The organism is Dehalococcoidales bacterium (genome assembly GCA_041652735.1).
Classification (GTDB): domain Bacteria; phylum Chloroflexota; class Dehalococcoidia; order Dehalococcoidales; family RBG-16-60-22; genus RBG-13-51-18.
The window spans coordinates 1-50,493 of the sequence record JBAZGT010000019.1; the positions used below are offsets into that span (position 1 = coordinate 1).

Genomic DNA, 50,493 nt, shown 5'->3' on the forward strand with positions numbered 1-50,493 from the left:
CTACTTCACCGGGGACGGCAATAATAATAATACCGCCACCCTGGAGTACCGCACCCCCGGCGGCGCCTGGAAGACCGCCCCGGCCATGTACAAAGACACCCGGGCGACCGTTACCACCGGCAGCAAGTCCCAGGCCAACCCCTACCTCAATACCTACCGGGGCAGCATCTTCTGGCTTACTACCAATACTGCCTATGAAGTCCGGGTAACCTTCAGCGATACGGACGGTGTTTCCGGCGGCAACCCGGTCACCGGCACCGTCACCACCTGGAACGATAACCCGCCGAGCAACGGCAGCAGCTATTACGTCTCTCCTTCCGGCAGCGATAATAACGCCGGCACGGAAGCTTCTCCTTTCAAGACTATCGCTAAGGCCGCCAGTGTGGCTGCCGCCGGCAGTACCGTCTACTTCAAAGCCGGTACTTACAATAGCGGCACCACCCTGACCACCTCCGGCACTCCTGCCAACTACATCACCTTCCGTAACTACGGCAGTGACAAGCCGGTCTTCACCGCCAGTATCTGGGTCCAGGCCGCTTATATCAGGATTAAGGGCCTGACCTTCCAGAATACCCCCAATACCTGTATCGACGTCTCCGGGGAAAACATGCCCGCCGGCAGCGTTACCGGGGATATCGTGGAGGACTGTATTTTCATTAATCCCGCCCTCTCCAACTCCGATTCCGCCGTCAGGGTAGACTACGGCGCCCAGAACGTCATCATCCAGAGAAACTCCTTCACCATCAACTTTAACGACCACGAGGACAAAGACGGCGTTTACTGGTGGTATCCCGGTGACGGCATCGTCTGCCGCAACAACACGGTGACCGGGACGCCCTGGGACGGCTTCGGGGGAGGTCCGGAAAACCAGTTCGGCTACATCAACAACAACGACTTTTATAACAACTATATCTCCGGGGCTATCGATGACGGCATCCAGCCGGACGGGGATAACCTCAATACCAGGGTATACAATAACGTCATCACCAACACCTTCGCCGGCGTTTCCAGCTGCCCGGTAGCCATCGGGCCGGAATACATTTTCCGCAACTCCATCTCCGGGCTGCACTACCGGAATGAAGCCGGTGACAATGAAGCCTTCAAGCTGGGAGACAGCTCCACCGGACGCATCTATTTCTACCACAACACTGTCTATACCACCGACCTCAGCGACGGCGCTGCCGCCACCAACGGCGGCCTGGCCAACGTGATTTCCCGCAATAACATCTATCATGTCGGCTGGTACGTGCTGGAGTTCGGGCATTATGCCGACGCCGTGAACTGCAACTTCGATTATGATAACCTCTACACCACCAGAACGGATGACCGTTACGTTAAATGGGGTGAAGCTAAATACAGCACACTCGAAGCTTTCATTGCCGGCGCCGGGCAGGAAGCGCACGGGATGAATATCAGTGTCACCAGTGAGCTGGTTAACGCGGCCGGCGATGACTTGCATCTCAAAGCCGGCAGCCAGTTCATTGATAAAGGCGAGGTACTGCCGGGCTTCAACGACGCCAACTCGCCGTGGCCTTACAGCGGCGCGGCCCCGGACCTGGGCGCTTTCGAATACGGCTCGGGCGGCACATCCTCGAATACCGCCCCGGTGGCGGCCAATGATAGCTACAACATTTATAAAGATAATGTCCTTAACATGCCTGCACCGGGGGTACTCTCGAATGATGCCGATGCCAACGGTGACGCGTTAACGTCCGCCCTGGTCAGTAATGTCAGTCACGGCGCGCTGACGCTGAACAGTAATGGTTCCTTCACCTATACCCCTGCTTCCGGCTATACCGGTACGGACAGCTTTTCCTACAGAGCTAATGACGGCAAGGTAAACTCCAATACCGCCACGGTGACCATCACCATAAGCACTCCGGTGAACACGGCGCCGGTGGCGGTGAATGATGCCTACACTACCAACAAAGATACCGCCCTCGTCGTGTCCGCCCCGGGCGTCCTGGCTAATGATACCGATATTAACGGGGATGCCCTCACGGCTGTCCTGGCGGGTAACGTCAGCCACGGTACGCTGGCGCTGAACAGCAGCGGTGCTTTCGTCTATACCCCTGCCTCCGGCTATACCGGCACGGACAGCTTTACTTACAGGGCCAGTGATGGTAAAGCCAACTCCAATATCGCTGCCGTGACCATTACCGTCAATACCGCGGCCAATACCGCCCCGGTGGCGTCAGGTGATGCCTACACTACCGGTAAGGCCACCACCCTGATTGTATCAGTCCCGGGCGTGCTGGCTAACGATACGGATGCCAACGGGGACGCGCTCACGGCTTTCCTGACCAGGAATGTCTACCATGGCTCGCTTATTCTGAACAGCAACGGCTCGTTTACTTACACGCCTTACTCCAGCTATACCGGCACGGACAGCTTTACCTACAGGGCAAGCGATGGCAAGGCCAACTCCAATACCGCCATGGTCACCATTACCATTACCACTCCGTCGAACAACGCGCCGGTGGCGGTAAACAATGCCTACAGCGCCGACCGGAATACCGCCCTCTTGGTGGCCGCCCCGGGCATTCTGGCTAATGATACGGATGCCAACGGGGACACGCTCACGGCCGCGTTGACCGGCAGTGTAAGTCACGGTACGCTGGCGCTGAACAGCAACGGTTCCTTCACCTATACCCCTGCCACGGGCTACACCGGTACGGACAGCTTTACCTACAGGGCCAATGATGGAAAAACCAACTCTAACACCGCCACGGTAACTATCAACGTCAAAGAGCCGGAAAGCGGCGGTGGTGGAGGTGGTGGCGGAGGTGGCGGCGCGATGCCCGGGACCATAGATATCTCGTCGATGGTAAACAGTACCGGTCAGATATCGCAAGACGTAACCGTGTCCTCGGCGGACAACAATGTCACCCTTACCGTGAGTAAAGATACCGTGGCTCTTTCGGTTTGGGGACAGCCGATATATTACTTGTCGGTGCTGGAGTCGGCTTACCTGGCGCCGCCGTCGAGCGGGGATATTATCAGCAAAGTTTATAACCTGGGCCCCAGCGGCACCACGTTCGACCGGGGCATAACCCTGACGTTTAAATACGATGAAACCATCATTCCCCCTGGCGTCGCCGAGGAACACCTGGTGATTAGCAGCTGGCAAAGCGGCGAAGGTTGGGTTGATTTGCCGAGTATTGTAGATACGGTCAATAACACCATTACCGTACAGGTAAACCATTTCTCCGAGTTTGCCGTACTGGCTTATGTCCGGCCGGCCAATATCCAGGTCAGCAGCGTGACCGTGACTCCCCAGGAGTGTGAATTCGGGAATAATGTGGATATATATGTCAGCATCGCTAATGCCGGCGACCTTGCCGCAGAGTACGAAATCATGCTTTATCTTGACGGCGTTTTGGCCCAGACCAGCGCCATCGCCCTTGAAGGCAGCAGCCAGGCAACCGTTATTTTCAGTGTCACGCCAGGGACGGCCGGGGAACACCAGATAAATATCGGCGGGATGACGGCTGGTTTTACCGTGCAGACGCCTAAAGCTCCGGCTGCTTTCCATCCGGTGACGCTTAATATCAACCCCGCCCGCGTCAGCCCCGGCGACACGGTGAGCATCGGCCTGCTGGTCGCCAATTCCGGTGACATCCCCGGGATTTACGTGGCGTCTCTGGTTATCGATGGTGTGGTGCTGGAGGTCAAGGATATCAGTATTACCGCCGGAAATAGCGCCACGGTCTCTTTCAGCCTGGCATCGGCGGGTATCGGCGAGCATCAGGTGCAAATCGGTGGCCTGACGGGGGCCTTTACTGTCACCGCGCCGCCGCCGGTGGACGAGCCGCAGGTGAAGCTTAATGACTTTAGTGTTACGCCCTTATACGAGACTGAAAGCGGTAGGCTCGTTTCCGCCGCCGTCATGTACCAGGTAGACCAGCCTCCCGCGATTGTTGACATAAATCTGGTGCTCAAGGTCTTCCTGGATGGCGCATTACTGGAAACCTGCCCGGTGCTTAAGACCGGCCAGACCATAGCCCCCAACGGCATCGGCGAGGTTGATTATTTACCTTCAGCGGGATGGGCAGTCGGCGAGTATTCCTTCGCTCTGGAGCTCTCCAGCGGCGGCAGTATCGTGCAGACCACGCCGTCTCAGTACCTGGAGGTATTGTCCGATGAGGTTAACCGTCCCGCCGGCTGGAAAGTCCCGGCCATAACTGTCGGGGTGACCATACCAATGATGTTACTGACGATTCTGGTGCTCCGCCGCCGCCAGGATAGTTTTTCTCTGGGTGGGGAAGAGTAGGGCGTTCCTATCCTTTGACCAGGGCTACCGCTATTATCAGCGCCGCCAGCAGCCACCGGTAATACACGAAGATATCCGTGGAGTGTTTCTGTAAAAACCGCAGCAGGTATTTGATGCACAGGTATCCGCTGACCGCGGCCACCGCAAAACCCAGGATATAGAGCAGTACGTCTGACCCCGCCATTTGCCCCGCCGCCAGTTCCTGCTGCACGTCGAAGATGCTCTTGAGTCCCGCGCCCAGGATAATCGGCGTGGAAAGCAGGAAAGAAAAACGCGCGGCGGTTTCCCGCTGCAAACCCAGCGCCAGGCCGGCCGTTATAGTGCTGCCGGAACGTGATACGCCGGGGAAAATCGCCAGCGCCTGTGAAAGCCCGATTATCACGGCGTCCTTTATCGTTACCTCGTTAAAGCCCCGGCGGTGTTTGGCGATGCGCTCGGCGATGAACAGCAGCAGTCCCAGCAGCGCGATGATAACCGCCATGGCCAGCATCGCCCCCAGGGTGTGGGGCGAATCGGGCTTGTGGAACAGATCCTCGATTTTGCTCTGAGCGAAATAGCCGACGATGACGCCGGGAATAGTGGCGATAACCAGGAACCAGAAGAGCCTCCGGTCCATATCCTCGCCGATTTTCCGCCGGGCGATTGATTGCACTCCGGCCCGGATAAGGCGTACCCAGTCCGCCCGGAAGAACCAGAGCAGGGCTACCAGCGTCCCCAGGTGCAGCGCTAAATCAAAAGTCAGCCCCGGGTCGGCCCAGTTGAAAAGCCAGGGAACGATAACCAGGTGCGCTGAGCTTGAAACGGGTATAAACTCCGTCAAGCCCTGTACTATGCCCAGGACGATAACCTGAATAAAATTCATCGGCTTACCCGTTTTTTTAACATATCGGTAATAGTTCCCGTGACTGCGTTCCGTATCACCTGGACTTTGTATCCAGCAGCAGCGCCGGCGCCCGGCCGGGCACCAGGGACTGCCGGCTCAATTTCTTCCATCCGAATATTCTTAGCAGCGTCAGTTTCTCGGTTTCCACGAATCCCAGCTTCCTGGCCAGCAGCCCTGATTTTACATTAAAGGGAACGTACCCGCCGATTAGCCTTTTATAGCCTCTGCCAGCCAGGTGGGCAAACATCATCTGCCGCAGGTCTGAGGCCAGCCCGCCCCGCCGGTATTCCTTGGAAACGGTTATCTGCTCGGACCAGGCGTCGGATTCGGCCAGGTTCAGGACTACGTTCAGGTAGCGGATACGGGTCCTCCCGGTACTCACCAGGTTAAAGCCTGCCAGGCTTTCCTTGTTTTTCGCCACGATGCAGAAACCGGTACGGCCTATTCTCTCGGCAATGAAGTCGCGGGAGATGGCGCTCATGTCTTCAATCTGTGCCATCATGCCGCTATCGTTAGCGGTTAAAAAGGAAAACTGTATAGCCGGGTTGCGTATTTCCGGCGCGGCGGACGGGGTAAGCTGTTTTTCGTAGACGATATACTTCCTGTAAACAAATATCTTTCCGAAGATGATATCCATTATCCCCCGGAAAATCGTGTGCCAGACCCCGAAGTCCCTGACCGATACTCTGGTCCTGGTCCTGAAAAACGCGATTTTCCGCCCGATACTCTTGGTAAAATTACCGTTATTCATCTTCTTCCTTATACTTTTCCGCGCCATGAAGCGCAAATATTTTCATGCGGGTTCACTCGTTAACCGGGAAATTATCCGGCGGTAAGCCGGCGCAGCGCCGACCTCAGAAAGCGCTTGCTCCTGTGGCCGGAATCCAGTATTACCGGCGGAATCAGTGTCCGTCCGATCTGTGTTACCAGCGGTAGCCAGAGCCTTTTCCGGAACCACTGCGGCTTCGTTTTCAGAGCTTTGAAAAGGTATTGCCGGGATACCGCCATTTGCCGGTTGCCGTAGGCGTATTTGGCCAGCCTGGAATACAGGCTGAAATATACGTTGGTGCGTTCCGGTGTGAAATAGCCGCCGGACGCTGTATTATTGAACAGCTTTTCAAAGATGGCGCCGTTGTTTTTTTCCATATCGGCCAGCTTCTGGGTACGGCTGATGCTGCTGGCATGCATGCGGTACTTGATTAAAGGTTCGGCGATATACGCTACTTGATGAGACCCGGCCAGGCGCACCCAGAGGTCGAAGTCCTCGGAGCCGCCTTTGAAAGAAGCATCGAACAGGCCGATCTCTTCAAGGTATTGGCGGCGCGCCATGATGGTGGACGTCGGCACGTGATTGCCGTTTAAAATGGCTTTTTTGATTTCTTCTCTGCCATCGCGGATGTACGAGCCTTCTTCACGCTGCTCTCTTACCCCGAAGATGCGCTGTTTTTCATCCATCAGGTAAGCTTTGCCGTAGCTGAAAGCCGCCTGCGGGTTTTTCTCCAATACCTGAACGCTCGTTTCCAGGGCTTTTTCCAGCAGTAAATCGTCGGAGTCCAAAAAGGCGATGTACGTGCCTCCAGCGGCTTTAATGCCGGTGTTGCGGGCGGCGGAAACGCCGGCGTTCTCCTGTAAAATATACCGCACGCGGGGGTCCTTGAAGGCGGCGACTACCTCCCCGGTATTATCCGTGGAGCCATCGTCCACCACGATGATTTCAAATTCCGGCAGCGTCTGCGCCAGGACGCTCCTGATGGTCTCCGCTATTAAGCCCGCCCGGTTGTAAGTGGGGATGACCACGCTTACTTTCGCCGCGGCGCCGGCTTTTTTGATATCCTCCGCCCTAACAGTGCTTTGCGCCATCGCCGGCCGGGCGACAACTAACCGAGCGGGTACTGCGGCGCGGTGCTTTAAAGTCTTCTTCCAGGAGCGGAGAGCCCGGAACCTGCGCGTCCCGAAAAGGGAAAGGGCGAGATAGGCGTATGGCCTGAAGCACAAAGGATTGATTTTAATGCTGGCAAACAGCGCTTTGGTGGCATCCTCCTGCCTGTCCCCGAGCAATGACCATCGCCCGTAGCGGCAGTGTTCCAGCGCCAGCCTTTCTTTCAATAGTTTCAGTTCCGCCCGGGAGAAAGTGCCGCTGGCTATGGCCTTGTTGATGGCGGTCACCGCTCCCCGGTACACTTTTTCCTGGTTTCTGGACAGGCTGTCATCGTGCCGCCGTATCTTGAGCAGCGGCATATCTATGACCTCGATAGGGAAGCGCTGCACGATGCGCACGAAGAGGTCCCAGTCCTCGGAAGTGGGGAGTGATTCGTCCAGATAGCCGATTGTTTCAAAAACCCGGCGGCGCAGCATGGTGGCCTGGGGCATAATGAAGCAGGACCGGTACAGCAGCTCTTTTAATGGGTGCTGGGCGGCTTGGGTGGGGTTGGCGGAATACTTGAATCTCTTTTCACCCCAGAGCCTGCCAATATTGGCTTTGGTTTTGTTATCCAGGAAATAGGCGTCCGAGCATACAAGGCCTGCTTCAGGGTGGGCATCCAGCAGTTTTATTTTAACCTCCAGGTTCTCCGGCAGCCAGAGGTCATCGGAGTCTAGGAAGGCGATGAAATCCCTGTCTGATGCCTTGATGCCGGTATTGCGGGCGGAGGACACGCCGCCGTTCTCTTTATATAAGTACCGGACGCGGGGGTCTTTATAGCTGTTGACGACCTCCCTGGTGTTATCGGTGGAGCCGTCGTCGACTACGATAAGCTCGAAGTTTTTATACGTCTGGTCGAGGACGCTTTGAATGGCTTCGCCCACATATAGCGCCCGGTTGTAAGTAGGCAGAATCACGCTTACTCTGGATATCGGTTCCATGGTATTCATTTTTTCATTTTCAGGCATTTTATCACTTTGACAAGGATCTGCTGTCATCACAACAAACTCCTTCTGATGAGTGATTCCGGGGCAAGCATCGGTTTATTAGTTTCTTACATGATTTTATAGCCTGGAACTCCCGGCTTCCAAGTATGGAAAAAATAAGGTAGATATATATTTTCAAGTGCCACGGGCTGAGTTTGATACCCGCCCACAGCGCTGTTTTAGCCGTGGCCTGTTTGCCGCTGTCCAGGGCCCGTCTGCCATAGCGGAAGTGCTCCAGCGCCAGCCTTTCTTTTAGTAGTTTGAGGCCGTCTCCGGTAACCGTGCCGTTGTGTATTAACTTCAGGATGGCGGCAACCGACCCCAGGTACATTTTTTCCTGGGATTCTGACAGGCTGGTGCTGTGCCGGCGGACTTTAAGCAGCGGCATATCTATGACCTCGATGGGGAAGCGCTGCACGATACGTATGAAGATATCCCAGTCCTCGTGGGTGGCGAGTGCTTCGTCGAAATAGCCGGCCGTATCGAAGACCCGGCGGCGCACGATGGTCGCCGGGGGCTGGATGAAACACGAACGGAAAAGCAGCTCTTTTAAAGGCTGCCTTGACGCCTGGGTGGGGTTGGCGGAATACTTGAATTTCTTATTGCCCCACGTCGTGCCGAGGACGGCTCCGGTGCTATCCTCGAATACCAGTGAGTCTGAACATATCAGGCCTGCTTCAGGGTGGGCATCCAGCATCTTTATCTTAACCTCCAGGTTCTCCGGCAGCCAGATATCATCGGAGTCCAGGAAGGCAACGTATTCCCCGTCCGACGCCTTGATGCCGGCGTTGCGGGCGGAAGATACCCCGCCGTTCTCTTTGTATATATACCGGATGCGGGGGTCATTGAAGCTTTCCACTACTTCTCTGGTATTATCCGTGGAGCCGTCATCGACGATTATAAGGGTGTAATCGCCGCAGGTCTGATTGAGCACACTTTCGATTGCTTCCTTCAGGAAGCCTGCCCGGTTATAAGTGGGCATAATGATACTCACCCTGGGGATTGAATTCACCGGGTTGTTTTTTATATTCCCGGGTGAGCTGTCACTATGATAATATTCTGCCGTCATGATAACAGTCCCCTCCCGCTGAGCGACTCCGGAATAAGCGGCGCCCCGCGAGCCGCCTCCATTTTCTTAAAGCCAAATACTTACCGATTCCCGGGATTGAAAACAGAAGGTAAACATATAGTTTTAAATTCCACGGGTCCAGCCTGATGCCCGCCAGCAGCGCTTTCCTGGCTGTAGCCGTTCTGCCGTCTTGTAATGCCGTGCGTCCGTGGTGTATGTGGCGGGGCAGCATTCTTTCTTTAAGCAGCTTACGCTCGTTCCTGGATAGCGTGCCGCTCCGTATTAGTTTCCTGGTGGCCGCCACGCCTCCGATACAATCATTTTCCTGGAGCAGGGAATAGCTGATGCGGCGCTGCCGGATTTTGAGCAGCGGCGTATTAATTACTTCTATGGGGAAACGCTGTACGATGCGGATACACATTTCCCAGTCCTCGTGGCTGGGCAAAGATTCATCGAAATAGCCTACCTCGTTAAAAATTGTCCGGCGTACCATGCCCGCCTGTACGTTGAAAAAACACCCGTTGGCCAGCACCTCTCTCAGCGGCTGTCGCACGGCCCTGGCCGGGTCGAACCAGGGATAGGGGCCTTTCGGGTCGCCCCATAGTTTGCATATATTGTCCCCCGTATGATGATTGAATATATAGGCATCGGAGCAGACCAGTCCTACATCCGGGCGGGCGTCGAGCAGCTTGGCTTTCATTTCCAGGTTCCGGGGGAGATACAGATCATCCGCGGTCAGGCCGGTAATGTATTCACCCGCGGCGGCTTTAAACCCTATATTTTGCGCCATGCCGATATAGCGGAAATCCCGGCGCAGGTATTTGATGCGCGCGTCATGGAACCCTTCAACCACCTCCCCGGTGTTCTCCAGGAGGCCGTTGTCCACCACAATAATCTCGAAGTCCTGCAGCGTCTGGTCGAGCACACTCTGGATAGCTTCACCCAGGAAATGACTGCGGGTATTAATTGGTATTACTACACTGACTTTAGGCATCAACTCACCCCTCCCTTTTCACTCTCTCCGTCCGTCGTCAGGTTGTGTTTCTCCCGGTTGCCGGTGGTTCCCGGCATGGCGTCTCAGACCTTTCTTCCATTTGTTTAGTGTCAAAAACATCCGGCTGCCCAGCAGAGAAAAAGTCAGGTAAGCATATGGTTTAGGTTGCTGCGGATTAATCTTGATGCCGGCTAAAAGTGCTTTTCTGGCCGCGGCCGTTCTGCCCTCGAGTAATGCCCTCCGCCCGTAGCGGATATGCTGGGGAAACAGTCTTTTCCTTAATACCTTTTGTTCCTGTTTGGTGAGTGTGCCGCTGCGTATCACTTTCATGAGGGCGGTCACCGCTCCCTGGTACATCTTTTCTTGATTATCAGATAAATTGCTTTGGTGTCGGCGCATTTTAAGTAACGGCATATCTATTATCTCGGCCGGGTAATTCTGTAAAATACGGACTACGAGTTCCCAGTCTTCATGGGTAGGGAGGGATTCGTCATAACATCCCACCTTGTTAAAAACCTCGCGGCGTATCAGGGCCGCCTGAATCAGGATGAAACACCCTTTATAGAGGATTTCTTTTAAAGGATTACGGGCTGCTTTTATCGGGTCGAGCCAGGGATAATAACCCTTGGGGTCGCGCCATAGCTTGCCGATAGTTTCTCCGGTGCTGTCATCGAAAAGGTAAACATCGGAATAGACCATGCCCAGTTCGGGGCGGGCATCCATTATTTTTACTTTCAGCTCCAGGTTCTGGGGCAGAAACAGGTCGTCCGCGCCTATGCCGGTAATGTACTCGCTGGTGGCGGCCTTTATCGCCACGTTCGCCGCCGCCGCCACGCCGCGGTTTTCCTGCCGGATGTACCTGATGCGTGTATCCTTGAAACTGTCCACGACCTCCCTGGTATTGTCCGTGGAGCCATCGTCCACCACGATAATTTCAAAGTCCTGGTAAGTCTGGTCCAGCACGCTCTGGATGGCTGCGCCCAGGTATTGGGCGTAATTATACGTGGGTATCATTACGGTTATTTTCGCCATCCACCTCACCTTTACAGATTGATGCAGCCCCTATAGTTATAGGTAATCGAGCGTCCGGCCGGGGCCGGCCAGGGATAATACGGGTTTTACATGCTGTTATTCTAAAGCGGAAAGGTTGGAACTCGGTATATGTTGGGGTATTTCAAGGTTAGACCATGCGGCAAAAAACACGCCGGTAAAATATTGCAGCAGACCGCCGGCCGGGGCGAATTTAGCTTCACCTGGTGTGCCCGTTACCTGACATAATCATTTTTCCGGCGGGCCAAAACCGGCCTTTTTTTACTAATGCCAAATTCTAACACAGCCCAAACCAAAATCCAACATTACTCTTGCATGATTGAAGATGAAAGGCTAGTTTGACAGATACGGGGGCAGGATAGAGAAATGGTTATAAAAGAAGATAACCCGGGAATGCAGGACAGCCCTGACGGCAACAGTCACCTTAAGTGCCATGATTGCGGGGAGTCACTGGAACCAGGGTCGCTGCCGGCGGTGGAAGATGAAACGGTTTGTCCGGCCTGCCGTCATGCCAAGGTACACGAGACTTTACTGTATATAAAGGAACTGTTAAATGGTAGCAGCACTATCGGTAAAAAGGGAAAGTAGCATTTCCATCCTGGAACGCAGCCGGGTGAAGACCTGTAAAAAGTGCGGCGGCAAGCTGGCCAGGGACTATGAAGACATAGCCTGCATTAATTGCGGCGCCCTTCATGACGAAGCCGGCAATCTGCTGAAAAACAGGTTCTCCAACTTTGAGAATTAATATGCCTGGAATCCCCGGGCGGGAGGCTGGTTATCTCCCGGCGGCGGGCCAGCCTGCCGTGTGCGAAAGGTCTAGCCGTGAAAGTTATATCTGCTAAAAGAATCAGATGGTACCATATCGTCTTAATCGTTATCGTAGCGCTGCTGCTTGTTTCGCTTTCTCCCATCTATCCCGCCAGGTTGTACTCCTCCGAGGGCGGCAAGACCCTGGTGGCCATCACTTTTGATGACGGCTATCATTCCTGGACCGCGGAGGCCATGCCTCTCCTCCAGCAATATGATATGCCGGCTTCCGGCTATATTACGGACCCGGATTACCGCGAAGGTTTTACCTGGGAAGACGCTCGAACGCTGGTGAAAGCGGGCTGGGAGATAGGCTGGCACACGGTCCACCATACCCCGGTAGATTATCTGGACCGTTCTGAGATAGTTGCCGATTTCAGCCAGGCGGCGCCGCTGTTCGAATCGCACGGCCTGCCGTCCCCGGCTGTTTTCGCCTACCCCTCCGGCCGCCATGACTCGCTGGCTATGGAGGTGGCCTCCGAATATTTCCTGGCCTCCCGCACGATGGAGACCGGCGTTAATACCCCCATTGACGTGCGGGATGACCCGCAGCACCTGAAACAGTTCAGCATGGAAAAGGGCCTGTCCTACCTGGAAAACAAGGTAAAGAAATATGAAGGCGAGTATGTGCTGGTGGTTTTCGCCGGGCATACCATCGGGGAGGTGGCGCCCTGGCAGCACCAGCCGGATATTTCCGTGGAGGACTTCGCCGCGCTGGTGGAGTTCCTGCACCAGGAAGAGGAGGCGGGGAATATCGAGGTCGTCACCCTGAAGGATGGCGTGGAACGTATGCAGCAGGGCGATGTCTCTTATTCCTGGCACCTGCAAATCGATTCCCCCTTTGATACCTGGTACAAGTTCTGGGTCATTCCTATTCCGGAGCGGTATTACATCTACTACCAGGCAGTTATCCAGGACGGCATCGGGCACCGTTTCCCGCAGGTAGTGCGCTGGACGGACCGCTATTAGCGCTGAAAAAAGCGGGCATAAAGATGCCCTAGTTGAAGAAACAAAGAAAAAAAGCTATTATAACCAAATTTTAACTAATATCTGACCATTATCTAATCGGCATTTTTTAAGATGTATCTGAGAAGCTTAAAACGCGTAGAGTTGCAGGAGCATCGCCCGGTCATCATTAAGCAGTCCGGTTCAATAGTTGGGGCTGGTCCGGGACTTCACGGCGATACGCGGTATTTGAAAAAGAAAGGAGTAATATCTATCCTGGTACTCCCGGCCGTACGGCGGGTAGCGGGGTTTCAGGATAGGATATCGGCATAACCGGTGCCCGGCGCCGCGGCCGATATGATTTCTCCAGAATAAACCGGCAAATAGTATTCAGACCGGTATGTAAGTTAAAACGGATGTTATTCTGGCGTTATTGTGATAAAAACGATGGATGCTATAAAAACGGTAAATCTCTACAAAAAGTTTTCCCGGTCGGCGGGTTACCGTGACCTGCTGCCTTTCCAGAAGAAAAAGTGGATTGTAGCCACGAATAACATCAACCTGAATATCAAAGAGGGCGAGTTCTTCGGTCTGCTTGGGCCCAATGGCGCCGGCAAGACCACTCTGGTTAAACTGCTTTGCTGCCTGGTTATTCCCACTTCCGGCACGGCTGAAGTTTTCGGCCACGATATCGTTAAAGATGAAGCGGAAGTAAAGAAACTGGTGGGACTGGTCACCGCTGATGAAAGAAGCTTTTACTGGCGCATGACCGGTCGTGAGAACCTCCAGTTCCATTCCGCGCTTTACCACATGAAAAAAGACCAGGCTAACAAGCGCATTGATGAGCTCCTGGATATGCTGGAAATGACGGACAAGGCCGATATCCGCTTCCAGAACTACTCCACCGGTATGCGCCAGAAGCTGGCTATCGCCCGCGGCCTGCTCAGCGGCCCCCGCATTCTTTTCGTGGACGAGCCTACCCGCAGCCTGGACCCGGTCAGCGCCCGCAATGTCCGCCAGTTCTTTAAAGAAAAAGTATCCGCCATGGGCAGTACTATCATACTGGCTACCCATAACATGGCCGAGGCGGAACAGCTCTGCGACCGACTGGCTATTATCGCCCGCGGGCAGGTAAGAGCTTTAGGTTCCGTGCCGGAGCTGCGCTCGGTCTTCCAGACCAAGGAAAGCTGCGAATTGACAGTGGGGCATTTTTCGGAAAGTATATTGCCGCTGCTTGATAATATTGAAGGTGTAATCAGCTGCCATCTGAAGGACAGGCAAAATGGCACTTCCAACCTCGAACTGAAAATCACCAACCGCGTGGCGGTGCTGCCGCGGGTGCTGCAGACCATGGTTGATAACAACATCGACGTGCTTGATTGCAAGGTTCGGGACCTGCCGCTGGATGAAATCTTTATCAATGCTCTTCACAATACCAAGGAGGTGCCCGAATGAGCGTCGCCACTGCATTTTTCAAGCGGGACCTGTCACTAAATCTCAGTTACCGCACTTTCTTTTTTCTTTCATCGTTCGGTATCCTCTTCAACGTGGCGGTGACCTATTTCATCTCCCGGCTCTTCGGCGACTCTCTGGTATCGCAGTTAAGCGAATACGGCGGCAATTATTTCGCCTTCGCCCTCATCGGCGTGGCTTTTAACGGGTACCTGACCGTGTCCCTGTCCAACTATGCGCAGAGCATCCGTGACGGGCAGGTGATGGGCACGCTGGAAATCATGCTGCTCAGCCCCACCCGCTTAAGCTCGATTTTAATTTCATCCTCGTTATGGTCCTATTTCTTCACCACTTTTAATGTGGCTATCTATTTGCTGGCGGGTACCTTGATATTCGGCTTTGATGTCAGCCAGGCCAACGTGCTTACGGCGCTGCTGGTGTTGATACTCTCCGTGACCAGCTTCAGCGGTATCGGCATACTATCGGCGGCGGCAGTGCTGGTGGTAAAAAAGGGCGACCCCGTGGCCACCATCTACGGCGGCATTTCCAGTCTGCTGGCGGGCGTGTACTATCCTGTTTCCGTGCTGCCCGGGCCGCTGGCGGTAATGGCCAAGTTTTTCCCGCTCACTTACGCGCTGGACGGTATGCGCCTGGCCATGCTCAAAGGTGCCTCTATAATGTCTATCCGCACTGACCTGCTGGTGCTGGTAGGATTCACCCTGCTACTGACGCCGCTTTCTCTGGTCGTGTTCCGCATGGCGCTCAAGCGGGCTAAGAAGGAAGGCAGCCTGGTCCACTATTAGGCCGGGCGCGCCATTCTCCAGGCTTTCATACCGCTGGCGGCGCCGGTTTACAGTATCCTTGAGTTGATGCACACCGGCATGAAACATGCATGGAAATTCTGATTCCACCAGGACTGAAGAAGCTCAGTAGCCTTGTTTCCGCAGTGGTCCATTAGCTTTGGGTAATATGAGTTATTCTTTCTGCCTCCCCCGCCTCCCCTAATATCCCCAACCGGGCATACTGCATCTCTCATAAAATTAGCACATCAGGGAACGGCATGCCCAAAACAATTCAAAGAATGGTATTTAGCTGGGCTTCCGGGCGGGTTACTGAATCAACGACGGGGTATTGATGGACTTGGCGGAACGCAGCCTGGGGACGAGGTATTTTCCCGGGGGTATTGTCTCAGCGCCGGCTGTGCCGGAGGGGAAATATCCTTAAGAGCAGGATTCCGGTAAATGCCGGTCAAGCGTTGACTGTTTACGCGCTGGCGGGTGTTTAAAGAGCAAAGCTCAACTGGTGGTCTCGGCTTGTCTTGTGCGCGTTAAACTCGTCATACCTGACCAGGAAGCGTTCGATGTCTTCCTTGAGGAAGCGGCGGTCGCCCCGGGGAGTGATGCGGTAGGCCTTCAGTATATTACTATCGCTCCAGCGTCTAACCGTGTTGGTGTGGATGTTCAGGTAGTGAGCGACGTCTTTTACCGTTAACGTTGGTTTCATCTCATCATGGAATTCCATTGCTTGCCTCCTCGTAGTCCGGGTTTTCGATGATGGGGTGTGGTGGGGGGATATTCGATTGTGGTTCCCTGGGCTTACCTGTAACTTAACTAATCGCGACTTTTATTGTAAGCACTTCAAGATATGAGTTTTGGTTAGAATTATAGGAAAAACCGTGAGAGTTTTTAACTTTAGGGAAAAGTCGTGGCTTGGCGGCTGTGGTAAATCAACAACAATTCTTCTGGCCGCCTAGCCTGGTTCATGTTCTTTTTGGGCTTTTACCAGGCGCGGTTTATCCGGCGTTGTCTTGCGCTGTAATGATTTCAAGCCGCCCCCGAGCAGCAGGAAGTTGGTTATCCTTGATTTTTGCAGCACCCAGACTAATGCCGCGGAAAGCACCAGGTCGATAAGCGTGGTCAGGAACACCCTGCCCAGCCCGCTCCCGAAGCCTATGGTCCGGAAAAGGCTGTGGGTGCAGAAAACTCCCAGCGATATTGCTCCCAGGTATTGGAATACCCACCGCACCCCCGCCACCCTGGCTATTAAGTCCGACACCGCCAAAGCTGCGCCGATGCCGACCAGCCCCATGCCGAACATGTAAAACCCCGCCCCGATATACCAGCCGGACATGGATACGCTCGCCCAGCTGTGTATCAGTTCGTTATAGTTCAGATTGCCGGCCAGTATAAAAAATACCGGGAATGCCGCCAGGCAGGCCCACTTGATGTAGCGTAAGCGGTACAGTTTTTCCTTGTATTTGGCGATGAAGTACCCTAAAGCGAAGAAGGGCAGGAACCAGGCGAGTGCGGAGAACCAGTGCGTATCCGGAATGTGTATGCCGCCGACCGAGCCGGGCCAGGGGACCTGGCTCAGCCCGTAGAAACCCAATAGCGTTAGCAGTGTTAACCAGAGCTTGCCCCGGGTTAAATATAAAATCACGCAGAGCGCCAGCAGGACGGGGAAGAACCAGAATGAAGAAGGGTTCAGTGTCCAGATATCATATGCCAGGTTTTTAAACAGGTTACTGCGTAAATGGAATAATTGTATAACATAAGAAAACACGAAGTAGTAAATGATGCTCCAGACTAAATATGGCGGTAACAGCTGCCAGGCCCGGCGCTGTATCATTTTCAGGTCGAGTTTGGCATAGGCCAGGTACCCGCTGATAAAAATGAACAAAGGCATAGCGAATTGATGTATGCCTACCCAGTACCAGTTATGGGTAACGGTCGGCCAATCGTAAGTATAGCTTTCAAAAACGTGCAGGAACACCACCAGGGCTATGGCCATCCCTCTGGCCACATCCAGAGACACATCTCTTTTTGGTTTGATACCTTCCATGCAAGGTCCTTTCCTCTTCCGGGAGTAGTTTATGTTTAAACAAGGACTTGGTAAATATCTGTGGTCGATATTAATAATACCCCAGGCCCCGGCTATCATTATGATACAAATTGTCAGTAGTAAAAAATCGGGGGAACTGTAGGAATACGGTAAGAATCCGGCCGCTCACCCGGGTATGATTGCTCCGTTTTTTTGAATACAATGGCCGGTTGCTATATAATGTGCGGCAGTGGCAGAAAAAAAACGTATATTGATAGTTGATGACGAGCCGGGTATCGGGATAGTCCTCCGGGTCGAGTTCAGCATGGCCGGGTATGATGTCATCACCACCACCAGCGGCGCTGAAGCTATCGAGCTGATACGGGCTCAGGCGCCGGACGTCGTGCTGCTGGATGCCTTGATGCCCGGTGTCAGCGGGGCGGATGTGCTCAATAAGGTACGCACCTTCTCCCGGGTGCCGGTAATCGTCTTTACCGGCCATTCTGACCTGGGTAAGTACGCGTTAAAGCTGGGAGCCAACGATTTCATCACCAAACCGTTCGACCATGACTTGCTCCTGGAAAAAGTGGTGTCCGTCTTGGATTCCGGTACGCCTGAGAAGAAAAACACCGGTAAAAAAGAAAAGCCTCACCGTAAATGACGGAGGGGTTATCGGTTTATCTCTGGTGACGTTCCTGCTTTTCCCGGGGGATGGTGAAGAGAAAAGTGGTCCCCGCGCCCGGCGCGGATTCCACCCATATTTTTCCGCCGTGGGCTTCCACCAGGTGTTTGCAGACCAGGAGACCCAGCCCCATGCCGCGCGTGCCGCGGGTAGCGTTGGCCCTCTCGAAAGGCTCGAACAGCTTTTTTATATCCTCCGGGCTCATGCCTTTGCCGCGGTCGCTGACGCTGATTAGCAGGTTGTCCTTTTCCTGCCGGGCGGAGACTTTCACCTCGCTGTCCCTGGGGGAGTATTTAAAGGCATTTTCCACCAGGTTGTAGATAACGCGTTCCAGCCGGGTGGAGTCGATAAGGGCGGGGGGCAGATTATCGGGAATATCCACCGCGGCGTGGCGGGCAGGGTACTGCCGGTGCACTTTAGCCACGGTCTGCCCGATGATTTCCGGCACGTCCGCCAGTTTCTTGTCCAGTGTCAGGCGTTCGGCGCGGTACCTGGCCAGTTCCAGCAGGTTGTCCAGGATACTGCCTAGCGATGCGGCGCTGCTGTCCGCCGCTGCCAGGAGCTGGCGCAGCTCCTGCGGGGAGATACGCTCATCCAGGGCGGTATTGATGGCGCTGGTAACCACCGTCAGGGGCGTGCGCAGCTCGTGGGAGACCATGCCGATGAAGTCGTCCTTGAGCCGCTCCACTTTCTTGCGTTCGGTGATGTCCAGCCCCTGGGCGATGGTGGCTGCCGGGGTCTGGCCGTCGGCGGCGGATATTACGGCGGCGCTCCAGAGAACGGTGCGTACGGAGCCGTCCGCGTGCTGAATCTGGACCTCCTCGCTTTCCCACCCCTGTCCCCTTGACGCCGCGCGGCGGATTTCCCGCAGTGCGCTGTCCCGTTTTTCCGGCGGTATCAGGACATCGATTCGCTTGCCCAGTACATCCGCGGCGTTTTGGCCGGTAAGCCGCTCGAAGGCGTGGTTAAAGCGGGTAATGATAAAATCCGTGTCCCAGACGATAGCCGGCGCGGCGGCATTATCGAGCAGGCTTTCCCAATAGCCTGTCTTCTCATCGCCATGGTCCGGTTGCCGTTGGTTTTCCCCGGGCGTTATATTTGCCATATCTTGCCTCCGTTAACCCGTCGTGCCGGGGAGGTTTGAAAAGAAATCTCAGCTTGTGCCTATTCTAACACAATTTTACATTTGCCTTCTATTTTTTAACGCCGGACTTGAAAACGTCAGGCATGTTGGCGCCGGGTCTGGAAGACGCAAGCTACTCAAACGCTGCCGGTTAGAAAAACGCGCTGGCGCTTACTTAATTGAATTAAGTTGAAATATGGTGCTTGGGGCAGCCGGTTCTTCAGGATTGAATATTATCGCGGCAGCGTCTAAGACAGGTGGTATTCGTACCGCGTATTGCCGTCGAAAACACAGTAAATGTGTTGTTGTCCTTCCGCTTTATGCAGCAGCGGCTTGAGCAGGTTTTCCGCCGTCTTGATGAGGTCGTCCAGAGAATTCAATAGAATCACCGTTTCGCCCGGTTTAACCTCCGGTAGCTCCGTTACCTCGACGATGATACTCTTGTATCTTTGCTGTGCCTGCTGCGCTTTTAGGTCGTTCGCGGTAAGCCTGCCCCGCTGGTACCAGAAATACCAGAACAGGGAAAAGCCCAGCAAAACAAAGAATACGCAGGCGGCTGCCACGTATAGCGTTCTGGCCCTCGGTACGGGCAGTCCCAGGTATTTCCTGGTCTGCGGCGTCACGGTAGTGGTTTTGATAGAACCGGACTGTGACCTGGTCAAATTATCGCTCCAGGTGAGCGTATCTCCCCCCAGGTCCGCGGTGATGCTCTGGGTGAAATCTTCATCTATGTTGCCGTAGTCCGTAATCGCCGAGGCGTGTACCTTCACCCTGATGGTCAGGTTGCGCGCGGAGGCGGATACCCCCGTTTCGCTTTGCGTGCTGTTAAAGAAATCGATGTACTCCTGCAAGTCGAGTGGGAAGGTGGCGGAGAAATTGCCGCTGTTATCGGTCTGTGGTATTAGTTGGATGGTCTTCGACCATTTCCCCGGGTTCTCCAGGATGGCGTTGATTTCCACACTCTCGTGCAGCTGATTGATGGGTTTATTGGCTTCCAGGTGATAGGCGTAGTCCATGCTCATGGTGTCTATCAGCCGGGTGAGGATGATATCGTTCTGGGTCATGCTGACCGGCATGCCGGGTTCCGGCGGCGTCATCGTGGGCGGCGTCAGGATTATCGGCCCGAAGGGAGATGTCGCTTTAAAGTATACCTCGTAGCTGAATTCTCCTTGCTGCTCGTAGCTCAGGGCGCCGGCGTTCCCCGCGATGGTATTGTGCAGCTCCCCGTCCACTTCGAGCAGCGGCCCGTTCGCCCGCAGCGGCAGGCTCTGGGTAAAGCTCTCGAAGACCGGCCCCGCCCCCGTATCGAAGGTGGCGTAAACATAAGCGGTGATGACTATCCTGCTCCCGGAAACGTTGTCGCTCAGCATGATAAGCCCGTCCGTGGCATTATCGCTGAAATCCAGGGGGAACGTCAGGGAGAAATCTCCTGTTTTCCGCGTTTTCGGCACCAGGACTATTTCCGTTCTCTCCCCGGAACCGCTCCCTTCCACGATTGCCCTGATCTCTGCTTCCGCGGATACATTGGCCACCGGCATGTCCGGTATAAAGCGGTAATTGAAGGCTACGTTGATACGGTTGATGTTATCGCTGGGGTATTTCATTACTTCCGGCAGGGGAGGCGTTTCCTGGGGGACTGGCCCGTAAAGATTGGAAGGCTTCAGTGAGACGAGGTAGTCGAATTCACCCTGGTGACGGTAATCGAGCACGCTGACCTCGCCGGTGACGTAGGTCTCCGTCGGCAGGCTGTAGGCCTTGCAGGCTCCGAAGATTGAAGCTATAAGCAATACCAGACTGATAACGGGGAGGGCTATTTTCATCTTTACCGTAACGTTCTCCGGATTTTACCTAATATCATCTCACATTATGTCTGGGAATGGAACAGGTATTCACGGTATTTTTTACCGTTTACCACGATGTGAGGGTATAATACATCGTGAGGTTGAAGATACCGTGCTGGAATTCGTCCCCGGCGGTTTCATGGAAACTCACGCTCATTTCATAGCGGGCTTCATTATTGGCTGACGCTGGGATGTTCTTCAGCGGCCTGGCTTTGAGGTCGTAAAAAGTAATCCTGCCGTCCCGGTCGATGTCCTGGATTTGCCAGTCCTGGTTGGCCGGCCCGATACCGTATCCCGGGCCTGACACCCTCGTGGTCTTGCCCGTTAACAAGTCGATTTGCCGCTGTTCGTTCATGTAACTGTAGATGTAGACGCACCGGGTGATGACCATGTACTTTGCCATCTTGTCCGGCTGCCCCGGCTTCCAGGGGCTGTAGCTGCATGAGATACTCATGGTGCCCGTGTAGGGCATCCTGGCCGACTGCGCTTTCAGGCCGACGAAGCTGCCGGCGAAGGCATATTCGTCCCCCGGGGCCATGTTGCTGGCGGTCCAGGTGGCGAAGACGCCGTCTCTCCAGGACTCGTCCTGGTCCCGTATCTTTAGCTCCGCCTGTCCCCAGGAATATATGCCGTAGAAGGGCAGGTTGAAGCAGGCGTAAGCCGCGCCTATATAGCCGCTGACGAGTATCACCGCCATCGCCGCCAGGAGTATAGCTTTGAGTTTCATGCCTTTCATCATTGGATAGCTACCTGAATACGGTCTTTCTCTTTTTCAGGAACCGTTCCCGGCGCATTTTCAGCGCTTCCTTCCGCCGTTTTTTGCCCGGCCGGACGATTTCCTCTATGGCGTCTTTAAAAGTCAGCCCGATGAAAGCCAGCCCCAGCGGCAGGACCACCAGCACCGCTATCGGCAGACTCCGCCCCAGGATAAATACCCGCTCCCGCCCGATCTGTGAAAGCTTGGCTAATCTGCCGATGTACGGCAGGTAAAAAATCTCTTTGCCGTTGATGGCTGCCGCCGGTACCAGGTCCTGGTCCGCTTCCTCGTTGGCGTCACCCTTGGTTTGGAACATAAGGCCGTCCGCCGTATCCTGGACGGCGATAATCCGGTGGCAGATGGGGGTGTCTATGCCCGGCAGCTTGAAAGAGATAACGTCCCCCACGCTTACCTGCCCCGCGCCTATGGGCTTTATCACCACCAGCCCGCCCACCCCTATATGCGGCTCCATGCTGCCGGAAAGCACGGCATCGAACTCCCAGCCGTACTGCGCCGTTATCATCACGAAGGACACCGACGCTATAATGACAACCAGTATCAGCCAGCCGAGCCAGGTTAAGAGCTTACCTAATATAGCACTCCTTTGCTCCGGTTAGATTAACATAATCATCTGTTTTTATTATCAATATGACGCCCCCTCACTGGGGGCGCCGCTGTTTTAAGGGGACAAAACGCGCGGAAGCAAATTTGTTACTGGCTGTTATCCTGGTTAAGGGTGAAGGAAACGGTGGTTATCAGGATATCGCCTTGGATATCGTTAGTGGCTTCAGTTCTGAAATACAGACTCAAACTGAAGCTCGCTTCCCCGCCGACGCTGTCCGGCGGGACAAGGTCGTCCAGTGGCCCGTGTTCAGCGATGATGATGGGAGAACGGGCTAAGTCATCGAGGTCCAGCCAGCCATTGCCGTTGACATCCCAGCCGGTAGTATGAGTGATTATGTATTTTAAGTCACTGATAGCGTAACTCATCCCTCCGACTTCTATCCATTTTGCCAGATCCTGGGGCAGGGAAGCCGGGTTGCTATCCGTCTCCACCGGATTGGTGGCTTCGTCAATGGCATTGCTGAAACTGATTTCCACATGGTTGCCCGCAATACTGCCGACGTTCCTTAGAAAAACGTGATTGGTCACGCTGCTCCCACCCGGCACCATGTTGTCCATCACCCAGGTCATGTCCACGCCGTTACCCCACGGGTCAGGGTCCCAGGTGCCGTTATCCCTTATTTCCAGGTCCAGCGTTCCCGCCGTGAAGGAATTACCGGAACTGGTTTCGACATCCGTAAAGTAGGCAAATACACCGCCGGTCATACCCAACGCCAGTATCACAGCCAGTGCCAGAATCAAGAACTTCTTCAAATTTTCTGTCCCTCCTTTCAGGGAGGTGGGAGGGGCCGTTAAAAGGCCCCTCCCCTTGTTAGCTGAACTGGTCTAGTTGGAAGTTAGGGTGGCGACGATGCTCATTATCACACCATCACCCTGATATTCATCGCTGGCGTCTGGATTTAAGGTGAATTCGTAAGTCACGGTATCAGTCTCACCAACATTCAGCGTCTCGCTTGGATCTGTGAGAGAACCGGCATTAGCCAATTCGTAAAGGCTTAGCTTGCCATCAGAGCCAGCAATTGTTCCCATATCGGGAAGTATATTATCGCCATTCCATAAAAGTTTGGTGATAAATACCTGGGTAGCGAATGTGGCCGCATCCACATTAGTGCCGGTGTTATCCGGAGCTAGAGTATTAGGCTCGGCGGGTTCCCCGACAATGTTAACAACGTAGGATAATTTCCCGTCAAGACTACCGAAGTTTTTAAAATTGATAACGTAGTCACCATATGAATGACCGGGAGCCATGTTCGTCAGCGTGATGATGCCGGAAGGATTGTTCGCGTCATTGATGCCCAGGTTCATGTATCCGGCGGTGAAGGTGTTGCTGCTGGCCGTTTCGGTGTCCGTGAAGTAGGCAAACGCGCCGCCTATAAGGCCGACGGTCAGCACGCAAGCCATGGCGATGATAAGTATTTTTTTCATCGACTTTTACTCCTTTGTTAGTTTTTTCGGGTGCCTATCTTAGAAGACAGAACACCCCGGATTATTAGTACTCTTGTTTATGGAACGTAAAGATCGCCCACGAGTTCGGTTATTGAATCATCAAGCTCGAGCTCTGTCTGAGTGCCAACAAAGTCAACACGGAAAGTGGCATAGTCACCCTGGTACACATTTGTAGCGCTCTCCAGGAACTTGAATTTGAACTTGATCTGGGCGGTACCGCCAACAGGCAGAGGCGGGACAGTAGGATCATTGCCGCCATCGAAAAACCAAAGACAAGTTTTGGCACTCGTTCCAGCAGGATTTGCGGCTACAAGATCAGCCAGAGTAATATAGCCTACTTCCGGAAAACCCCAGAAGTTCAGATACGCATTTGCATTGGCTTCAGAGAAGAGTTCTTCGGAAAAATCAGCACTGCCTTCAGCTTTTTCAAAGTAAGACACCAAAACAATGTAGTTGGCAATATCGTTGGCTGAACCGGCTCCTTCGGCGTCCGGAGTTGCTCCATCAAACTGGCCCAATTCACAGAACCGGCCGAAGATATAACGGATATCGATGCTGCCTATATTCTTGAAAGTGACCGGATCGGTGACAAATTCATCACCCGGAGCCCAGCCGCCAGGAGTAACGAAGCTGGCACTAACCGGTGTGTCGCGGAAACCCTGATTATTGTCAGAGATTTGCATATTCAGTGTTCCCGCTGACATCTGGTTGCCGGTGCTCGTTTCCACGTCCGTGAAATAGGCGAAGGCCCCGCCAATCAGTCCCAGACAGAGCACGCAGGCTATAGCCGCGAATAGTACTTTTTTCACTTTGTTTTCTCCTTTTTTATTTTTACCGGTCTTTGCCGGCCGTCACCGGGTCTTTTCCCCGGCGCTATTTGCTTCCGCGGGCTTTATCCCCTTGAGCCCGTTTTCCGCTGTTATTTCTGCCGCCTACCACCTCCTTTTATTGTTAGGCAATCAATCGGCTGCCTCACGGCGCCGGCTGGATGCTAAAGCTAATAGCAAATACCACCTTATCGTTGGCATCCGGGATGGTGTATCCGGCGCTCGCGTACCAGTCCAGGATAACCGTCTTGCTTTCACCGGCGGCCAGCGGCAGGTTGCTATCATAAACACCCGCGCTGTTTTTAATGGGGGCATCGCCGTAAATATCGCCGCCGCCGGATACGTAGAGATGCACCATGAGATAGTCGCCCAGGTGCCCGGTGCCGCTTTCCAGGATTCCGATATTCAAGTCCACGTAGGCGGGTACGGTGCCGGTATTGGTTACCGACCAGGTCTCTGTGCCGCTCTGTCCGGCAGTGAGATTCTGGAAGGTACATGAAGCGCTATCGCCGCTGCCGCCGCCCACATCCACCGCCCATGTCCCCACCGTAAAGGTATTGTTGGTGCTGGCTTCGGTATCGTTAAAATAGGAAAAGGCGGTAAACAGCAAGCCCAGGCAGATGGCCGTCGCCATTAAAACAAACAGGAGTTTTTTCGTTATCCTCTCCTCCTCCGGTGGTTCATCGGGCCTGCTGACCGCTTACGGAAAGCCCGTAGCCCACACCCCTCATGCTGAAGATATTGAAATTAGACATCTTGCGGCGCAGCCGCCGGATGTAGAAATGCAGCGTGTCCACACTCACCTTTTTACCTCCCCAGACCTCGGTGATAATTTGCGGGTAGCCGAGCAGCCGGCCTTCATTGGAGAGCAGACAGTTACTGAGGCGGCATTCGGTGGGGCTGAGACCGGGCGGGGTGTCTTCTTCCCCCGGCTGGTAATGTTCCGGTCGGAGACGGGCGCCTCCCGGCGGTTCGTCCTTTTTTTCCCTTCTGAGCAGCGAATGTACCCTGGCGACAACCTCCCGCCCGCTGGCTGGCTTGACGATGTAAGCATCCGCCCCCAGCTCGAGGGTCTTTACCAGTTCTTCCTGGCTGCCCAGGATGACCACCGGCAGGTAGCTCGCCTGGCGGATACGCCGGCAGGCTTCTTCGCCATTGACGGGGGGCAAATCGGTGCTGGCGATGATGATGTCCGGATTCAGCTCGTAAAGCTTTTTCAGGCCGTCGGCGGTGTCCGTCGCCTCCACTACCTCATACCCGGCTTCTTGTAATGCTGCCACCGCTTCCGCCACCAGTGCACTGTCCTTTTCCACCACCAGCACCAGTACTTTTTCCATCGGCCGTCCTGCATCCGGGATATTACGAAAGTACTACCACTGTAGCAAAACAGTATAAAGTTTCAGGTGCCCAAGGTCTCTCTTCCGGTGGAATATGGTGCCGCGCAGGTGGAAATATGGTGCCAAAACAACGAAAAAAGGCAGGCCCGTGCCTGCCATAAAATAGCTGTACATTTAAAAGGATTGAGGGAATCAGCGGAAAGGTTAATTTTGTAGAAAGCGATGTGAGGTAGGGGGTTTTACGGGGTATTGTCCGGAGGCTTGACGAACCGGTAGCCTATGCCCCGTTCGGTCAGGAACATCTTCGGCTTATCGGGGTCCGCTTCGAGCTTGCAGCGGAGGCGGTAGATATATTTCTTGATAAAGGTGTAGTCCGTGGCGTATTCCGCCCCCCACACCTTTTCCAGCAGGACGCGGTGGGACAGCACTTTGCCCTCGTTCCTCATCAGCTCGGCCAGCAGATTGTACTCATGGGGGGTGAGCTTTACCTGCCTGCCGGAAAGTGTCACTTCCCGTGTGCCGAAGTTTATGGTCAGCCATCCGGTATTGAGGGTGTTTTCGCGTTTGAAACCGTCGCTGTGAGTGCGGCGGAGCAGGGCATTCACCCTGGCTACCAGCTCGATGGGACTGAAAGGCTTGGCGACATAATCATCGGCGCCCGCTTCCAAAACCATCGCCCGGTCGACATCGGTCTCCCCCTCGATAAGGATGAGCAGGGGAACATTGGAAAAACGACGGGTTTTATTGATGAAGTCCAGGATATCTATATCCGGTAGAGAGGAGGCCACCATGACCATGTCCGGTACCTCGGTCTCTATCATCTCTATTCCTTCCAGCCCTTTCCCCGTGGAGATGATAGTGTTGTCAGGATACCGCATGGCTAAATAGAAGGCGATATTTTTAATAAGCCTTTTTTCATCCTCGACTACCAGTACCTTCACCGCTGCGCCACACCTTCTTACCTTTATTCTTGAAATAACGCCCCCGGGTTAATGGTAGAAAAGGTACAAAGAGGAAATTCAGGGCGAGTATGTCTCTTACGTCATTACCGTAAGGAAAAACTTTTAAACGGAACGGGCAGCACTATTTTAGTCCCGTTTTCATTGAAAAACAAGCGCCTGACTTGTCTTAAATGTATTAGTACAATATTTATTGTTACCCGTATTATATTATAATAATCACCCCTTTGACCAGTGTCAATGGGGGTAACCTCACTTTTACCCCCAATATTACTCTCAAAATACCGGGAAAACAAGCCCTGTTGGCCGGTGTTTTGCCGCTAAATACTCAGGTGTTCCCGCCGCCGGTTCCGCTGACTTGAATTCTGGAGTGTTTACCGTTACCATGCGTGAACCGCAGCCGGTTAATGAGAAAATGAATCGAACCCTCTGGCGCTGATACTGGAAATATCCATAAATGTAGCTATCATGATGTTGGGGTTTTGCTGTCTGGTTGATAAAATTCAGAAACAGTAAAAATAGAGTAACGTAGACTTAGAATCGTAGGTGGTGAATTTGTTCGCCGGGAGCTACTCCGGCGCTCTCAGAAAGTGAAAGGCTTTAGGGTGTGTTCGGCCCCTTTTCCCCGCCCCGCCGGGCGCTTAGGTTGATAACAGCCGGTTTTTCCCCACCGCTGACAGCATATATCCCCCGGACCAGTTCCTCTTGATTAGCCCGCGCTTGATGTAAGAGTCTATTAGATATCCGATGTATATTCCGGGGATGTCGTAGGCCCCTGCCAACTCGTCAGGCCATTTTCTATCCGTGTTGATTCTCTTTAAAATGTAGGCTTCATTAGGCAGCATGTTATCTTTTCCCCGTGTTCTTCATACTTTCTACTTGAAATTTAACATGCCAGAATTAAGGTTATGTTTGTGAAGGGTTAAGCGCAGGCTAAAGTTGTGTAAATTTTTTATTAAGAAGAAAGAAGACAATCAGGTGGATTCATCACCGGCCGGGGACAGTAATAGAGGTGTGTTGGGTAAAAGTAAATGCCGCACATGGATTCGCCGGGCGCTTTGGTGTGTAAGGCCTTGACAACCGGGCTGAAACGGTCTAGATTTCCTAATGCCCGGATTGCATATGCCGGGCGGCGGAATCTTGAGGGAAATTGAGTCGCCTAAACACGCGGGGGAGTTATATGCTCTTCTTGGATCTGGACCTGGATTTCTTTTTGAACGATAACGCCTATGGCGGCGAGAACGCCAGGTTGGGCCCGGAGTACCGGCCGTGGCCTGTTTCCCGGGTGCGGCATTTTCTCGGGGATAGGTGCGGCCTTTCACCCGAGTCCCCCGTAGCGGGACGGACGGTGACCAGCCACGATGAGATAATTGATTTCTGGCGTACGCTTATTGAGTCCGGCCGGCTCAAGGTGCCGTTTGAGGTGATTCACGTGGATGCCCACCCTGACCTGTGGGCGGGTGGCGGGCTTTACCGGACATCCTCATATCTCTATCTGGAGCCGGGAAAGAGGCTGGCGATGCTTCAAACGCAGGAAGTTAATCCGGGCAATTATTTAACTTTCGCTATTGCCTACGGCTGGATAAAATCGCTGATATGGGTCTCGCTGCTCCGGTCATCCCCCCGCCGCCCCACCTGGGATGCTGACGCCAGGTCGCTTTCAGCACGGCTGGAGGAAGAAAACGCCGGTTCCGCGGCTAACAAGGACAACGGAGTTTTCTACCGGGTATTGCCGTGGCATGAATTCAGGGCGGGTGCGGCCTTTGACTACATGGCGTTAAGCAAGTCCCCGGGTTTTACGCCGCCGGCCAGCGATGCCCTGGTACCGGTCATTGAGGGATACATGAGGCAGATATGACTCTGGCGGGTATCCCCGGGGATCCCATAGTTAAAAGGATGACTTCAATGCGGGAGGCTTCTTATCGCGTCTTGAGCATTTCCTGCCTTGGTGAAAATCTGCTCTTATTGCTCCCGGTCCGTTGGCCGGTTGCCTGTCTCCTTGAGGTACCACCCCGGCGCGGTTGCTGCCCGAAACGCTGTTGTTTTTCCGGCGCCGGCTTGGTGTAATCGAAGCCTTCGAGCGTCAAACGCTCCAGCGGCGCGTCGAGGAGTTTTTCAAGGGCGCGTACCTTGTCGGCATCGGCGCTGGTCACAAAGGTCAGCGCGTCCCCGCTTTTGTTCACTCTGCCGGTGCGCCCGATGCGGTGGATATAATTATCCGTGCTTTCGGGCATATCGTAGTTGATAACATGGGAAATGCTTAAAACATCGATGCCCCGGGAGGCAATATCGGTAGCTACCAGGATTTTAATCGAACCGTCGCGGAAGCCGTCCAGCGCGGCCTGACGCTGGTGTTGCGGGAGGTCGCCCTGCAGGGAAGTCACCGGGAAGCCCTCCTTAACCAGTTGTTGCGCCACGCGTTCGGCGCCATGCTTGGTGCGGGTGAAGACCAGTACCGAATCGGTCTTTATCTGCTTCAGGATTTCCTTCAATAGGGCCGTCTTCAGGTGCTGTTGTACCGGATACAGGATGTGTGATACCGTTTTGGCCGGCATCTGCAGGTCTATTTGCACGGTAACCGGGTTTTGCAGGAACTCGCGTGCCAGGCGCTTTATATTGTCCGGCATCGTGGCGGAGAAAAGTAGTGTCTGCCGCTTGTTCATGATGCAAGACAGGATATTGCGGATATCGGGTAAAAACCCCATATCGAACATGCGGTCGGCTTCATCGATAACGAGGATTTCCAGGTCTGATAAGCTGACGGTCCCTTTCCAGAGATAATCGAGCAGTCTGCCCGGGCAGGCGACGATGATTTCGGCGCCGCGGCGCAGGTCGTTGGCCTGCAGCGCCATGCCCAGTCCGCCGTAAATGGCTACGCTGTGCAGGCCGGTATTGCTCTCCAGGCTATTGATGAACTCGGAGGTCTGCTCGGCCAGCTCGCGCGTTGGCGATATTATCAGCGCCCGGATGCGTCCCCGCGGGCCTGATTGCAGCAGGTGCAAAATGGGCAGCACGAAAGCCGCCGTCTTGCCTGTTCCGGTCTGCGCCAAGCCGATGACATCTCGCCCCTGCATAATCGGCGGGATGGCTTGTATTTGTATTGGTGTAGGTATGGAATATCCGAGCGAGCGTACACCGTTCATGACGCTCGGATGAAAATTAAAGGTCTCGAAATTCATTAAACTCCTTGGTTACTTACGAGTCGAAAGCCCGGACTCTGCGCCGGGCGTCTCAAATCATTTGGTATTTTCTTTGTCTTCTTCTATTCAATCTGTTTTTATTGATTTCGGGGACTGCCATCTCGTTCTTGTTCGAGAGCGGCAGGGCCTCGACTATTTCAACCACGCGGTCCCGTAATTTTTTACCTTTGAGGCTGGCAATGGCGATGGTGCCCTCGGTTTTGGAAGCCATTTGTACGTAACCGTAGCCCCTCGGCTGACCGCTGCCGATATACCGGTCATTCATGATGGTGACGGATGTCACCTTCCCGAACCCGGTGAACTGTTGGCGCAGTTCGTCTTCAGTCGTTTCCAGTGATAGGTTACCTATATAGATATTCATGGAGCCCCCTTTTACCCTACCGGTTGTGCCGCCCCCGTATTTGGGAGGCGAGTCAGCCGGGGCGTAATCGGTGTATTCAGCGTTACACCGGCACTCCGGTGTAGAAGACCCTCCGCCTTTTGGGGAGAGTTTTTTTCTCGAGGCGTTCTCCGATGGAAGCTGATATCTTATATTCTGACAGCAGCGTCTTAATCAGTTCCTTGACCGATGTTATCGCGTTAACCCGGTAAGCGTTGGCCCCGGCAAAAGCGAATCCTTTTTCCAGTATCCCCTTTTTGGCATTGGTCAAAGCCGCGCCGATGCAGTAGGGCGATTTGGTAAAGTCACAGGTCTTCAAACACTTCCAAGGGCATTTTACCGGTTTTTTAATGCCCTTTGCCACCATTTCAAGAAATTTGTTCTTTATGGCCCTTCCCGGCAAGCCAACCGGGCTCTCGATAATGGTAAGGTCCTCTTTATTACAGTTTACGTAGGCCTCTTTAAATGCCGGCGAAGCATCGCATTCGTTAGTTGCCACGAACCGGGTGGCCATCTGTACTCCCTGGGCGCCGGACTTGAGGTAGCGGTAAATATCCCCGCCCGTATATATACCCCCGGCGGCGATAACCGGAATACTTCTGTTAAAACTCTCTTCAAAGGGGCGCAACGTGGCAATCACTTCCGGCAGTATCTTCTCCAGCGCGTACTCCGGGTCGTCGATTTGCGCCTTGCTGAACCCGAGGTGTCCCCCGGCTAACGGCCCTTCGACGACTACGCCGTCCGGTATGCGCTGGTAGTTCCTCTCCCAGTAGTGGAATATCAATTTGGCCGCCCGGGCGGAAGATACGATGGGCACCACTTTCATGACGTGTTTGCCTGGTTTGTCCGCCAGCAGGTTTTCCGGAATCTTCAGCGGCAGACCGGCCCCCAGGAAAACCACGTCCGCGCCTTCATCTAAAGCAGCCTGGAGGAGGTCGGAATAGTCGGTCAGGGCCACCATTATGTTGATGCCGATAACCCCCGCCGTCATTCCCCTGGCTTTTTTTATTTCTCGACGCAGGGCCCGGTTATTGGCCTCTTTGAAGCTCCGGTTGAAATCAGGTTCGAGCATGCCGATGCCGGCTGTGGAAATAACCCCGATGCCGCCTTCGTTGGCCACCGCCGAGGCGAGGCCCGATAACGAAATCCCCACCCCCATTCCGCCCTGGATGAGCGGAATATTTACCTCCAGGTCACCTATGCGCAATTTCGGTATTTGCCTGAGGCTCATATTGCGTTCCTTCAATCAGGAGAGTGATTATATCCGCGCACCGCTGCCTGATTTTATTTTCTGTTGTCCCATCGGCTGAGTGTCTTACAGGAATCAGTGAATTTTCCATCCTGTTTCCTGCCGATTGGGTGGATGGCCTAAAATCTTCGCCGTCCGCCTCCTGAAAAACCGCCTCTGCCGCCGCCGAAACTGCCGCCGCCGCCGCCGGAACTGCCGCCTCTCCGGTTACCGAAAGAACCGCCGCCCCGGTTATCGGGACGGGGGCGGGACTCGTTAACCACGATAGTCCGGTCTTTGAACGTTTTACCGTTAAGCCCGGCTATCGCGGCTTCAGCCTCGGATTTTGATGCCATTTCCACAAAGGCGAACCCCCTGGGCCGCCCGCTGATTTTATCGGAAGGGACCGCGACCGATTCCACTTTGCCAAAAGTGCCGAATTCCGCCGCCAGTTCATCCTCGGTAACATCAAAGGCCAGATTGCCTACATAAATTTTCATAGTTTCTCCTTCTTATCATGGGTTGGGACTGGTTGGTTGATCATTATTCCCGCCGCCGTTTTCTTTTGGCGTTGTTCTTGGCCTTGATGATAGCCGCGGCCCGCTTGGAGATGAACCTGCGGTTAGCCTTGGCTTCCCGCAGGACGCCGCTCATCTGTACCATGCGCTGAAAGCGGTGCAATAATGCTTCCTGTGATTCACCTTCACGTATCGTTACTTCTAAAGACAAAACTTTAATATACCAGGGGCATACCCAGGCCAGTTACCTGACCCGGATATGCCTCATGGCTTAACCTCACTTATCTGCTGGGTCTGACTTTACGGTAGCAATCGCTGCAATAAACGGGCTTGTCACCGCGGGGTTGAAACGGGACCTCGGTGCTTTTGCCGCATTCAGAGCAGGTAGTCGGGAACATCTGCCGTGGGGCTCCGAAACTGCTGGTGCTGTTGCGTTCTGATTTACGTGCCTGACGGCATTCGGGACAGCGCTTGGGCTCGTTGGTATAGCCCTTGGTCCGGAAAAATTCCTGGTCCTCGGCGCTAAAGGTGAACGTGGTACCGCAATCGGAGCATTGGATAGACTTATCCTGAAAACTCATAGGATGCCCTCCTCTCTTAACAATTAGTTAGAGTTCGGGTCATCCAATACTTTAGAAAACTCTGTTTGTACAGCTTCCGAGAAGCTTGTTACAACCTAAACTGGAACTTACTTTAAGTGTACCACAATAAATACATTCCCGCAATCGGTCTGCTGTTACCCTCGAGTTCTTGACAAGGTGTGGGATTAGGACTATGCTCCAAATAGAGGGCATGAACGGCCGTTGAATGTCGGGGAATCGGGAGGCACAGATGGTCAATCAGGATGCGGACCGGAAATTTGTTAGAGATAGCACATCTCCGGTAGCCAAGCCGGAAAAGTGCCCCAAGTGTGGCAGCCAGAAAATCACCTCCTGTCCCGGCGGTTCCAGCCTTAAGGCGGTACCCGGCATCTGGTGGATTTGCGACGACTGCAAACATCAGTGGTAAGGTTGCTCTCATTGCGCCCGGCCTATTACCGGTGTATAATTGAAACATAGTTCCAGTTTAGGTTAATACAGGCTTCTTGAAATCCTCGTAGATTTATCTCAAGTATTGGATGACCCGAGCTCTAACTAAGGTTCAAAGCAGAGGAGGCCATCCATGATTTTTCAGGACAACATCCTCACCCGTTTCCATCGTGATAATCCTTTAACTTTTAACCTCCGGGAACAGGTAATTTCTCACTCTAAAGGCCGCACCCGGGAGCCTTGGCGCATAAATCCCCACCCCGCCGGGGCAGCCCGGTCTTATTACAGCGATTCTTTCCATAATATTGAGGCAGGCGGATAACTCGACCCGTGCGGTGCCGGTGTACATGGGCCGGCAATGCCTGGCCGATGTATCTCTGGGTCACCTAAATTGACCGGAAAGGGGCTATCGATGATCGATAAGAAACCAAGGAAAACAATGGAGTTCGGTGACCAGGACGAGGACTTTATCAAACAGCTTGCCAGGGACATCGGCTGCCATTATTCCAAGGCGAATGAACGTACTTATAACCTGAATAAACACGGTTCTGATATCCGCGGCGAAACGGGTGTTTTCGCCTGGGTTCATAAAGAAGAAAATGACTATTTCTGGGTAGCCACGCGGAAAATCTGGGTGGAAGAAGCTAAAGCTAAAGTGTTAGCCAGCCGGAACCAGTCCGGCATGAGCTGTTTCCCCAGGGATACCCAGCACGCGGAAGACAGCGTCTGTTTCAATGCTAGAGACAACTATCAATCGACTATTACTATATTAGGCCTGATTAACGGGACGCGTTAGCCCGGATACACCGCCATGACGCAATTTTCCCGGGCGGATGATAAAATATAAGTAGTAAATAAACCAGCGGAGACATAACATGAAAATACTTCTGGTATATCCACGGTATCCTGACACTTTCTGGAGTTTCAGACACGCGTTGAAGTTCCTGTCCAAGAAAGCCTCTTTCCCGCCTCTGGGACTGCTTACGGTTGCCGCCATGCTTCCCGCCGCCTGGGATAAAAAAGTGGTGGACTTGAATGTAAACGCCTTGGATGATGAAGATATCAAATGGGCTGATTATGTCTTTATCAGTTCCATGGTGGTACAGAAGGACTCAGCCCGGGAAGTAATCAGCCGGTGCAATAGCTTGCATACCAGGATAGTGGCCGGAGGCCCCCTTTTCACTACCGGGTATGAGGAGTTCGATGGCATCGACCACTTTGTGCTGGGTGAAGCGGAAGTCACACTCCCCCGGTTTTTAGCCGACCTCGAAAACGGCTGCCCGCAGCATCTCTACACGACCGATGAGCGCCCGGACATTAGTAAGACTCCTCTCCCGTTATGGTCGCTTATCAATATGAATAATTACTCCGCCATGAGCCTGCAATACTCCAGAGGTTGCCCCTTCGATTGTGATTTTTGCGATATAATCGTGCTTAACGGTCATAGACCCAGGACCAAGGACAGTCAGCAGATGGTGGATGAGCTGGAAGAGCTATACCGCCGCGGCTGGCGGGGCAGTCTGTTCATCGTCGATGATAATTTCATCGGCAATAAACAAAAATTAAAGGAAGAGACGCTGCCGGCCATGATCCGGTGGTCGAAGGCCAGGAAATACCCCTTTACCTTCTTCACTGAAGCGTCTATTAATCTCGCCGATGACGAGGACTTGATGGACATGATGGCCGAGGCCGGATTTAACCGTGTCTTTATCGGCATTGAAACTCCGGATGAGGATAGCCTGCTGGAATGTAACAAGCTGCAAAATAGGAACCGGGACCTGGCGGCGGCCGTGAAGAGTATTCAGAACCACGGCTTTGAGGTGCAGGGAGGTTTTATTCTCGGCTTTGACAGCGACCCGCTTTCCATCTTCAAAAAACAGATTAACTTCATTCAAAAGACCGGCATCGTCACCGCCATGGTCGGCCTGCTCAACGCCCCCAAAGGCACCAAGCTCTACCAGCGCCTCAAGAAGGAAAACCGCCTGCTTAAGGATTTCACCGGGGACAATACGGATTTTTCTGTTAACTTCGTTCCCAAGATGAAATATGAAACGCTCATGTCCGGCTATAAACAGGTGGTGAACACCATCTACTCGCCGCGGCAATATTATGAGCGTGTCGTTGCCTTCCTCAAGGAATATAAACCCCGTAAGACGGCCGGGATATCCAAGTTGCGTTTTTCTCATGTCACCGGTTTTTTTAAGACCCTCTGGTACCTGGGTATCACGGATAAGGGCAGAAGGTATTTCTGGCGGCTTATGATTTCTACTCTTCTGAGGCGGCCCCGCCATTTCGCCATATCGATAGGCTTGTCCGTTTCAGGATTCCACTTCCGTAAGGTGGCGGAGAGTTACAACCGGGCCGTTCTGGTACCGCGGCAATAATATAGCTGAAACATAGAGCCGTGTCATGCCGGTATCAAGCCAGCATTACCGGATATCCGTTAACTAAAATAGAAAAAGCCCCTGAGTTGTTTATCTCTCAAGGGCTTTTTTAGCTTTAAAATTTGGTGGAGCCGGGGTGTCAATAGGGAGAACTATAAATGATTTTAAAATTATCCTTAGCCTTAATATTTAGCTGTAAATCCCAATATGGGTTCCATAAAGTAAGCGCTACCTTACAATAGTTGGATAATCAAACTGCATTAGCTCGACTGGAGCTCCATTATCCTCAATAAATGCTACCTGAACACCATCGGATGGCTTATTAGGATGAATGATTATTCTCTTACCTCGTATAGCTTCGGATAAATTATCTACTTCAAATGCAACATGAGGAATGTTCTTTACTATATCAGGTAGCGAACAATCAGGTTCGAATCGCATCCATTCTATTTTATAAGCACTGTCTTCATATCCGCTGACATACATTTTAAATTGAGGTAAATACTTTTCACCAGACATTTTTGTTTTGGTAGGAATACCGAGATGGTTGTATTGAAACATAATGATATTATACTATGGAGTTCTTAAAATGAAAATGGAGCCGGGGGGATTCGAACCCCCTACCTTTTGACTGCCAGTCAAACGTTCTCCCAAGTGAACTACGGCCCCGTGGATTCATAAATAATGTAGCACAATTTCTGTATAGCTGGCAAGTTAATCTCGCTCCATTTGAAGTATATAACTTGTTTACGCCTTCAGCCTTTTTGTTTATGCCCTGTTTACACGGCGGGTGCTATTCTATCCATGTAACTTAGTTATTCAAGTTGTTCCCCAGCTTGATAACAGCCCAACGGATAAAGGGGCCTGGCTAGTCCTTAAGTAAGCAGCGGCGCTTGAGGATTCGCCCGGCCCCTTCCGTTTTTTCAGCCTTTGCTTCAGTCGCGTAAATACGCTAAAATTCAATGGTACCTGTGATATTTCAGGAGGAGGGGCGCATGAAAGCCAAGATATGGCGCTGGCTGCTCACTGTATTTATCTTAAGCGCGGGACTCTTAACGGGTTCCTGCGGGGATAATGCCAAGATAATAACGCTGACTACAGGAGATGGCACGATGATTGATTTCAAAGATAACGGCACCAAGCCGCCGCTGCTGGCGGATACCACAAAAAAATACACCGCCATTATAGAAACGGACAAAGGTAACCTCGTTTGCGATCTTTTCGCCAGGGATGTGCCCAGGACGGTAAGTAACTTTGTTTACCTGGCGACGCAGGGATTTTACGATGGCACCACCTTCCATCGCGTGATAGCCGACTTCATGGCGCAGGGCGGCGACCCCACCGGGACGGGCACGGGCGGTCCCGGTTATAAGTTCGCGGATGAGTTCACCGCGCACAAGCACATGGCAGGCTCGCTTTCGATGGCGAACTCCGGCGCCAATACCAACGGCTCCCAGTTCTTTATTACCTACGTCGCCACTTCTTGGCTTGACGGCAAACATACTGTCTTCGGACAGCTGGTAGAAGGTATGGATGTTCTTAAAAGCCTGGCTGTGCGCGACCCGTCAACCAGTATTCCGGCGAGCAAGATAATCAAGATAACGATTAAGGTGGAGTAGCCTTACAACTCGATGCCGAAAATGTGGAAAACGCCTTTGAGCCCGAAGTAGCCGGCATAGACCACCGTCATGCACTTGATTAGCTTGCCGATGATGACCACCGGCACGAATTTCTTTAGCCCCATGCGCAGCGCCCCGGAGGCGAACGCGGCGGGGTAGAAAAACGGGTTAACGATAAAGGTCACCAGGAATAGGGCCAGCGCTCCCCGGCGCTGGATGAAGCTTAACATGCGCGCGTAGGCTTTCTGCATGCCGCTGTTCTTGTTGGCGCTAAGGGCCGGCCCGGCGCTCTGGCCGGTCGTGTAAATCGTTAGCCCCCCTATAACCTCCCCGGCCGCCGCCGCTAGCCCCAGGAGAAAGACCTGCCACGGATTGCTCATGGTGCCGCCCAGCGCGAAGACCACCGGCAACATGGGCACCGGCACGATAACCGTCGCCCCGCCCAGGATGCTGATGACGAAAGCCCCGATGTACCCCCACTCCTGCATTTCCCGCAGCTTGTCGTTGTAGAAGATGATGGCCGCTATCATCAGCAAAGTGATGACGACACCCAGCAAGCCCAGGAAAAACGACCGGTTGAAGGTCTTTTTCCCCGCCGGCTCCGCCGCTGCCATTGGCTCGGCTTCCAGGACTGGTTTTTCTTCCGGTATTTGCGCTGTCATCTTTCGCCTGTATCCACTATTATAGCAGGTGGGGCAAGAACGGTGCGGCTATTTCGGCAACTCGAATCAAACAATCCCGGCGGCGTCTTCCGTATAATCATTGAAGAAGGGTGGTGAGACATTGTTTGAGTGGAACCGGAGCATCCAGAAAATGCTGGACGTCGTGGAGGAAAACCTGACCGGCCCGCTGACGCTGGAGATGCTGGCCGGGAAGCTGGGCTATTCCCCGTACTACTGCACCCGCCAGTTTCACCGTTACGCAGGGATATCACTGCGTGACTATATCCGGCTGCGCAAGGTCAGCTCCGCGGTCATTGATTTGCGGGATACCGGCGACCGCATTATCGATATCGCGGTGAAGTACGGCTTTTCCTCCCAGGAGGCATTCACGCGCTCGTTCAAGAGGGCCTGCGGGATGACCCCCAACGAGTACCGCCGTTTACCCCGGCCGCTGCCGCTGCTGGTCAAACGTAATGTCTTCAACCCTTACTTATTAGGATTGATGGAGACGAAAGTGAAAGAAAATGCCACCAACAATATCACAGTAAGCGTCCAGGTAATCCCCGCGCACAAGTTCATCGGTATCCGCCATTTAGATGTTCCAGGCTACTGGGAGTTCTGGCAGAAAGAGGAGGAGATACACGGCAAAGACCGCTGTGATGAAGTGGACGGCGTCCTGTCCAGCATCAAGAGCTTTAACGGCTGCGTGGGAGGGCGTTTCTACCAGGAAGGCAAACCGGGCTACATGTACGGCATAGAGGTGCCGGCCAAATACGCCGGAGAAATCCCAGAGGGGATGGAATGCCTCTGTTACGCGGAGGGGCCTTACGCCGTATTCCACCACCCGCCCTATGATTACACCGCCATGGAGCGTTCCGTGGACGAAGCGATGGAAAAGTTTATTGGTAGCTGGGACCCCGGCGCGCACGGCTACGCGTGGGACCGGACCAGGCCCACCTATTACCGGCACAATCCGGCGGGTTATGGCCAGGCTGCCGTCATTCCTTTAAAAAAGACTAAATAGGAGAGTATGGAAGATGGCCGGGAACCGGCATATAGAATACCACACCGACGAAAGCCGGTGTCCAGGTAGTCGGAGTTAGTGCCGGCTGCGGCAGGTTCACTGATGCGGCATCACCGGATTCCGGTATTCATCAGAATGGTTAATATTTAAGAATATGTGGAAACAGCATAAATCATCGGCACTCTCCCTGCCGGCGGGGAGTGGGATCAAAGGAACAGGGGTCGGTTTTTTCTGCCCCCTTTGAAAAAGTCCCGATTCACCCTGTTCATCCGGGATTCCGTATGAGGGACGAATCGGAAGGGGATAAGAGAGGGATTTTGATTTACGCACAAACCATGAGCCCCGACTATGAAGTCGGGGCTCAACGATTTGCCCTTAAGGCGCATCAGGATTTCAGGCTGCCTCAGCCTCCGCCGCCACTTTAGCCCTGGCCGACGCCTTGTTCTTGAAGGTCAGTTTCCCTTCTTTGTCCACGTTCACCTTGACCGTGTCGCCCTCGTTCAGCTCGGCGCGGAGTATCTTGCCGGAAAGCGGGTTCTCCACTTCCCTCTCGATTACCCTGCGCAGCGGGCGCGCGCCGTAAACCGGGTCATAGCCTTCTTTGGACAGCCAGGCCTTGGCCTTGTCCGTCAGCTCCAGCCCTATCTGGCGCTCCGCCAGACGGCTTTCCAGGTCTTTAATCATCAGGTCGACGATGCTCCTGAGCTGTTCCTCGCTGAGTTCGTGGAAGACGATGATGTCGTCCAGCCGGTTGAGGAACTCGGGGCGGAAGGCTTTCTGTATTTCCGCGGTGACCTTTTTCTTCATGTCCTCGTAGCCCTGCTTTTGCGCCGTCGCCTTGTCACGGCTGGTGGCAAAGCCGAGCTGGCTCTCCCGTTTGATGATATCCACGCCGGCGTTAGAGGTCATGATGACCACCGTGTTTTTGAAGTTCACCGTGCGCCCGTGCCCGTCCGTCAAACGCCCGTCGTCCATTATCTGGAGCAGGGTGTTGAATACTTTAGGGTGCGCCTTTTCTATTTCATCCAGCAGTATCACGCTGTAAGGCCGTCTCCTCACTGCCTCGGTCAGTTGGCCGCCCTCGTCGTAGCCCACGTAGCCGGGCGGCGCCCCGATGAGCCGGGAAACGGTATGCTCTTCCTGGTATTCGGACATGTCCATCCGCACCATGGCCGTCTCATCCCCGAAGAGGAACCACGCCAGTGTGCGTACCATCTCCGTTTTGCCCACGCCCGTCGGCCCCAGGAACATAAAGCTGCCGATTGGCCGCTTGGGGTCGGTCAGACCGGCCCGACTCCTCCTTATTGCCTCGGAGATGGCCGTGACCGCTTCTTCCTGGTTGACGAACCGCTCGTGGATGCGTTCTTCCATGTGGATGAATTTGCCCGTCTCCCCCTCCACCATCTGGGATATCGGGATGCCGGTCCACTTGGACACCAGCTCGGCGATGTTTTCGTCGCTGACCTCCTGGCTGATTTTCTCTTTTTGCAGCCAGTCCGTTTTTTCCTTCTCGTACTCGGACTCTAGCTTCAGCCGGTCCGCCTTGACCCTGGCGACGTTTTCATAGTCCTGCCGCTGTGAGGCGGCTTCTTCCTCGTCGGTCAGCTGCTTGAGCTTTGCTTCCTTGGACTTGAGTTCCGGCGGCAGGCTCTCGCTTTCGATGCGCAGCTTGCTGGCGGCCTCGTCTATCAGGTCGATGGCCTTATCCGGCAGCTGCCGGTCGGAGATATAGCGCTGGGAGAGCTTGGCGGCTGCTTCCAGGGCCTTGTCCGTTATTTTTATCTTGTGGTGCGCCTCGTAGCGCGGGCGCAGCCCCTTGAGAATCTCGATGGTGTCCGCCACGTTGGGCTCGTCCACGAAGATGGGCTGGAAGCGTCTTTCCAGCGCCTTGTCCTTCTCGATGTGCTTGCGGTACTCGTCCAGGGTGGTGGCGCCCACGCATTGCAGCTCGCCGTGCGCCAGCGCTGGTTTGAGCATGTTGCTGGCGTCGATAGCGCCTTCGGCGGCCCCGGCCCCCACCACCGTATGTATTTCGTCGATAAACAGTATCACTTCGCCCTTGGCTTCCTTGACCTCGTCCATCACGGCTTTTAGCCGCTCTTCGAACTCGCCGCGGAACTTGCTGCCGGCTACCAGCGCGCCCATGTCCAGGGCGATTACTTTCCGACCCTTTAGCGAGGTGGGGACATCGTCCGAGGCTATTTTTTGCGCCAGCCCTTCCGCGATGGCCGTTTTGCCGACGCCTGCCTCTCCCACGATGACTGGGTTGTTCTTGGTGCGGCGCGTCAGTATCTGCATGACGCGCTTAATTTCTTCTTCCCGCCCTATCACCGGGTCGAGTTTGCCCTGTCGCGCCAGCTCGGTAAGGTCACGCCCGTACTTTTGCAGGGAGCGGTACTTGCTCTCGGCGCGGGCATCATCCACCCGCCGGCTCCCCCTTAGCTTCTGCAAGGCGGAGTAAACGTTTTCCTGGGTAATGCCGGCGGCGTGCAGTACCTTGGCGGCGTCCCCTTTGTCATCGCTGACTATGGCGATAAGCAGGTGCTCGGTGCTGATAAATTCGTCCTTGAGCCTGGCTGCTTCCGCCTCCGCTTTTTGCATCAGCATGGCTATGCGCGGCGTGGCGTAAATCTGCCCCGTCTGGTAGGTGACCTGCGGCGTTTTGGTCAGTATTTCTTCCACCTTGTTGCGGGTGGTATCTATATCTACTTTAAGTTCCTTGAGGATTTCCCCCACCAGCCCCTGCCGCTGTATCAGCAGGGATAAAAGTATATGTTCCACGTCCCACTGGCTGTGCTTGTGCTGCACGGCTATCTGCTGGGACGCCTGTAATGCTTCCTGTGCCTGTTCTGTGAATTTTTCCTGTCTCATAGCTCTTTACCCTCTCTAAGCTTTTCTATTTCATCGTGCGCCTGTTCCAGGGCGCTCTGGAGTTCTTCCATCTGCTGTATCATGCGCAGGATAACCTCCACCCCCGGCAAATTGATGCCCATGTCTTCCACCAGGGTCTTGACCCTTTTTATCATGGCGATGTCCTGGTCGGAATAGAGGCGTATGTTGCCCTGGGAGCGCCGCGGCTCGATGATGCCCACCCGTTCGTAGTAGCGCAGGGTATAGGTATGCATTTCCAGCATCCTGGCCGCCACGCTGATGACGTAGCGTGGTTCTTCACCGTATCTTTCTCTTTCCATAGTCACCTCGTTTCGCTATCAGGCGGCGTGTGATTGCCCTAGTTGCCTGAACAGTTCCTTTTCTTTTTCCGTCAGACCTGTCGGCAGCACCACGTTCACCTTGGCCAGCAGGTCGCCCCGGTGGGCTTTACCCAGGTGGGGCATGCCCTGGCCGGTCAGGCGGAAGACGCGCCCGTTCTGGGTTTCCGGCGGGATTTTCAGCGCCAGCCTGCCCTTGAGCGTGGGCACCTGCACCTCTCCGCCCAGCACCGCCACGGTCAGCGGTACCGGCACGGTGGTGTTGAGGTCGTCCCCCTGGCGTTCGAAAGTTGCGTGGGGGCTGACGGTAATATTCAAATAAAGGTCGCCGCTGCTGCCGCTGTTAGAGCCCGGCTGTCCCTTGCCGGAGATACGCACCCTGGAGCCGGTGGTTACCCCCGCCGGAATCTTTACTTCCAGCCGGTTCATACTGGCCGCGACGCCGCTGCCGCGGCAGGCGGCGCAGGGCAGGTTCTGTATCTGCCCGGTCCCCCCGCAGGCTTTGCACGGCTCTTCTCCCTGTAGGTTTATCATGCGGCTGGTGCCGTTATAGGCTTCTTCCAGCGTTACCTCGACCTGCGACTCCAGGTCCTGGCCGCGCCTGGACTGGGTGCGGCGGGAACCCCCCCGACCCCTCCCTCTGCCGAAAAGCTCCTCGAAGATGTTGTCCATCCCGCCGGTGTCCCCCCCGAAGTTAAAGCCGGAGCTGTCCCCGGGGGCGTACTGGCGGTACTGCGGCGGCTGCTGTTGCTGTTGCGCCTGCTCGAACTGGTCGGCGTACTGCCACTTATCGCCGTACTTATCGTACTTTTTCCTTTTTGTCGCGTCGGAAAGCACTTCATAGGCGGCGTTGATTTCCTTGAACGTAGCCTCGGCGGACTTGTTGCCGGGGTTAACGTCCGGGTGGTACTTGCGCGCCAGCCGGCGGTAAGCCTGCTTTATTTCCTTATCGGTGGCTTCTTTTTTCAGGCCGAGTACATCGTATAAATTCTTGCCAGCCATATCTTTTCTCCGTCAAAGCTATACTACTATTATAAAGTGTATTGAAATATCATGTCAATAGATAAATAGGAAAGTTAACAACAGAATGTTAAGATATGGTTAAGACGACTTATCGGCTTAGGTGGAGCGGTATTCAGTCCTTTCGCACCGCCGGGATAGGGTGGGAAAATGGTGTTTTAAACCGCTCCTTCTGTTTACACTGAGTTACCACGAAGTGAGCCCGTTGAAGGGTGGGATAAGTCCGTTGCTTCGGTTCCCGGGCTCACCCGGCATAACCTTAAATGATGTCTTTTCCACCAGTTGACAAGCTAACTTATCACGTGTAATCTATGGGTGAGGATTATCTGATGGCAATTTGTCCCAACTGCGGACGCCAAACGCTCCGGACTAAAGACTGGGTTTGCCAGTGGTGCGGCTATCCGCTGATTTCCCGGGCCTTCCGGAAAATTGACAAGACCTACCGCGAGCTCCAGGATGAAAGGCTCCAGGCCGCCGGGTCGGCGGACGCTGAAACTGAGCCCGCGCTGGAGCCGGAAATGGCATCCGAACCGGAGCCCGCGCCTGAACCTGAACCGGAACCCGCCCCCGCACCGGATCCCCGGCCACGCCCTGTGACTCTGGAGCGGCCCGTCCCTCAGAGCGTGCCGGTCAAAGAAAAAGCCCCGGTGCCGACCCCGCTTTCACCCCCCGCCGCCCCCCCGGCCGGGCCGGCAGTCAAATCATTGCCGGAGCCGGTCGATACGCCGGAACAAAAGCCTATGGTCGTTCCTCCCTCCCCCCCGATTATTCTGCCCGCCGCGGGCGCGCCGGAACCGGTAGCTCAACCAGAAATCCCGCCGGAAGCCATCACTCAGTCACAGCCCGAGCCTCTGCCGGAAACTGAAATAAATGCCCGGCCCGAAGCCCTGCCGGAACCGGAAATTATGGCCGTGCCCGAACCACCGCCACCGCCGCCGGAAGCGCTGGTAAGGCTGGATGCCATCGCCGACGGCATGGAAATCAGCGCCGACCAGCTGGATGCGCTTTTCCGGGCGGATAAATCGGGTGCCCACGCGCGTTTGTCCGGCAAGACCGTGGTGCTTAAGGGAACGGTGGATAAAGTGTTCATCCGGGAGCACCTGGAAATCCGCTATATCGTGCTGACCGGCGCCGGACGGAAAACAAATATGGGCCTGCGCTGTACTTTCAACAAAGAGGACTCCTCCCAGGCCGGCCGCCTCACCGAGGGGGAATCGGTCATGGTGCGCGGCAGGTATGACGGCTACAGCAAGAACATCATGTTCAAGGACTGCCAGTTACTCTAGAGTTTGCAGGCTTTAGCCCTGTCCCACGTATATTTCATCATTGCTAGCGTTGCTTCGATATCCCCCGGCGGCATCCCTTGATGCCAGGTCATGGCGTCTTTTATCAGGCCTTGCCACCGTTTGCCCAGTGTTTTTAAAGCCCATCCGGCCGCCGCCGGTTTTGACTTCACGGTGCCGTACTTCAGCGTATATAAAGACCGGCAGTTCGTTAACACAACGAAAGGCTGGTTTCCCGGGGGCGTCAGCCAGGCTCGGTCGTCCAGCCGCGGCGCCCAGTCCACGCGTAAACCCTCCACCACCGCCCTCTTGATATCGTCCGGAGTGATCGGCATAATCAGAGGGCGAATCGGCGGGCCTGCTACGGTCACGCCATGCTCGCGCAGTATGTGAAAATTTATCAGCCAGTCGCTTTCCGGGCGGGCGGTAAAGAATTTCCTGTTCCAGACATGCGGCCGCGGCGGCTCTTCCGTATTAAAGCGGTATATGGAACTCACCGGGAAATAGGCGCCCTCCAGCTTGCCGGCCCATGCCAGCCCGCCGTCATGGATGCGCTGATGCATCGCTTCCAGTGCCGGGGTGATGCTCTCCGGCGGCTCTGCCGTGGTAACGACCACGAAATCGATATCGCTGTGGCCAGGGGTGAAGTCCCCGAGCGCCAGTGAGCCGTGCAGGTACATCCCCAGGAAGTATTCGCCCAGAGTAGCCTGAGCTTCATCGCGGAAGAGCTTTAGTACTTCGTTAACGTATGGATAGAGGGTGGGGCTGAAAACCTCGGGTGACATGGCACACCTCGTTTTAAACTGTGTTCCGGTTAGCCGAAGGCAGCCGGGAGATGATAGTCAGCAGCTTGTTCAATATGCGGGCGGTGGCGCCCCAGATGATATTGCCTCTATAGTAGTAGTCGTAAGAGTCCACCACGATGCCGCCGTCGAGAGTCTCTATATTAGGTTTCATGTTGTCTTTATCCAGCAGCGCCGCCAGCGGCACGCTTATCAGTCTTTCCACCTCCGCCCGGTTCGGCCTAAAGCGGTAGGGGTGGGGTATCATCCCCACGAAAGGCGTTACGATGAAGTTGGAGGTGGTCGTTATCTCGTCGTCGAGCTCTCCCAGCACCGTAACGTCCTCGGGCTTTAGTCCGATCTCCTCCTCGGCTTCCCGTAAGGCGGTATCCTTCAGCCCGCCGTCATCGGCGTGGCGCGCCCCGCCGGGAAAAGATATCTGTCCCCGGTGCGTTTTCATCTCGTTGGAGCGTTTGGTAAACAGGATATGGTATTGCCCGTTCTTTTTATAGATGGGTATCAGCACTGCTGACGGTATCCGGCTGGCTTCGGTAATCGATTTCTTGGGCCTTTTGGTAAGGTACTCTTTAAGTTCGGCTTCCATCGTCCCTATATTAATAGAACGCGGCGTTAAATACAACCTTTGTTACCTGCCATGGTTAATGTGTATAATTTAGATGGAGTAAAGCTGATGAATATTAATCAAGCCGGAGCCGCCACCGGAGCAAGCCCCGCCCTGTCTGTGAAAAAAGGCCGGTCGTTGGGGGCCTGGTGGTATTATATCGAGGTCCTCAAGCCGCTGCCCACCGTCCTGCTGGGCTTTATCGGTTTAGCTACGGCGGTTATCGCCGGGGGAAATATCGTATCCTGGAAACTGCTCCTGGTGCTGGCGGCGGTAATCACGGCCGCGGCCGGGGCCAACGGACTGACCAACTATCTCGACCGCGATATAGACGCGCGCATGCGGCGCACCTGTCTGCGGGCGCTCCCCTCCCGCGCCATTTCCCCCTCGAATAAAGTGATCCCCCTGATTGGCGGGCTGATAGTCGTCGGGCTGGGGCTGTCCTGGCTGTTGAACCCCTACGTTTTCCTGGCGGACGCGGGCGGCACGCTGGTGGCCGCCACCTGGCGCAAGAAGGTGACCTGCGTCTATCCCCAGGGCATGCTGGCCAGTTTCGCCCCGCTGCTCATGGGGTGGCTGGCGGTGAATAAATCCCTGAGCTGGGAGCTGTTGCTGCTCTGTGTCCTGATTGCCGCCTGGCTGCCGCTGCATGTCTGGAGCGTCAATATCACCCACCGGGACGACTATAAGCAGGCGGGGATTAACTACTTCCCCATCAACCTGGAAGTTAAAGACGCGGTGAAAGTGCTGCTGGCTTTTGCCTTGGTGCTGTACGCGGCTTCCCTCGCCCTGTATTTCGTGGGGCACTTCGGCTGGCTTTACCTGGCGCTGGCTAACGTGCTGGGTGTCCTGATGGTTTATGGCTCCGCCCGGCTCGTTTTTACCCGCGCCGCCGCGGATGCCTGGAAGCTTTACCGCCTTTCGGCTTTCCCTTATCTGGGACTGCTGTTCCTGGTCATGTGCCTGGATATCCGGTTTTTAGCGTAAAATTGCGGGAGAGATGCTATGGACTTTAATCTGAGCGAACAGGAAAAAATGCTGCAAAACCTGGCTAAGGACTTCGCCGCTAATGAAGTGGCGCCGCAGGCGGCCGCTATCGACCGTACCGGCGAATTTCCGGCGCTCCTGGCTAAGGAGATAGGCCGGCGCGGTTTCCAGGGACTGCCTTACCCGGAAGTGTACGGCGGCAGCGGGGCGGGTTACGTTAGCTTTGTCCTGGTGCTGGAGCAGCTCTGCAAGGCATCGGTCAGCGTGGGCGCTATCATGGCGGTCAATACCGTGCCGGAAGAGGGAATTTTCCGCTTCGGCAGCGATGAACAGAAAAAGCGGCTGCTCACGCCGCTGGCCAATGGCATCCGTCTGGGCGGCATCGGCTTTACCGAGCCGGACACCGGCTCCGACCCCTCCCTGATTACCACCACCGCCCGCCGTCGCGGTGACGGCTACGTTATCAATGGGCAAAAAATGTTCATGTCCCTGGCGCCGGTGCTGGACGTGGTGCTGCTTTTCGCCAAACGCACCGACGGCGAAGGGCTGAACGCTTTTATCGTGGAAGGCAAGTCGCCCGGCTTTACCGTGCAGGAGACGCTGGAGACGATGGGCATCCGCGGGCTGGGTACTTCCATCGTTAACCTGGACGATGTCCATGTGCCGGCGGAAAACCTTATCGGCAAAGAAGGGCAGGGCTTTGCCATTTTACTGGAGGCCATCAGCATCGAGCGCATGAGCGTGGCGGTGCAGGGCCTGGCCGCGGCCCAGGCGGCTCTGGAGCTTTCCCTGGCGTACGCCAAACAGCGTAAAGCCCAGGGACGGCCTATATCCAGGATGCAGGCCATCCAGCAGCCGCTGGCGGAGATGGCCTCCCGCATCGAGGCGGCGCGCTGGCTGATTTACCGCACCGCTTTCCTCCGCGACCAGGGCCAGGGTATCCAGTACGAGTCTTCCATGGCCAAGCTGTTCGCTTCCCAGGTGGCGGTGGACGTCACCCGCCTGGCCATGCAGATACACGGCTCTTTTGGCACCATGAAGTCGCTCCCGCTGGAAAGGCTTTACCGCGACGCCAAGATGACCGAGATTTACGTCGGCATCAACGAGGTGCACCGCAGCATCGTCGCCAGCCGGCTGATACAGGGTTAACCTATAATATACAGACCTGCTCCTCCCCCTCTCTGTATACGGAGAGGGGAAATTAAAGGGGGAGAGGTTGAGCCCCTTTTCCCGTCTCCCCGCCGACCGGCTTCTGTCATCCTGAGCGCAGCGAAGGATCTCGGGGTGGAGTGGGGTAAAATATCCGGTACTTTGCCTGGAACGGATTAAAATTGACTGAAAAACATTTTAGCTTAACCAATACCACCGGCGCCGCCCGCGCCGGAGAGCTCAACACGCCCCACGGTAAAATCCTGACGCCGGTGTTCATGCCGGTGGGCAGCCAGGCCACCGTCCGCACCCTCACCCCCGCGGACATTAAGGAAATCGGCTTTAACATGGTGCTGGCCAATACCTACCACCTCTATCTCCGGCCGGGCATCGAGACGGTTCAAGCGCTGGGTGGACTGCACCGCTTTATGGCCTGGGACGGCGCCATGCTGACGGATAGCGGCGGCTACCAGGTCTTTAGCCTGGCCCCGTTCTGTAAAATCACCGATGATGGTGCTGCTTTCCGCTCGCACATTGACGGCTCCGAGCATTTTTTAACGCCGGAGCTGGCCGTGCGCTATCAGGAGGCGCTGGGGGCGGATGTCATTATGGCCCTGGACGAATGCTCGGCTTACGGCGATAGCGAGGAAAAAGTAGTGCGGGCCATGGCGCGGACGCACCGCTGGGCGGAGCGTTGCCTTGCCGCCCGGCAAAATAACGCGCAGTCGCTCTATGCCATTGTGCAGGGCGGTGTTTTCCCGGAGCTCCGGGCGCAATCGGCGGAGTTTTTAACCCGCCTGGACTTTCCCGGCTACGCCGTCGGCGGGTTGAGCGTCGGCGAACCTAAAGATGTGACCCTGGATATCCTGGAACGGACCACCGGACTGCTGCCGCCGGACAAGCCGCGCTATCTCATGGGCGTGGGCGCGCCTGAGGACTTGGTAGAAGGGGTGGCGCGGGGTATAGATATCTTCGACTGCGCCCTGCCGACGCGCGTCGCCCGCAACGGCGCTTTATTCACCCGGCAGGGGCGTATCAACATCCGCCGGGCGCTCTACAGTAGGGCGGAAGGCCCCGTCGACCCCGCATGCGATTGTTATACCTGCCGGACGTTCAGTGCCGCCTATTTAAGCCATTTGTTCCGCAGCGAGGAGCTGCTGGGCCTGCGCCTGGCCAGTATTCATAACCTGCGCTTTATCCGTAACCTGATGGCGGATATCCGGGCCGCCGTCCTGGGCGGCACTTTCCCGGACTTCCGGGCGGAGTTTCTGGCTCGATATAAAACCACTGATGAGCAGACGCGGGTGGACCAGAAGGGGAAATGGCTGCGGCAAAGAAAAGCGCCGGAGCAATAGCGGATACTCTGGGCCGCTGCGCTATTCCCGGCGGATTTTAATATCGCCTTTATTGGGTACGGCGTTATAGATTAGATATTTGTTGTCGCCCTCGATTACCGGTTCCGCGTGCCGCGTTTTCCCGTCCTGGATAACCGTCGCTTTACCCGTCCAGTCTTCGTGCAGTAATGTCTTGAGTGTTAGCGGATAGCTGAACTGCTTGTATTCCGGCGGTAAAGTCAACTTTATGGTGTAATCCGTTCGCCCCGCTTTATTTTGTACGCTTACCGTCGCGTTCTGGCGTTCGTGGATATACTGGATGGCCTCGTTATAGGTGGCGTTCCAGACGTCGTTCAGCCGTCCGGCCAGGTAGGCTAAATGTCTGCCGCACGTTTCGCCGGACGGCGGGTACCACCCCTCCCCGTCGACCCCGTGCCACATCTCGATGCACCAGCGCCCCCCGGCAATCGCGTCATCCACCCAGGCGTTCATCACCCCCGCTGATTTTCCGGAGTCCGCCGTCCGGTAGTTCAGGGCATACCAGGCGGTATCATCGGGGTCGAGGGGGTTATCGCCTTCGACGCCGCTTCTTTCCGCGTAATGGTGCTGCCGGATAACCGCTTCCGCCTTGGCGTTCTTGGTGTTGTACGGGCTCACCATGCCGATTACCTTTATGCCCTTGAGTTTGGTCAGCAGCGTGCTGCGGGCGCCGTTTATCTGCTTTTCCAGCTCGTCGGGCTCGACCGCCGGGTCGATGCCGGCGAAGTCGCGGTGGTTGAAGGAATGATTGGCGATATCCATCTGCCCCTGGTCGATTAGTTCCCGCCACTCTTTCCAGGTCCCGCAGTATGCGCCGTTGGCGCCGTCCGGCGGACTGCCGGAATCTCCGTAGGCATAATGTTTTTCCACCCAGTCCGTTATCAGCGCCGCCGTGCCCTTGAGGCCGTATTGCCTGAAGAATTCGTTGTACTTTACGCAGGAATGGTAAATGCCGTCGTCGGCTATGAAGGTGACGATTGCTTTTTTATTGTCTCTTACCGGGCATACGGAGGTAGCTCCGTGGTTCGTTTTCGTATTGAATGGCTTGAAACGTTTAAAAAACTGTTTCAGAATGGGCCGGCCTCCTTGGTTTATAGTATCATCTGCGTTTTTCGGACTAAAACGGCCACCCTTTCGGAGCAAACCGGCCGGCCTTTCGGAGTAAAGTAGGCCACTCTTTCGGAGCAAATCGGCCACCCCCATCGGAACGGCGCTGGACAATAGCAATGG

At 54.7% G+C, this 50,493-nt stretch carries 49 protein-coding genes and 1 tRNA gene; 16 read left to right on the forward strand and 34 right to left on the reverse strand.

Annotated elements, in window-relative coordinates:
• On the forward strand, window positions 1-4,273 hold a 4,273-nt coding region (locus tag WC370_07685), incomplete at its 5' end, for an Ig-like domain-containing protein (GenBank protein ID MFA5309344.1).
• Between the two features lie 7 nt (window positions 4,274-4,280).
• Here the strand turns inward: WC370_07685 and uppP are convergent.
• The 6 genes from uppP to WC370_07715 all read right to left on the reverse strand — a co-directional run bounded on the left by uppP (window position 4,281) and on the right by WC370_07715 (window position 11,158).
• Window positions 4,281-5,135 (reverse strand): undecaprenyl-diphosphatase UppP, encoded by an 855-nt coding sequence (gene uppP / locus WC370_07690; GenBank protein ID MFA5309345.1) that lies wholly within the window; start codon window positions 5,133-5,135, stop codon window positions 4,281-4,283.
• 55 nt (window positions 5,136-5,190) lie between these two features.
• Entirely contained in the window at window positions 5,191-5,907 is a 717-nt protein-coding gene (locus WC370_07695; GenBank protein MFA5309346.1) for a GNAT family N-acetyltransferase, read from the reverse strand.
• Window positions 5,908-5,978: 71 nt separating this feature from the next.
• A complete protein-coding gene (locus tag WC370_07700; GenBank protein MFA5309347.1) occupies window positions 5,979-8,045 on the reverse strand; it encodes a glycosyltransferase in 2,067 nt (688 codons plus the stop codon).
• Window positions 8,046-8,049: 4 nt separating this feature from the next.
• The gene (locus tag WC370_07705; GenBank protein ID MFA5309348.1) at window positions 8,050-9,132 is read right to left on the reverse strand and encodes a glycosyltransferase; all 1,083 of its coding nucleotides are present in this window, start codon (window positions 9,130-9,132) and stop codon (window positions 8,050-8,052) included.
• Window positions 9,110-10,126 (reverse strand): glycosyltransferase, encoded by a 1,017-nt coding sequence (locus WC370_07710; GenBank protein ID MFA5309349.1) that lies wholly within the window; start codon window positions 10,124-10,126, stop codon window positions 9,110-9,112. The genes WC370_07705 and WC370_07710 overlap by 23 nt, the downstream gene beginning before the upstream one ends.
• An 18-nt stretch (window positions 10,127-10,144) precedes the next feature.
• Window positions 10,145-11,158 (reverse strand): glycosyltransferase, encoded by a 1,014-nt coding sequence (locus WC370_07715; protein ID MFA5309350.1) that lies wholly within the window; start codon window positions 11,156-11,158, stop codon window positions 10,145-10,147.
• A 571-nt stretch (window positions 11,159-11,729) separates the two neighbouring features.
• Between WC370_07715 and WC370_07720 the strand changes: the two genes are divergently transcribed.
• From WC370_07720 to WC370_07735, 4 genes are all read left to right on the forward strand, one after another.
• Entirely contained in the window at window positions 11,730-11,921 is a 192-nt protein-coding gene (locus WC370_07720) for a hypothetical protein (protein MFA5309351.1), read from the forward strand.
• A 77-nt stretch (window positions 11,922-11,998) separates the two neighbouring features.
• On the forward strand, window positions 11,999-12,952 hold the full coding sequence (locus WC370_07725) for a polysaccharide deacetylase family protein (protein ID MFA5309352.1): 954 nt from the start codon (window positions 11,999-12,001) through the stop codon (window positions 12,950-12,952).
• A 423-nt stretch (window positions 12,953-13,375) separates the two neighbouring features.
• Window positions 13,376-14,383 (forward strand): ABC transporter ATP-binding protein, encoded by a 1,008-nt coding sequence (locus WC370_07730; protein ID MFA5309353.1) that lies wholly within the window; start codon window positions 13,376-13,378, stop codon window positions 14,381-14,383.
• Window positions 14,380-15,183, forward strand: a complete 804-nt coding sequence (locus WC370_07735; protein ID MFA5309354.1) for an ABC transporter permease — start codon at window positions 14,380-14,382, stop codon at window positions 15,181-15,183. The genes WC370_07730 and WC370_07735 overlap by 4 nt, the downstream gene beginning before the upstream one ends.
• A 478-nt stretch (window positions 15,184-15,661) precedes the next feature.
• Here the strand turns inward: WC370_07735 and WC370_07740 are convergent, their stop codons facing one another.
• On the reverse strand, window positions 15,662-15,901 hold the full coding sequence (locus tag WC370_07740) for a helix-turn-helix domain-containing protein (GenBank protein ID MFA5309355.1): 240 nt from the start codon (window positions 15,899-15,901) through the stop codon (window positions 15,662-15,664).
• Window positions 15,902-16,129: 228 nt separating this feature from the next.
• Window positions 16,130-17,221, reverse strand: a complete 1,092-nt coding sequence (locus tag WC370_07745; protein ID MFA5309356.1) for an acyltransferase family protein — start codon at window positions 17,219-17,221, stop codon at window positions 16,130-16,132.
• A gap of 229 nt (window positions 17,222-17,450) precedes the next feature.
• On the opposite strand from WC370_07745, the gene WC370_07750 reads away from it, so the two are divergent.
• Window positions 17,451-17,861: a response regulator gene (locus WC370_07750; protein MFA5309357.1), complete on the forward strand. Its 411-nt coding sequence runs from the start codon at window positions 17,451-17,453 to the stop codon at window positions 17,859-17,861.
• 16 nt (window positions 17,862-17,877) lie between these two features.
• On the opposite strand, the gene WC370_07755 is transcribed toward WC370_07750, so the two are convergent.
• From WC370_07755 to WC370_07805, 11 genes are all read right to left on the reverse strand, one after another.
• On the reverse strand, window positions 17,878-18,987 hold the full coding sequence (locus WC370_07755; GenBank protein MFA5309358.1) for an ATP-binding protein: 1,110 nt from the start codon (window positions 18,985-18,987) through the stop codon (window positions 17,878-17,880).
• Between the two features lie 266 nt (window positions 18,988-19,253).
• Window positions 19,254-20,825, reverse strand: a complete 1,572-nt coding sequence (locus WC370_07760; protein MFA5309359.1) for a DUF5305 family protein — start codon at window positions 20,823-20,825, stop codon at window positions 19,254-19,256.
• A gap of 88 nt (window positions 20,826-20,913) precedes the next feature.
• Entirely contained in the window at window positions 20,914-21,573 is a 660-nt protein-coding gene (locus WC370_07765) for a hypothetical protein (GenBank protein MFA5309360.1), read from the reverse strand.
• Between the two features lie 19 nt (window positions 21,574-21,592).
• Window positions 21,593-22,198 carry a signal peptidase I gene (locus WC370_07770; protein ID MFA5309361.1) on the reverse strand — a complete coding sequence of 202 codons (606 nt, stop codon included), beginning with the start codon at window positions 22,196-22,198 and terminating at the stop codon, window positions 21,593-21,595.
• A 116-nt stretch (window positions 22,199-22,314) separates the two neighbouring features.
• The gene (locus WC370_07775) at window positions 22,315-22,980 is read right to left on the reverse strand and encodes a TasA family protein (protein MFA5309362.1); all 666 of its coding nucleotides are present in this window, start codon (window positions 22,978-22,980) and stop codon (window positions 22,315-22,317) included.
• A gap of 72 nt (window positions 22,981-23,052) precedes the next feature.
• On the reverse strand, window positions 23,053-23,652 hold the full coding sequence (locus tag WC370_07780; GenBank protein ID MFA5309363.1) for a TasA family protein: 600 nt from the start codon (window positions 23,650-23,652) through the stop codon (window positions 23,053-23,055).
• Window positions 23,653-23,729: 77 nt separating this feature from the next.
• Window positions 23,730-24,482 (reverse strand): TasA family protein, encoded by a 753-nt coding sequence (locus WC370_07785; protein ID MFA5309364.1) that lies wholly within the window; start codon window positions 24,480-24,482, stop codon window positions 23,730-23,732.
• A gap of 163 nt (window positions 24,483-24,645) precedes the next feature.
• Entirely contained in the window at window positions 24,646-25,161 is a 516-nt protein-coding gene (locus tag WC370_07790) for a TasA family protein (GenBank protein MFA5309365.1), read from the reverse strand.
• Window positions 25,162-25,180: 19 nt separating this feature from the next.
• Window positions 25,181-25,837: a response regulator transcription factor gene (locus WC370_07795; protein ID MFA5309366.1), complete on the reverse strand. Its 657-nt coding sequence runs from the start codon at window positions 25,835-25,837 to the stop codon at window positions 25,181-25,183.
• 239 nt (window positions 25,838-26,076) lie between these two features.
• Window positions 26,077-26,778, reverse strand: coding sequence for a response regulator transcription factor (locus WC370_07800; GenBank protein ID MFA5309367.1), 702 nt, complete (start codon window positions 26,776-26,778; stop codon window positions 26,077-26,079).
• Between the two features lie 659 nt (window positions 26,779-27,437).
• Window positions 27,438-27,641, reverse strand: a complete 204-nt coding sequence (locus WC370_07805) for a hypothetical protein (protein MFA5309368.1) — start codon at window positions 27,639-27,641, stop codon at window positions 27,438-27,440.
• 335 nt (window positions 27,642-27,976) lie between these two features.
• On the opposite strand from WC370_07805, the gene WC370_07810 reads away from it, so the two are divergent.
• A complete protein-coding gene (locus WC370_07810; protein MFA5309369.1) occupies window positions 27,977-28,654 on the forward strand; it encodes a UPF0489 family protein in 678 nt (225 codons plus the stop codon).
• A gap of 61 nt (window positions 28,655-28,715) precedes the next feature.
• Here WC370_07810 and WC370_07815 read toward each other — a convergent pair whose 3' ends face one another.
• From WC370_07815 to WC370_07840, 6 genes are all read right to left on the reverse strand, one after another.
• Window positions 28,716-29,975 carry a DEAD/DEAH box helicase gene (locus WC370_07815; GenBank protein MFA5309370.1) on the reverse strand — a complete coding sequence of 420 codons (1,260 nt, stop codon included), beginning with the start codon at window positions 29,973-29,975 and terminating at the stop codon, window positions 28,716-28,718.
• 52 nt (window positions 29,976-30,027) lie between these two features.
• Window positions 30,028-30,357 carry an RNA-binding protein gene (locus tag WC370_07820; GenBank protein ID MFA5309371.1) on the reverse strand — a complete coding sequence of 110 codons (330 nt, stop codon included), beginning with the start codon at window positions 30,355-30,357 and terminating at the stop codon, window positions 30,028-30,030.
• 82 nt (window positions 30,358-30,439) lie between these two features.
• Window positions 30,440-31,606 (reverse strand): nitronate monooxygenase, encoded by a 1,167-nt coding sequence (locus WC370_07825; protein MFA5309372.1) that lies wholly within the window; start codon window positions 31,604-31,606, stop codon window positions 30,440-30,442.
• A gap of 137 nt (window positions 31,607-31,743) precedes the next feature.
• Window positions 31,744-32,103 (reverse strand): RNA-binding protein, encoded by a 360-nt coding sequence (locus WC370_07830; protein MFA5309373.1) that lies wholly within the window; start codon window positions 32,101-32,103, stop codon window positions 31,744-31,746.
• Between the two features lie 43 nt (window positions 32,104-32,146).
• Window positions 32,147-32,332, reverse strand: coding sequence for a 30S ribosomal protein S21 (gene rpsU / locus WC370_07835; GenBank protein ID MFA5309374.1), 186 nt, complete (start codon window positions 32,330-32,332; stop codon window positions 32,147-32,149).
• 70 nt (window positions 32,333-32,402) lie between these two features.
• A complete protein-coding gene (locus tag WC370_07840) occupies window positions 32,403-32,702 on the reverse strand; it encodes a zinc-ribbon domain containing protein (GenBank protein ID MFA5309375.1) in 300 nt (99 codons plus the stop codon).
• 250 nt (window positions 32,703-32,952) lie between these two features.
• Between WC370_07840 and WC370_07845 the strand changes: the two genes are divergently transcribed.
• The 3 genes from WC370_07845 to WC370_07855 all read left to right on the forward strand — a co-directional run bounded on the left by WC370_07845 (window position 32,953) and on the right by WC370_07855 (window position 35,533).
• Window positions 32,953-33,129 (forward strand): hypothetical protein, encoded by a 177-nt coding sequence (locus tag WC370_07845; GenBank protein MFA5309376.1) that lies wholly within the window; start codon window positions 32,953-32,955, stop codon window positions 33,127-33,129.
• 432 nt (window positions 33,130-33,561) lie between these two features.
• A complete protein-coding gene (locus WC370_07850) occupies window positions 33,562-33,945 on the forward strand; it encodes a hypothetical protein (GenBank protein MFA5309377.1) in 384 nt (127 codons plus the stop codon).
• A gap of 79 nt (window positions 33,946-34,024) precedes the next feature.
• Window positions 34,025-35,533 (forward strand): B12-binding domain-containing radical SAM protein, encoded by a 1,509-nt coding sequence (locus tag WC370_07855; GenBank protein MFA5309378.1) that lies wholly within the window; start codon window positions 34,025-34,027, stop codon window positions 35,531-35,533.
• 228 nt (window positions 35,534-35,761) lie between these two features.
• Here WC370_07855 and WC370_07860 read toward each other — a convergent pair whose 3' ends face one another.
• Window positions 35,762-36,094: a hypothetical protein gene (locus WC370_07860; protein ID MFA5309379.1), complete on the reverse strand. Its 333-nt coding sequence runs from the start codon at window positions 36,092-36,094 to the stop codon at window positions 35,762-35,764.
• A gap of 35 nt (window positions 36,095-36,129) precedes the next feature.
• A tRNA-Ala gene (locus tag WC370_07865) sits at window positions 36,130-36,202 on the reverse strand.
• A 326-nt stretch (window positions 36,203-36,528) separates the two neighbouring features.
• Here WC370_07865 and WC370_07870 point away from each other — a divergent pair.
• Window positions 36,529-37,152 (forward strand): peptidylprolyl isomerase, encoded by a 624-nt coding sequence (locus WC370_07870; GenBank protein ID MFA5309380.1) that lies wholly within the window; start codon window positions 36,529-36,531, stop codon window positions 37,150-37,152.
• Between the two features lie 2 nt (window positions 37,153-37,154).
• Here the strand turns inward: WC370_07870 and WC370_07875 are convergent, their stop codons facing one another.
• The gene (locus WC370_07875; protein ID MFA5309381.1) at window positions 37,155-37,814 is read right to left on the reverse strand and encodes a VTT domain-containing protein; all 660 of its coding nucleotides are present in this window, start codon (window positions 37,812-37,814) and stop codon (window positions 37,155-37,157) included.
• Between the two features lie 121 nt (window positions 37,815-37,935).
• Between WC370_07875 and WC370_07880 the strand changes: the two genes are divergently transcribed.
• Window positions 37,936-38,838 carry an AraC family transcriptional regulator gene (locus tag WC370_07880; GenBank protein ID MFA5309382.1) on the forward strand — a complete coding sequence of 301 codons (903 nt, stop codon included), beginning with the start codon at window positions 37,936-37,938 and terminating at the stop codon, window positions 38,836-38,838.
• A 393-nt stretch (window positions 38,839-39,231) separates the two neighbouring features.
• On the opposite strand, the gene WC370_07885 is transcribed toward WC370_07880, so the two are convergent.
• The 3 genes from WC370_07885 to WC370_07895 are packed head-to-tail and all read right to left on the reverse strand — an operon-like array spanning window position 39,232 to window position 43,049.
• The gene (locus WC370_07885; protein ID MFA5309383.1) at window positions 39,232-41,709 is read right to left on the reverse strand and encodes an AAA family ATPase; all 2,478 of its coding nucleotides are present in this window, start codon (window positions 41,707-41,709) and stop codon (window positions 39,232-39,234) included.
• Window positions 41,706-42,029: a MerR family transcriptional regulator gene (locus WC370_07890; GenBank protein MFA5309384.1), complete on the reverse strand. Its 324-nt coding sequence runs from the start codon at window positions 42,027-42,029 to the stop codon at window positions 41,706-41,708. Before WC370_07890 ends, WC370_07885 begins: the two co-directional genes overlap by 4 nt.
• An 18-nt stretch (window positions 42,030-42,047) precedes the next feature.
• Window positions 42,048-43,049 carry a DnaJ C-terminal domain-containing protein gene (locus WC370_07895; protein ID MFA5309385.1) on the reverse strand — a complete coding sequence of 334 codons (1,002 nt, stop codon included), beginning with the start codon at window positions 43,047-43,049 and terminating at the stop codon, window positions 42,048-42,050.
• A gap of 347 nt (window positions 43,050-43,396) precedes the next feature.
• On the opposite strand from WC370_07895, the gene WC370_07900 reads away from it, so the two are divergent.
• The gene (locus WC370_07900) at window positions 43,397-44,353 is read left to right on the forward strand and encodes a hypothetical protein (GenBank protein MFA5309386.1); all 957 of its coding nucleotides are present in this window, start codon (window positions 43,397-43,399) and stop codon (window positions 44,351-44,353) included.
• Here the strand turns inward: WC370_07900 and WC370_07905 are convergent.
• Together WC370_07905 and WC370_07910 are read right to left on the reverse strand one after the other, a co-directional pair.
• On the reverse strand, window positions 44,350-45,135 hold the full coding sequence (locus tag WC370_07905; protein ID MFA5309387.1) for an aminoglycoside adenylyltransferase domain-containing protein: 786 nt from the start codon (window positions 45,133-45,135) through the stop codon (window positions 44,350-44,352). The two genes, WC370_07900 and WC370_07905, sit on opposite strands and share 4 nt — an antisense overlap.
• Window positions 45,136-45,148: 13 nt before the next feature.
• Window positions 45,149-45,736, reverse strand: a complete 588-nt coding sequence (locus tag WC370_07910; protein MFA5309388.1) for a CoA pyrophosphatase — start codon at window positions 45,734-45,736, stop codon at window positions 45,149-45,151.
• 87 nt (window positions 45,737-45,823) lie between these two features.
• On the opposite strand from WC370_07910, the gene WC370_07915 reads away from it, so the two are divergent.
• The 3 genes from WC370_07915 (at window position 45,824) to tgt (ending at window position 49,245) form a co-directional block, all read left to right on the forward strand.
• On the forward strand, window positions 45,824-46,741 hold the full coding sequence (locus tag WC370_07915) for a UbiA family prenyltransferase (protein MFA5309389.1): 918 nt from the start codon (window positions 45,824-45,826) through the stop codon (window positions 46,739-46,741).
• A gap of 18 nt (window positions 46,742-46,759) precedes the next feature.
• Complete coding sequence (locus WC370_07920) at window positions 46,760-47,890, forward strand: acyl-CoA dehydrogenase family protein (protein MFA5309390.1); 1,131 nt, start codon at window positions 46,760-46,762, stop codon at window positions 47,888-47,890.
• Window positions 47,891-48,072: 182 nt separating this feature from the next.
• Window positions 48,073-49,245 carry a tRNA guanosine(34) transglycosylase Tgt gene (gene tgt, locus WC370_07925; protein ID MFA5309391.1) on the forward strand — a complete coding sequence of 391 codons (1,173 nt, stop codon included), beginning with the start codon at window positions 48,073-48,075 and terminating at the stop codon, window positions 49,243-49,245.
• A 21-nt stretch (window positions 49,246-49,266) separates the two neighbouring features.
• Here tgt and WC370_07930 read toward each other — a convergent pair.
• A partial coding sequence (locus tag WC370_07930) for a polysaccharide deacetylase family protein (GenBank protein MFA5309392.1) occupies window positions 49,267-50,493 on the reverse strand: 1,227 nt, incomplete at its 5' end.

Coding starts and splice junctions, on each gene's coding strand:
- uppP (MFA5309345.1), bottom strand. CDS start 5,135: ATGAATTTTATTCAGGTTATCGTCCTGGGCATAGTACAGGGCTTGACG.
- WC370_07695 (MFA5309346.1), bottom strand. CDS start 5,907: ATGAATAACGGTAATTTTACCAAGAGTATCGGGCGGAAAATCGCGTTT.
- WC370_07700 (MFA5309347.1), bottom strand. CDS start 8,045: ATGCCTGAAAATGAAAAAATGAATACCATGGAACCGATATCCAGAGTA.
- WC370_07705 (MFA5309348.1), bottom strand. CDS start 9,132: ATGACGGCAGAATATTATCATAGTGACAGCTCACCCGGGAATATAAAA.
- WC370_07710 (MFA5309349.1), bottom strand. CDS start 10,126: ATGCCTAAAGTCAGTGTAGTAATACCAATTAATACCCGCAGTCATTTC.
- WC370_07715 (MFA5309350.1), bottom strand. CDS start 11,158: ATGGCGAAAATAACCGTAATGATACCCACGTATAATTACGCCCAATAC.
- WC370_07720 (MFA5309351.1), top strand. CDS start 11,730: ATGGTAGCAGCACTATCGGTAAAAAGGGAAAGTAGCATTTCCATCCTG.
- WC370_07730 (MFA5309353.1), top strand. CDS start 13,376: ATGGATGCTATAAAAACGGTAAATCTCTACAAAAAGTTTTCCCGGTCG.
- WC370_07735 (MFA5309354.1), top strand. CDS start 14,380: ATGAGCGTCGCCACTGCATTTTTCAAGCGGGACCTGTCACTAAATCTC.
- WC370_07740 (MFA5309355.1), bottom strand. CDS start 15,901: ATGGAATTCCATGATGAGATGAAACCAACGTTAACGGTAAAAGACGTC.
- WC370_07745 (MFA5309356.1), bottom strand. CDS start 17,221: ATGGAAGGTATCAAACCAAAAAGAGATGTGTCTCTGGATGTGGCCAGA.
- WC370_07755 (MFA5309358.1), bottom strand. CDS start 18,987: ATGGCAAATATAACGCCCGGGGAAAACCAACGGCAACCGGACCATGGC.
- WC370_07760 (MFA5309359.1), bottom strand. CDS start 20,825: ATGAAAATAGCCCTCCCCGTTATCAGTCTGGTATTGCTTATAGCTTCA.
- WC370_07765 (MFA5309360.1), bottom strand. CDS start 21,573: ATGAAACTCAAAGCTATACTCCTGGCGGCGATGGCGGTGATACTCGTC.
- WC370_07780 (MFA5309363.1), bottom strand. CDS start 23,652: ATGAAAAAAATACTTATCATCGCCATGGCTTGCGTGCTGACCGTCGGC.
- WC370_07795 (MFA5309366.1), bottom strand. CDS start 25,837: ATGGAAAAAGTACTGGTGCTGGTGGTGGAAAAGGACAGTGCACTGGTG.
- WC370_07805 (MFA5309368.1), bottom strand. CDS start 27,641: ATGCTGCCTAATGAAGCCTACATTTTAAAGAGAATCAACACGGATAGA.
- WC370_07810 (MFA5309369.1), top strand. CDS start 27,977: ATGCTCTTCTTGGATCTGGACCTGGATTTCTTTTTGAACGATAACGCC.
- WC370_07815 (MFA5309370.1), bottom strand. CDS start 29,975: ATGAATTTCGAGACCTTTAATTTTCATCCGAGCGTCATGAACGGTGTA.
- WC370_07820 (MFA5309371.1), bottom strand. CDS start 30,357: ATGAATATCTATATAGGTAACCTATCACTGGAAACGACTGAAGACGAA.
- WC370_07825 (MFA5309372.1), bottom strand. CDS start 31,606: ATGAGCCTCAGGCAAATACCGAAATTGCGCATAGGTGACCTGGAGGTA.
- WC370_07830 (MFA5309373.1), bottom strand. CDS start 32,103: ATGAAAATTTATGTAGGCAATCTGGCCTTTGATGTTACCGAGGATGAA.
- WC370_07840 (MFA5309375.1), bottom strand. CDS start 32,702: ATGAGTTTTCAGGATAAGTCTATCCAATGCTCCGATTGCGGTACCACG.
- WC370_07845 (MFA5309376.1), top strand. CDS start 32,953: ATGGTCAATCAGGATGCGGACCGGAAATTTGTTAGAGATAGCACATCT.
- WC370_07850 (MFA5309377.1), top strand. CDS start 33,562: ATGATCGATAAGAAACCAAGGAAAACAATGGAGTTCGGTGACCAGGAC.
- WC370_07855 (MFA5309378.1), top strand. CDS start 34,025: ATGAAAATACTTCTGGTATATCCACGGTATCCTGACACTTTCTGGAGT.
- WC370_07860 (MFA5309379.1), bottom strand. CDS start 36,094: ATGTTTCAATACAACCATCTCGGTATTCCTACCAAAACAAAAATGTCT.
- WC370_07870 (MFA5309380.1), top strand. CDS start 36,529: ATGAAAGCCAAGATATGGCGCTGGCTGCTCACTGTATTTATCTTAAGC.
- WC370_07875 (MFA5309381.1), bottom strand. CDS start 37,814: ATGACAGCGCAAATACCGGAAGAAAAACCAGTCCTGGAAGCCGAGCCA.
- WC370_07885 (MFA5309383.1), bottom strand. CDS start 41,709: ATGAGACAGGAAAAATTCACAGAACAGGCACAGGAAGCATTACAGGCG.
- WC370_07890 (MFA5309384.1), bottom strand. CDS start 42,029: ATGGAAAGAGAAAGATACGGTGAAGAACCACGCTACGTCATCAGCGTG.
- WC370_07895 (MFA5309385.1), bottom strand. CDS start 43,049: ATGGCTGGCAAGAATTTATACGATGTACTCGGCCTGAAAAAAGAAGCC.
- WC370_07900 (MFA5309386.1), top strand. CDS start 43,397: ATGGCAATTTGTCCCAACTGCGGACGCCAAACGCTCCGGACTAAAGAC.
- WC370_07905 (MFA5309387.1), bottom strand. CDS start 45,135: ATGTCACCCGAGGTTTTCAGCCCCACCCTCTATCCATACGTTAACGAA.
- WC370_07910 (MFA5309388.1), bottom strand. CDS start 45,736: ATGGAAGCCGAACTTAAAGAGTACCTTACCAAAAGGCCCAAGAAATCG.
- WC370_07915 (MFA5309389.1), top strand. CDS start 45,824: ATGAATATTAATCAAGCCGGAGCCGCCACCGGAGCAAGCCCCGCCCTG.
- WC370_07920 (MFA5309390.1), top strand. CDS start 46,760: ATGGACTTTAATCTGAGCGAACAGGAAAAAATGCTGCAAAACCTGGCT.